Origin of the sequence: Acidovorax sp. JG5 (genome assembly GCF_017939685.1) — a bacterium.
In the GTDB taxonomy this organism is placed as follows: domain Bacteria; phylum Pseudomonadota; class Gammaproteobacteria; order Burkholderiales; family Burkholderiaceae_C; genus Acidovorax.
In genome coordinates, this window is record NZ_JAGKSE010000013.1 from 1 (window position 1) to 57,472 (window position 57,472).

The following is a 57,472-nucleotide window of genomic DNA, read 5'->3' on the forward strand; positions in this document are numbered from 1 at the left end:
GGTAGCCATCTGCGGTCAACATGGGTTTGCCGTGCGCTTACACTGAAAGCCGGCAGAAAAAAACAGGATCATGGCAATCGACAGGCCGCTGACGGCCGGGCCGTGCCACGGCACCATGTGCGCCATGAAGCTCGGTGCCAGCGATGCATAAAGACCGAAGATGCCGAAAGTGCTGAACGCCCCCAGGCTGGCAATCAGAAACGGGCGGCGCAAGGCGGGTTGCGGCAGCGTGATGCGCGGCAGCCAGTCGTGCAAGGCCAACGGCGCTGGCGCGGCGGCCGGGGCTGCGCGGGGCACCTGCACCTGGTACAGCGCATAGATCGCCAGCACCCCCAGCACCACGCTGGGCGCATAGGCCGTCACCAGCGGCAGCGGCACCCACTGGGCCATCAGCCCGCCCACCAGCGGCCCCAGGCCAAAGCCCAGCGCCATGGCAAAACTCGTCATGGCCGAGGCGCGCAGCACATTGCTGCTGCGGTTGAGCTGCGTGAGACCGATGGACGCCGAGGTGGTGATCATTCCCGAGGCAATACCGATCAACACACGGCTGGCCACGAACGACGCCACGCTCCAGGCCAGCGCCGACAGCAACACGCCGGCCGTGACCAGCACCAGGCCAAGGCGCAGCACCGGCAAGAAACCGAACCGGTCGCTCAGCCGCCCCAGAAACAGCAGGCTGGCCAGCGCCCCGAACATGTAGGCCACATAAATGCCCGTGATGTGGCTGGGCTGCAGGCCCCAGCGGGCCTGGTACAGCGGATACAGCGGGCTGGCCAGGGCAGTGCCCATGACCCCCACGCACATGGCAAAACAGACCCAGGCAAACGGAGGCCAATGACGTTGCATAAGCGGTAAATGGACAGTGGACAGGCCGCGAAAGCGGCTGTGTTCGTAAAAAGAAAAATCAGGCTTGAGCGCTTACGAATAAAGCGCCAGAAGCTATTATTTTAATAGCGAATTGAAACAGGGCACGCCACGATGCGGCAGGCCTTGCCGCTGCGCCCCCGGGGCACGGGCAGGCCCAGCTCTTGCAGCACACGCAGCCGGTGCACGCCCTGGGTCTTGGCAAAGGCCTGGAGCGCAGTGCAGCAGCGTGCCATGGCGGCCTGCCCTGCCTCGCCCGTCGCAGGCAGGCGCAGCACCAGCGTGTGCTCGTCCTGCTGGCGCAGATGAAAGTCGAACACGCCCGCGTCGTCCTCCAGCACGGTGGACAAGGCCATGGGCAGCAGCGTCACCGACCGGCCATCGCGCCCCGCCATGTGCAAGAGGTCGTCGTGGCGCCCCTGCACCACCATCACCGGCAACGGCGAGCCACAGCCACAGCGCCCGGCCAGCAGCGTGATCTGGTCGCCCAGGTCGTAGCGGATGAGGGGCTGCACCGTGTTGGCCAGGTTGGTCAGCAGCACGCTGCAGGCCGGCTGGCCTGCAGGCACGGGGCGGTGGTGCTCATCCACCGGCTCCAGGATCACCCAGTCGGCATTCAGGTGCATGTGGCCGTGGGCGCACTCCCAGCCCATGGTGAGGAATTCCGACGCACCGTAGCTGTTGCGCACCGGGCAGCCCAACCCCCGCTCGATGTAGGAGCGCACGGCGGGGCGGAGCGTTTCACCGCCGGTCCACACCTCTTGCGGCGCGATGCGCAAGGCACCACGGCCCGCCTCGTCGGCCAGCAGCGCGGCAGCGGTGGGGTAGGTGGCAAGCACCGTGGGCGCGAAGTCGTTGAGGGCGGCCACCAATTCAGCCGCTGGCACCTGGATGGAAAAACTGCGCGTGCTGCCCGCCAGCCAGGGGTTGAGCGTGCGCATGCGCTGCACTGAAACATAGCTGGCGAAATGCCCGCTGGTGGCCCCAACGAAGGCAATGCGCTCGGACAGGCACAGCGGGTCCAGCCAACGCACCAGTGGGCGCGGTGCGCAGCGGCGCAGTGCCTCGAGCGCGTCATACACGGCCATGGCCTGCGCGTCCTGCACAAAGATGCCCGGCCGGCCGCTGGTGCCCGAGCTTTCCCACACCATGTAGCGGCCCTGCCAGGGCTCGGCGATGCGCGCGGGGTCGGCAGTGAAGGCGCGCAGCCCATCGAGCGTGAGGCACGGGTCGGTCACCCAATCGTCAAAGCGCTCCATCAGTTGGCAGCGCGTCACCACCGGCAACGACGACAGTGGCGTGCGCGCCGAAATGTCGGGGCCCAGCAGTTCGCGGTAAAGGCGCGAGCCCTTCAGCGCTGCCTCCAGCACCAGCGCCAGCCGCGCCTGCTGGCGCCGCAGCAAGCCCTGCGGCGTATCGCGGTTGGCGGCCATGATGTCCATCGACACCGCCGACAGACGCAGCGGGTCGAATACGGTGCTCATGGCGGCGCCGCTCCGGCCGGCCAGCCCACGGTCGGCGCCAGCGCCATTTTGGTCAGCGGGTTCATGTGCACTCCTTGTACAGAGTTCAACCGGCTGCCATCAGAACACAGCGCCGCGCCCCTGCCTACCGACATGGCGCAAGCTTGCGCTGCCGGCGGACGATTCACGCACCCAGGAATTTTAGATAAAAAGCGGCTCTAGCGCTTTAACCATAAGCGCCAGCAGCTATCAATTCAGTAGTATCCAACGCGACGCCGCCAACGCATAACCGCAGCCGCTGGTCAAGAACTTCAGCCGCGCCCCAGGGCTTTTTCCACGCCGCGGTTGGCCAGGGCATCAGCGCGCTCGTTGCCCGGATCACCCGAATGCCCCCGCACCCAGCGCCAGTCGATGCGGTGCCCGGCGTTGGTGACCAGCGCATCCAGGCGCTGCCACAGCTCGACGTTTTTCACCGGCTGTTTGGCGGCGGTGCGCCAGCCGCGCGCCTTCCAGCCGTGGATCCATTCGGTGATGCCCTTGCGCACATATTCGCTGTCGAGGTACAGCGTCACCGCGCAAGGCCGCTTGAGCGCGGACAGCGCCTCGATGACAGCGGTCAGTTCCATGCGGTTGTTGGTGGTGCCGAGTTCGCCGCCAAAGAGCTCTTTTTCGGTGGCGCCGGAGCGCAGCAACACGCCCCAGCCGCCAGGGCCCGGATTGCCCTTGCAGGCGCCATCGGTGTATATCTCAATCTGATTCAAACTTTTTTCCTGTCTGTGGTGCCCGACGCAGCGGTGGGCACCCGGCTGGTGCGGTGGGAGGGTGTTCCGGCGGCACCGCGGTTGGCCACGGGCACCGACGCGGCGGCACGCTGCGGGGCTGTGCGCCAGGCGGGTTCGAGCAGGCGCATGCCATGCACGCGCTTGACGGCCACCAAAAAATACGCGGCCCCGAGTATCGGCCACCATTGCTCGCCCAAACGGTCCATCCAGGCAAATCTTTCCAGCCAGTGGCTGCTGCGCACGGCGGGCCGATAGCAGCCAAACTGGGCCGATTCGACCTCGAAGCTCAGCAGCCGCAGCCAATCACGCAGCCGCCGGTAGCCGATGAATTCGCCCGCGTCCGGCAAAAACAGCCGGCCCCGCCCCAGGCGCTGGTAAAGCCGCGCCCGGTGCTGGCGCAAGGCCCACAGGCTGACAGGATTCAGCCCGCAAATCACCACCCGCCCCTCGGGCACCAGCACCCGCTCGACCTCGCGCAGCGCGGCATGCGGGTCCACGCTCTGCTCGAGCGTGTGGGGCAGCAAGATGAGGTCCAGGCTGTTGTCCGCAAAGGGCAGCGCCACCGGGTCGGCCAGCAGGGCCAGCAGGCGCAGGGCATCGGGCCCGGCGGCGCCCGTGGTTGGCTGGGGGGTGGCGGCGCGGGCGCCGGGTAGCAGGGCCATGCCCTCTTCGCCCAGTGCCAGCCACTGGTGGGGTATGCGGTTGGCGCGCAGGCCGTCGAGCATCGGGATGCCGATCTGCAGGCCGTGGTAGCCAAAAATGTCCGCCACCGCCTCGTCACAGCGCTCTTGCTCCCAGGCCAGCAGGTAACGGCCGGGGGGGGAGTCGAACCAGTGGTGCAAACTTATAATTGGATGGATCATGAACCTGCTTGCGCTGCCCGCCTTTGCCGACAACTACATCTGGATGCTGCACGACGGTCGGCAGGCGATTGTGGTGGACCCCGGCGACGCTACGCCCGTATTGCAAACCCTGCAAGCACAGGGACTGCAATTGCAGGCCATTCTAGTCACGCACCACCACGCCGATCATGTGGGCGGCGTCGATGCCTTGCGCGCAGCCACCGGCGCACAGGTGTACGGCCCCGCGCGCGAGCGCATCCCCGAGCCGCTGGTGCGCCTGGCGCAGGATGACACCGTGGACCTGCTGGGCCTGCGGTTTTCGGTGCTGGATGTTCCGGGCCACACGGCTGGCCACATCGCCTATTACTGCCCCGACCTGGACGGTGCCCCCCTGCTTTTTTGCGGGGACACCCTTTTCTCGGGCGGCTGCGGGCGCATTTTTGAAGGCACGCCCGCGCAGATGCTGGCATCCCTCGACCAGTTGGCCAAACTGCCGGGCAACACCCGCGTATGCTGCACCCACGAATACACGCTCTCCAACCTGCGATTCGCACGCGCGGTGGAGCCTGGCAACCAGGCGCTGCGCGATTACAGCAGCCACTGCGAAAACCTGCGCGCCCAGCAACAGCCCACGCTGCCATCGCACATGGCGCTGGAACGTGACATCAACCCTTTTCTGCGGGTCCGCGAAACCGCGGTCGCTGCAGCCGCCCAGGGCTTCGATGCCCAGGTCCAACCACAAGACGCCGTGGCGGTGTTTGCCGCCCTGCGCCAATGGAAAAACGACTTCTGATGAAAATTCTGCGCTTCGCCTGCCTTGCAGGACTGCTGTGGCTGACCGGCTGCGCCACCACGGGCACCACCACCGACAGCCAAGGCAACACCGATCCGTCGTCTTCGGGCACCACCACCCGCAGCCACACCCCCCTCATCCCCAACGGGCCGCTGAGCCCGATCACTTCCGGCCGGGCCAGCGGCAGCCAGGTGGCTTCGCTGTCCACGCCCGCCGACCTGTGGGAGCGCATTCGCCGCGGCTTTGCCATGCCCGACCTGCAGCACGAACTGGTGCAGGACCGCGAGCAGTGGTACGCCAGCCGCCCCGACTACATGCAGCGCATGACCGAGCGGTCCAGCAAATACCTGTTCCACATTGTCGAAGAGCTGGAACGCCGGGGCATGCCCACCGAGCTGGCACTGCTGCCCTACATCGAGAGCGCCTTCAATCCGCAGGCCGTGTCCAGCGCCAAGGCCGCCGGCATGTGGCAGTTCATGCCCGCCACCGGCAATTATTTTGACCTCAAGCAAAACGCCTTTCGCGACGACCGCCGCGATGTGCTGGCATCGACCCGCGCCGCCCTTGACTACCTGCAAAAGCTGCACGGCATGTTTGGCGACTGGCACCTGGCCCTGGCCGCCTACAACTGGGGCGAAGGCAGCGTGGGCCGCGCCATTGCCAAGAACCAGAAGGCAGGCCTGGGCACCGGCTACACCGACCTGAACATGCCCGCCGAGACGCGGCTGTATGTGCCTAAGCTGCAGGCCGTCAAGAACATCGTGGCCAACCCCGAGGCGTTTCGCACCGAGTTGCCGCTGATCGAAAACCACCCTTATTTCCAGACGGTGGACATCACCCACGACATCGATGTGGCCGTGGTGGCCCAGCTGGCCGGGATCCGCGAAGCAGATTTTCGGGCCCTGAACCCGGCGTTCCACCGCCCCACCATTTTTGCCGCTGGAACCCCCCAGATCCTGCTGCCCTGGGACAACGCGCGCGTGTTCCAGCGCAACCTGGAGGCCAAGAACCAGGGGCAATACGCCAGCTGGACGGTGTGGTCGGTGCCCACCACCATGAGCGTGGCCGAGGCCGCCCAGCGCACCGGCATGGGCGAAGCCGACCTGCGCAGCCTCAACAACATCCCGCCGCGCATGCTGATCAAGGCGGGCTCGGCACTGATGGTGCCCCGCACCACCACCACCCGCCAGGACGTGTCGGCCCACCTGGCAGACAACGGCCAGCTGGCCCTCACCCCCGAAATCGTCACCCGCCGCACCACGGTGCGTGCCGGCAAGCGCGACACCGTGCGCAGCATTGCACAGCGCTACCGCGTCAGCGCCGACCATGTGGCGGACTGGAACGATGTGAAGGCCAGCGCCGCCTTCAAGGCCGGCCAGCAGGTGGTGATGTTCTTGCCCGTGCGCATGGGCCAGGGCGCCTCGACAAGCCGCAGCGCCAGCCGCAAGCCCAACCTGAAAGCCACCGCTTCCGCTCCCACGCGCAAGGGTGGCAAGCCCGCCAGAAAGCGGCGCTGAGAGAACATGTTGACGATCGTCCAGGAGCCCCTGCGAAATCGTCAACAGGCTCTGAAGTGCGAGCACAGTGCGAAGACGCGGGCTGTGCTGCGATGGGCTCAAACCCCGAATTTCTCCCGCGCCTTGCGGGCCAGGTCGTTGGTATAGCTGCGCTGCAGGCTGGCCCGTGGGCCGGCCATGCCCGGATAGATCTTGGCAAGCGCCCGCAAGGCCGTTGCCGGGCCGTCCTCGGGCATGAGTCCATGGGGCGAAAACGTCTCGCGCACCCGGTTGAATGCCGCCAGATAGACGGCCCTGTTACCCAGCAGGTCACTGGCGGGCACCGCCCTGACCAGATCCGCCGGCGCAGCAGTTTGCAGCCATTTAAGTGCGTGCACCATGGCGTTGGCCAGCGCTTGCGCCACCAGCGGCTCCTTTTGCAGAAATGCCTGGGGGGCATACAGGCAACTGGCTGGCATGGCACCGCCAAACACCTCCTGCGCGGCATTGAGCGTGCGCAGGTCACTGACCAGGCGCACCTCGCCCCGCTGCTCCAGCAGTGCCATGATCGGATCGGCATGGCACAACGCATGGATGTGACCCGAGCGCAGAGCCGCCAGGGCGGTAGCACCGGCGCCCACACCCACAAAAGACACCTCGCGCACATCCACACCCGCACGCGCCAGCAGCACGCTTGCCATCACCTGGGTGGATGAGCCCGGGGCCGAGACACCGATGCGCCGCCCCCGCAGATCGGCTGGCCCGCGGTAGCCCGGCAGCGCCCGCACAGACACCCCCAGCGCCTGCTGCGGCGCCCGCCCTTGCAGCACGAAAGCGCGGTAATCCTGGCCCCGGCTTTGCTGGCGCAGGGTGTGTTCATAAGCCCCCGAGCAGACCTGGGCCACACCGTTGCGCACCGCCTGCAAAGCCAGGGCGCCACCGGCGAAGTCCTGCACCACGACATCCAGCCCCTCGGCCTGGAAAAAACCCAGCCGGTCCGCAATGGTCAGGGGCAGGTGGTACAGCACGGCCTGCCCGCCCACGGCAATAGTGATACGCCCCGCCGCAGTGCCTGGCGCCTGCGCCCAAGATGCCGGCGCGCACGCCGCCACTGCCGACAATGCGGACAGGGCACCAAAGGCGCGACGGCTGACAGGAGGAACGGGCATGGAAAAAAGAAAAGAGCAGACATTGCTGCAACGCAACAATCGTGCCGCAGCGTCTGCATGGACGCATCAGGGCATCCCCTGAGGATTTCTACGTATTGCCGTGCAGGCCGCAGCCCGCAGGCGTCACCGGTAGCCGATGAAGAAAATGGCGACATTCACCAGGAAAGCCGCGCCCCACACCGCGCTGCGGGCCCTGGGCATGTCCGCGACATACATCATGATGTAGAAAATGCGCAGCATGATGAACAGGAAGGCGAGGATGTCGAGCAAGGTCTGCCCTGCCCCCAACTGGTGCGCAATGAGGACGGCGCCCACAAAGAAGGGCAGCGCCTCGAAACTGTTGGCCTGCGCTGCGTTGGCGCGGGCATGCCAGTCGGACTGGCGGGCCATCCAGGCACGCGGGTCGTGGTTGTCATAGCCGCCCGCGCGCCGCGACTTGCCAAAACCGCCACTCTTGGCCAGCCCGGCGCACACCAGGGGCAGCAGCACGGCCATGAACACGCACCAGTAGGCCACCGTGAAACGCGCTACATGCAAGGAGTTCATTTTTACGCTCAAACAGTTCTAGCGCAGCACCGACAAGCGCTGTACGCTATTAATTCGGGAGTATTCTAGCGGCGGCGAAGCTACCTGCGGTCCACCAGCGCATGCGCGATGGTGCCCAGATCTACATATTCCAGCTCGCTGCCCACGGGCACGCCCCGCGCCAGCCGTGTGACATGCAGGCCCCGGCTCTTGAGCGCCTCGCTGATCACATGGGCCGTGGCCTCGCCCTCGGCGTTGAAGTTGGTGGCCAGAATCACCTCCTGCACCACGCCGTTGGTAGCACGCTCCATGAGTTTTTGCAGGCCGATTTCCTTGGGCCCGATGCCGTCGAGCGGGCTGAGCCGCCCCATCAGCACAAAATACAACCCCTTGAAAGCGCCTGTGCGCTCCAGCGCCGACTGGTCCGCCGGTGTTTCGACCACGCACAGCCGCGTGGCGTCACGCTCGGGGTCCAGGCAGGTGCTGCACACCTCGGCCTCGGTGAAGGTGTGGCACAGCGTGCAGTGGTGCACCGACCCCACGGCCTCCTGCAGCGCCCGCGAAAGCGCCAGTGCGCCGTCGCGGTCGTGCTGCAACAGATGAAACGCCATGCGCTGCGCAGACTTCACCCCCACCCCCGGCAAGCGGCGCAGGGCCTGGATCAAGACTTCGAGGGAGTTGGTGGTGGACATGGGCGGAGGGGCAATTCGGGTGACAGTGTGGGAGGTGTGCGGAGCCAGGCTTCGACAAGCCTGTCCTGAGCCCGTCGAAGGGCTCAGCCCGAACGGCAGTTGGGGTACGCGGCTCAGCTTGTATCCCCTCAATAACCCCGCCCTCAAGGGCGTAGCGAGCGGGATGAGCTGCTAGGCGGACGGAGCACAGGAACCGGAACGTACTTCCTGTACGTGAGGATTCCGAGCACCGCCCAACGACGCAGATCGCCCGCTCGGTAGCCAGAGCATCAGAAAGGGAATTTCATGCCGCCGGGGAGGCCTGGCATCCCTTGCGTGAGCTTGCCCATCTTCTCCGCCGAAGTTTCTTCCGCCTTGCGCACCGCGGCATTGAACGCCGCCGCCACCAGGTCTTCCAGCATGTCCTTGTCTTCGGCCAGAAGGCTCGGGTCGATGGTGATGCGCTTGACGTCGTGCTTGCAGGTCATCAGCACCTTCACCAGGCCGGCGCCCGATTCGCCTTCCACCTCGATGAAAGCCAGCTCGTCCTGGGCCTTTTTCAGGTTGTCCTGCATGGCCTGGGCTTGCTTCATGAGGCCGGCGAGTTGTCCCTTGTTGAACATGGTGTGGTTTCCTTTTCGTTTCTGTGGAATGGTTTGAATGGTGGTTTTCGATCATGCAGGCTTGATGCTGCCCGGCACGATTTTCGCGCCGTAGTCGCGCACCAGCGACTGCACGTAGGGGTCGTTCATCACGATGTCTTCAGCCACGCGCTGGCGCTCGGCGGCGGCAGCGGCATTGCGGCGGGCGGGGCTGTCAATCACCACGCCCAGTTCCACGCTGATCTGGCTGGCATGGCCCGCAGCCTCCAGCGCGGCGCGCAGGCGCTCGCGGGCCTGGGGCTGGTTGAGCGATTCGCGCTCCACGCGCAGCAGCCAGTGGCCCGCATCACGCGCCACCAGTTGGGACTGCAGGGCCAGCTCGCGCACCAGGGCGGTAATGGCCTCGGCCGCCACGAGTTGTTGCACGATGCCGTGCCACACATCGCCTTCTTCGGTGGGGGTGTAGCGGGCCGAGGCCGGCACCGGCGTGGAATGCGCATGGGGTTGCAGGCGCGCGCCAGGTTCTGGCGCCATGCGCACCGGTATTGCTACAAATTCAGGAGCTGATTGCGCTTGCTGCAATGGGGCTACAGGCTCTTTTTGCTCAAACCCATTGCCGCTGCGCACGGGCATGGCGATGGCAGCGGGCATGGCGGCCACCACCGCGGGCGCCTGCGAGGATTGCACAACAGGTTGCGCGACAGGCTCTGCTATCGAATAAGTAGCTGATTGCGCCTGCAGGACAGGCGCTAGCGCCTTGTTTTGTTCATAAACTGGTTGCGTGGGCCCGTCTTGCGGCTGCGCCTGCGACGGGCTTGGCGCGACGGGTGCGACACCTGCCGCAGCGGTGCGGGACCCCGGTTCAGCCGCGCCGGGAGGCGCTTCAGGCCGCGTCAGAGTTTTTTTTTCAGCCGGGTCACCAGGGGGCTTGAAGGCCAGCAGACGCAGCAGCACCATGGTCAGCGCCGCGTATTCGTCCGGTGCCAGGCCCAGTTCACCGCGCCCGTGCAGGCACAGGCTGTAGAGCAGCTGGGTTTCGTCGGCGGGCATCAGCGCGGCCAGGCGGGCGGTTTCCAAGGCCTCGGGGTCGTCGGCATCCACGGCGCCCGCCATCTGCGGCACGGCCTGGAACACGGCCATGCGCTGCAGCACGGCGCTCATCTCTTCGAGCGTGGAGGCGGCAGACAGTCCATTGAGGCGCAGCGTGTCCGAGGTTTCCACCACGGTCTTGCCATCGCCCTGGGCCAGCGCATCAATCAGCCGGAACACGTACGAGCGGTCCACCGCGCCCAGCATCTGGCGCACGGCGGCTTCCTGCAGCTGGCCGCTGCCAAAGGCGATGGCCTGGTCGGTGAGTGACAGCGCATCGCGCATGGAGCCCCGCGCCGCGCGCGAGAGCAGGCGCAGGGCCTGCGGCTCGGCCGACACGTTCTCGGCCGCCAGCACCTGCGTGAGGTGCGAGAGCACCGTCTCGGGCGCCATGGGGCGCAGGTTGAACTGCAGGCAGCGGCTCAGCACTGTGACCGGCACCTTCTGCGGGTCGGTCGTGGCCAGCACGAACTTGAGGTACTCGGGCGGCTCTTCCAGCGTCTTGAGCATGGCGTTGAACGCCGTGTTCGTGAGCATGTGCACTTCGTCGATCATGAAGACCTTGAAGCGGCCCTGCACGGGCTTGTACACCGCCTGCTCCAGCAGGCTCTGCACCTCGTCCACACCGCGGTTCGAGGCGGCATCGAGCTCGGTGTAGTCGGGAAAGCGCCCACTGTCGATATCCGTGCACGCCGAGCACACGCCACAGGGCGTGGCGGTGATGCCGCCAGTGCCATCCGGCCCCTGGCAGTTGAGCGACTTGGCCAGGATGCGCGACACCGTCGTCTTGCCCACGCCGCGCGTACCGGTGAACAGGTAGGCATGGTGCAGGCGCTGGGTGTTGAGCGCATTGGTGAGGGCCTGCACCACATGCTCCTGCCCCACCATTTCGGTGAAATTGCGGGGGCGGTACTTGCGGGCGAGCACGAGATAGGACATGGGGGTGATTCTATGGCCCATAGCCCCCCTGCCCTCCGATACCGGCGCGCCCAAGACCGGAGATGCCGCGCAAGGGCCGCCCCGCCGCGCTGGCATCGTCCCCCTTCCCGAATTGCGAAGCAATTCGAGAGAAGGGGGAAGGCGCGAAGCGCCACAGGGGGTAGAATCTGATCCTGACGGGCCTCCCCGCATGGTGAAGCGGCCAACCGGGTCAGGTGGGGAACCAAGCAGCCCTAACTGTGGAGCCAGTGCCGGGGGTAAGGCTCGTCAACTTCTTCTTTCTTTTTGCGCTGTCGCGCAAAAAATCCCCTCCCAAGCATCTCTTTCGCCTTGTTTGCGGTGAGCCGCTTGGCTCGCACAAAGTCCGCGCACTCAGAGTCTGAGAGTTTTTTGCGCGGGTCCGAGCAGCGTGCCACAACGCAGCCGATCTAGGCGCAAAGCACAGCCATAGCTCGGGCTATGGCGCGCATTTGCAACGACGAGCGGGTGCGTTTTGGCGTGATGAGCGGGCATGCGCAAAANGCCAGGCTCCCCCAACGCCTTCTCATGCCCCTGCGGGCTACTCCTGTCCCAGCCAGCGCAGCGCGCCCTCGCCCGCCACACGGCCGCTGGCCAGGCTGGCCGTGAGCAGGTAGCCACCGGTGGGCGCCTCCCAATCCAGCATCTCGCCCGCGCAGAACACGCCGGGCGCGGCGCTTGCCATGAGGTGCTCGTCCAGCGCTTCGAACACCACGCCGCCCGCGCTGCTGATGGCCTCGTCCAGCGGGCGGGTTGCCACCACGGTGATGGGCAGCGCCTTGATGGCGTGGGCCAAGGCCACGGGGTCATTCATGCCGTCCTTGCCCAGGTGTTCGTACAGGATGCCGGCCTTGATGCCGTCCAGGCCGAGGCGGCTCTTAAGGTGGCTCGACAGCGACCGCGATCCGCGTGGGTGGCGCACCTCGACCAGCACGCGCTCGGGCGCATGGTCGGGCAGCAGATCGAGGTGGAACGTGGCGTGGCCATGGGCCTCGATCTCGTCGCGCAGCAGCTGCGCGGCGGCATAGACCAGGCTGCCCTCCACCCCGGTGGCTGTGACGACAAACTCGCCCCGGCGGTCAAAGCTGCGGCCCTGGCTGTCGGTGAAGCTGAGCGCCACGGTCTTGAACGGCTGGCCCGCAAAACGCTCGGCAAAATGCGGCGTCCAGCCCACGGCCGGCGTGGGCGTGCGGCCGATCAGCTCCTGCAAAAACGCACGGCGGGTTTCGCCCACGGGCGCATCGGCACGCAACACATCAAAGCCGCAATTGGCCGGCCGCAGTGGCGCCACGGCCACGCCGCGCTGCGTCAGCAGCGGCACCCAGGCGCCATCGGACCCCAGGCGCGCCCAGCTGCCGCCGCCCAGCGCCAGCACTACCGCGCGGGCCGCGACCCGCACCTCGCCGGCGGGCGCGGCAAAACGCAGCGCACCACTGCCGGCGCCCTCTGAACCGCCATCGGCCCAGCCCAGCCAGCGGTGGCGCATATGAAACTGCACGCCCTGCGTGCGCAAGCGCTGCAGCCAGGCTCGCAGCAGGGGCGCGGCTTTCATGTCGGCCGGGAACACACGGCCCGATGTGCCCACGAAGGTCTCCACGCCCAGCCCTTGCGCCCAGGCGCGCACCTCGGGGCCGCCGAAGGCCTGGATCAGCGGCTCGATCTGCGGCTGGCGCCCGGCGTAGCGGCTGGCAAAAGGCCCGTGCGGCTCGGAATGCGTGAGGTTGAGCCCGCCCTTGCCAGCCAGCAGAAATTTGCGTCCCACCGAGGGCATGGCGTCAAACAGATGCACCACCACCCCTGCCTGCGCCAGCACCTCGGCCGCCATCAGCCCGGCGGGGCCGCCGCCCACGATGGCGACATCGCAGTGCAAAGGCGTGGCCGCCTCGGTTGCCAGGGGGGTGGGTGCATTCATGGGGAAAACCTTTGGATCCATCGAAAACAGTCAATTCAGAACAGGGAGCCTTGGACAAAACCCTGAGGGGGCCCTGCGGCAGCCTCGTGCGCCCCCGTGGCGGCGGCCGGCGCGTAAGCGGATGTGGACAAGGCGGCAGGCGCCGGCGGTGCCGATGGCGCGGGGGCGAGAGTATGCCGCACGGCAGCGGCCTCCTGAGCCAGATCGGGCACCGAGGCGCCTGCGATAGCGGGTTCGCCCAGGGAAGGCCCATCCACAAGCACCATGCGCCCGTCACCCGTCAAGAAGGCCGCCCGCACGCGCTCGCCCGGTGCCTGCCCCTGCACCGCCGCGCGGTAGCGCTGCAGTTGCGCTATCAAAGCAGGCTGGCGCTCGGGCTCGGCGGCGCTTTTGTAGTCGAGCACCCACCAGCCCGCGCGCTCGGGCGGCTGGTGGCAATGCACCAGCCGGTCGATGCGCAGGCTCTGGCCCTGGTGGCGCAGCGGCGCTTCGTTGATGGTGGTGTCCACCACCGTGGCGTCCCAGGCCCAGGCGCCCTCGCCCGCCAGGATGCGCTGTGCGGTCTGCGCGGCCATGCGCGCCGCGCCCACGGTGATGTCAAAGTCCTGCGCCAGCCGGGCTACGCGGGCCGCGGGCCAGCCCTGGGCGCGCAGGTCGGCCAGCGGCGCGCCCGCCACGCCCGCCTGCTCCAGCAGCTGGTGCATGGCCTCGCCCAGGCGCGATGCGGGGGTGGACAGCGATGCCTGCGGGTCGGCAGAATCAGCGCCTTCTTGCACCGCCGGGGTCATGGCACGCCATTCGGCGGGAAGCGCAGGCAACTCGGCCAGGGTGAATGGGTCGTGCACGCCGTCCGTCGTCGCGGCAACCCCCTTTCCATCGGCTTCAACCGCCTCGTCCAACCCTTGCGCATCCGCCAGCAAGGGCGCCAGCCGGTTCCACCAGCTGCCCGGCGCGGAAACGCTGGGCAGCACGGACGACAGCGCCAGGCAGTGCTTGGCGCGCGTCATGGCCACGTAGAGCATGTTGAGTTCTTCGCGCTGGCGGGCCTGTTGCTCGGCGGCCAGGGCGGTTTCGGCGCTGGGCGGCGGGCTGGATTCGCTGGCCAGGAAGACGAAGCCTGCGGGCTCGGTCTTTTCGCCGGGCCAGTCCACCAGCACGCCCATGGTCTCGGCCTTTTGCGGGCGGGTGTCGGTGTCCAGCAGCAGCACGCAGCGCGCCTCCAGCCCCTTGGCGCCGTGCACGGTGAGCAGGCGAATGGCCTGCGCATCCACCCGGCCGGGTGCGCGCACGCCGCCTTTTTTCATGGCGCGCACAAAGGCATAGGGCGTGAGGTAGCGGCCGCCGTCGTGCTGCAGCGCGGCCGAAAGCAGCGCGCGCAGATTGGCCTGCACCGCCATGCGCTGCGCGGCGGGGGCTGCTGCCGCAAAGCGGGCCAGCACGTCGCCATGCTGGTAGATGGCGTGCAGCGCGTCGTGCGGCGGCAAGGCGTCCACCCAGGCCTTGTATTGGGTCAAATGGGCCGCTAGCGCTTGCAGATCAAGCGGTAGTAGCTCACTTTTTTGCAGCAAATCAAACCAGCTGCTGGCCGCATGCTCGGGCTGGCGGCGCAGCACGGCCAGCGCGACCAGGGCGTCATCCTCCAGACCGAACAGCGGCGACTTGAGCGCGCGCGCCAACGACAGGTCGTGCCCGGTGGAGACCAGCGCATCGAGCAGCGCCACGATGTCCTGCACCTCGGGCGCGTCGAACAGGTCGGCCTTTTCGGGTTGCACGCAGGGCAGGTGCAGGGCGCGCAGGGCTTCTTGCATGGCGGCGAGCCGGTCGCGCTTGCGGGCCAGCACCAGCACTTCGTTGGGCGGCGTACCCGCAGCAATCTGCGCCGCCACCCAGGCGGCGGCCTGCGTGCACTCGCGCATGCGCTGGGTTTCTTCGGCCTCGTGGCGCGGCTCGGTCAGGCTGTCGCGCCAGGCGAACGGGTCGGTGCCCCCGCCACCGTTGGCATCTGGCGGCAGGATGGCCGGCAGGCGCAGCAGCACGCCGGGGTCTGTGGATTCGGTGGTGTGGTCGCGAAAACCGAAGGTTTCACCAAAACCGCTGGTTTCCTGCTGCGCTTGCGCGCTGCCCATGACATGGTTCACGGCCGCGATCACGCCCGTGGCGTTGCGGCGCGTGTGGTCGCAACTGAGCAGATCGCCCCCCAGGCCGTCGCGCACAAAGGCCTGCGCGGCGATGAACACCTGCGGCTCGGCGCGGCGAAAGCGGTAGATGCTCTGCTTGGGGTCGCCCACGATGAACACGCTGGGCGGCTTCTGGCCACTGGCGCCGCCGCCCGAGCCCGCGTAGCCCGACAGCCAGGCGTGCAGCGCCTGCCACTGCAGCGGGTTGGTGTCCTGGAACTCATCGACCAGCAGGTGGCGGATGCGCGCATCCAGGCGCTCCTGCACCCAGCCCGACAGGATGGGGTCGGCCAGCATGACCAGCGCCGTGCGCTCCACATCGTTCATGTCCACCCAGCCGTGCTGGTGCTTGACCGCCGCAAACTGGGCAATCAGGCAACGCGCCAGGCGGGCCATGCGCTGCTGGTGCTGCCAGGCGTCGTGCTGGCGGCGGGCGGTGAGCAGGCGCTGCAGTTCGGGCTCGGCCTCTTGCGCGGCGGCGAATTTTTCGAGGTTCTTTGACAGCCGATCTTCCTTGGCGACGAACATGGCACGGCGCAATTGGTCCAGCCGCTGGTTCAGGTCGTCACAGGCCAGCGCGTCGATGATCGCGTCGGCCGCCTTTTGCGGCGTCTTGTTGGCCTCAACCCCCAGCGCCTTGGCGCGGGCCAGCCAGCGCTGGTGGCAGGCGTCGCCTTGCAGCGCGTCGGCGGGTTCGTGGAAAGCGGCCAGCTCCGGGTATTGCGCCTGGAACGGCGGCACCGACGCATCAACCACGCCCGCCACATCGGCTAGGTCAAACTCGACCCGCTTGGACAGCGCCGCCGCCAGCGCCTTGTGGGTTTGCGAGCGGCCATGGCGAGCGACTACCGCCTCGTAGTCGGCCCGCAGGCTGGCGCTGGTGGCAACGGTCTGCAGAAACGGGCCCCAGACCTCGCGCACGGCCTCGGCGTCGTCTTCGAGCAGCTCAAAATTGGCGGGCAAACCCTGCGCCTGCAGCAGCGCCAACGGGGCCGTGCCGAGCAGCGCGGCAAACCAGCTGTGGAAGGTGCGGATCTGCACCGGGCGGCCGCTGGCCAGCATCTGGCGGTATAGATTTTGTAGCGCATCGCGCTTATCCAGAGCGTGCTGGGGGCTGATGCCTCTTGCAACCAGCTCGCGCGTCAAATCCGCAAGCGGCGCATCGGCAAACGCCTCCAGCCATTCCTGCAGCCGCTGGCGCATTTCGCCCGCCGCCTTCTTGGTGAAGGTGATGGCCAGGATCTCGTGCGGCGCGGCGCCGTCGAGCAGGGCCCGCAGCATGCGCGACACCAGCATCCAAGTCTTGCCCGCGCCCGCGCAGGCCTCCACAGCCACGCTGCGCGCGGGGTCGCAGGCGATGGCGTAGAAGGCCTCGCGCGAGACGGGGTGGCCGTTGTGTTCGTAGGCAGCAGTCGTGTGGGTCAGTTCGGTCACCGGCGGGGCCTCAGTCATTCCAGAAGTCTTTTCGGCACAGGCCGCGCGCAGCGCAGTAGTCGCACACAGCGCCCTCGCCCAGGGCGGGCATCGGTGCGCCTGCGGCGATGCGGGCGAAGTCGTGCTGGATGCCTTCGACCAGCAGGTCGCGCAGGTGCACCACCTCTTGCTGTTCGTGCATCTGCGTATCGCCGCGCTCGCCCACGTTCACGTAGGCGGCGCGCAGCGTGTCATGGCTCAGCAAGGCGGCGTAGAACGCGAGCTGGGTGTCTTCGGCGCCGGCGCCAATGCGTTTGCGCGTGACGGTGTCGTTCTCGGTCTTGTAATCGATGACCAGGGCCGTGGGCTCGCCGGTGGACGACACGGCATCGATGCGGTCGATGGTGCCCACTAGTTGCAGCGCGCCCAGCGGTTGGGTGGTCTGCACCTCGGCCTGCCGGAAGTGGCCCCCGGCCTGTTCGTGCTGAGCGAGCCAGCGCAGATAGCCATCGCGCACCTGCGGCCAGCCTGCGGCGAACGGCAGGAAGTCGCCCTCGCCCAGGCCTTGTTGCAGCGTGACGGCCTGCGCGGCGCTGTCCATGCGGGCCACGCGCTGGTCTGCGTCGGCCGTCGGGTCGGCCAGCAAGGCCTCATGAAAGTGCTGCAGCACTGCGTGCAGCCAGTTGCCAAAATCGCGTTTGTCCACTTCGGCGGCCAGTTCGTCGGCCTCTTGCAGGCCCAACTGGCGCAGCGCAAAAAAGCGGTACGGGCAATGCCGCAAGTCGGAATAGGCGGTGGATGACAGACGCACCACTGGCAGCGCGCTGCCATCGGGCAAGGGCCGCGCCGTGGGTGTGGCCGCCACGGTGCGCAGGCTGCGGTCGTCGGCGCCTTGGGTGGCTATGCCATCGAGGTGCAGCGCCAGCACCAGCGCGCTGGCCAGCAAGGGCTCGCCGCCTTCGTCGCCTGTGCGCCAGAGCACATCCACTGCGGGCGTCTGCAGCGCGTATTGCCAGGCGGCGCGCTGGGCCACCTCCAGCGATTCGCGCGTGGGCAGGCCCCAGGCCTGGCGCTGCGCCGCGGTCCAGTCGCCCACGGGTTCCGGCGAGGGCTGCAGGCGCTTTTCATCGCAGCCGGGCAGCACCAGCGCGGCAAACGGCCTCGCCAGCAACTGGGGCATGGGTAAAACGATCACGGGCGCATTGCCCGTCTGCGGGGGCACATAGCGCGCGGCTTCCAGCACTTCGTTGGCCCAGCGCGTGAACTCGGCCAGGGCCATGCGGCGGCCGGCGCTGGCCCAGCCCTCCAGCTCGGCCTCCTGGCCGACCTGCAGGCGCAGCGCGGTCAGCACGCGGGCGCCGGCGGCATCCGCTTCGAGCACCGGCCATTGGCCGCTGGCCACGAGCAAAGTGCGCAAGGCCTGCAGCCACTGCGCGAGCGGGCGCGGTGTGCGCAGGGCTTCGCGCCAGTCCTGCACCTGGGCCACGCAGGCCGCCAGGGCGGGCTTGTCCGACCAGTCGCGTGCAACCGCACCCGACCAGGCGGCTACCGAGGCCTTGCGCAATGCCCGCTCCAGGGCATTGAGCGCAGCGGGCTCGATGACCGGCGCGTGTTTGAGCCAGTCCAGCACCTCATCGGCGGATGCATTCCAGGCGCTGGCCTTGAGCGCGGCCATCAGTTGCGCGGCAGCCCGGGTGGTGGACAGCGTCCAGCCGTTTTCATCGCGCACCGCCACACCGCTGCTGGCCAGGTGCGCGCCAATGCGGCGCGTGAGGGCGCGGTCGTTGGCCGCCAGCGCCACCGGGGTGCGGCCGGCCACCACATGGGCCAGCACACAGGCGGCTGCGCGCTGGGCTTCGTCCTCGGCATCCTGCGCGGCGTGCAGGGCAATTGGGCCGCGAACGTTGGCATCTGTGGATGCAGGCGGCAGGACCAGCGCCACCGCCTTGTCGCCCCAATGGTCCTGCAAGGCCTGCGCCAGGGGCTCGACCTGAAAGCCTTGCAACACCACCAGGGCATCGACCGACTGGCGCACGCCAGGCTCGAACAACACATCGGTGGCGTGGCGCGAGGCCAGCACCCATTCGAGTGCAATGCGGGCCACCACGGCTTCAAAACGCAGGGACGAGCCTTCGTCGGCCTCGGGCAAAAGGCTGCGCGCCTGGGCGCCCCAGGCCTCGCGCTGCGCCGGCGCAATGGCCGCCACCACCGCCGCCAGCTGCGTGGCAGCCTCTTGCAAAGGCGCGGCCAGCACATCACGTTGCTCGGCCAGGCCAGCGCGGTCGAGCAAGTTGCGCGCAGTGAGCGTGTCGCGCGCCACATCGCCGGCCAGGTCATCGCCCTGCGGCACAAAGGCCGCCAGCTGGCGGGCCCAGTTGCGCGTGGTTTCGAAACGGGGGGCGAATCCATCGGCATGCTGCAAGGCCCAGTAGCGCTGGGCCCAAGGCATGAGCTGCGCATAGGGTACCAGCACCACCGTGCGCGCCGGATGGGCGGCCAACGCTTGCATGTGCGCCTCCACCTGGGCGAGCACCTGCTGCCAAAGGGTTGCGCACTGATCGCTTTTCGCTATGACTGTCATAGCGTCGCAGGCCCCGGCCATACCGGTGAATGGGGAATTGGTTTCTGTCACAATGCCCAGACTTTATACGTACACCGGTCCCAACCCGCTCAAAATCAAGGAATCCGCCATGGCCAGCGAACTCATCAAACATGTCTCTGACGCCAGCTTTGAAGCCGACGTGCTGAAAACCGGCACCACGGTGCTGGTGGACTACTGGGCCGAATGGTGCGGCCCCTGCAAAATGATCGCCCCCATCCTGGACGAAGTCGCAGGCACCTACCAGGGCAAGCTGCAGATCGCCAAGATGAACGTGGACGAGAACCGAGAGATCCCGGCCAAGTTCGGCATTCGCGGCATTCCCACGCTGATGCTGTTCAAGGACGGCCAGCTGGCCGCCACCAAGGTCGGCGCCATGAGCAAGGCGCAACTGACCGCCTTCATTGATCAGCAACTGGCCTGATTTTTCGCCTCGTGCCAGCGCCCTGATCCCCGGGGCTGCTGGAACGGCAAAAGTGTGGATGGCTTTGCGCATGACGCGCCCCTCACTGCGCGATCCGGCCAGCACAGATTTTTTCCTGTCATAATTTCGCCAGATCACCGGCTTGCACGCATTGGCAACCGGTTCGAGATCCCCAGGCAAGCCGGGGCCGCAAACAACGGTTCTCCCAGCTACCGCCTCTCCCCCAAGATTCACACCAGCTCCGCCAAGGAGTCACCCCATGCACTTAAATGAACTCAAGGCACTGCATGTGTCTGAAGTCCTGAAGCAGGCCGAAGAGCTTGAAATTGAAAACACTGGCCGCATGCGCAAGCAGGAGTTGATGTTTGCCATCATCAAGAAACGCGCCAAGACCGGTGAACAGATCATTGCGGATGGCGTGCTGGAGATATTGCCCGACGGCTTCGGCTTCCTGCGCAGCCCCGACACGAGCTTCACGGCCAGCACGGACGACATCTACATCAGTCCGAGCCAAGTACGTCGCTTCAACCTGCACACCGGCGACATGATTGAAGGGGAGGTCCGCACACCCAAAGATGGTGAACGGTACTTTGCGCTGAACAAACTTGACTCCGTCAATGGCGGCCCGCCCGAGCAGAACAAGCACAAGGTGATGTTCGAAAACCTGACGCCCCTGTTCCCCAAGGAGCAGATGCGTCTGGAGCGCGACGTCAAGAGCGAGGAGAACATCACCGGCCGCATCATTGACATCATCGCGCCCATCGGCCGTGGCCAGCGCGCGCTGATCGTCGCCCCGCCCAAGAGCGGCAAGACGGTGATGATGCAGCACATCGCCCACGCCATCACGGCCAACAACCCCGACGTGCACCTGATGGTGCTGCTGGTGGACGAGCGCCCTGAAGAAGTGACCGAAATGCAGCGCACGGTGAAGGGCGAAATCATCGCATCCACCTTCGATGAGCCCGCCGCCCGCCACGTGCATGTGGCCGAGATGGTGATCGAGCGCGCCAAGCGCCTGGTCGAGCTCAAGAAGGACGTGGTGATCCTGCTCGATTCGATCACCCGCCTCGCCCGCGCCTACAACAACGTCGTGCCGTCGAGCGGCAAGGTGCTGTCGGGTGGTGTGGACGCCGCCGCACTGCAGCGCCCCAAGCGCTTCTTTGGCGCCGCGCGCAAGATCGAGGAAGGTGGTTCGCTCACCATCATCGCCACCGCGCTGGTCGATACCGGCAGCCGCATGGACGAAGTGATCTTTGAAGAATTCAAGGGCACCGGCAACTGCGAAATCCACCTGAACCGCCGCCTGTACGAAAAGCGCGTGTTCCCCGCCATCGAACTCAACAAGAGCGGCACGCGCCGCGAAGAACTGCTGCTGGCGCCCGAAATCCTGCAAAAAACCCGGATCCTGCGCCAGTTCATGTACAACATGGATGAAATCGAATCCATGGAGCTCATGATCAAGAACATGAAGGCCACCAAGAGCAATGTCGAGTTCTTCGACATGATGCGACGGGGCGGGTAAACAACGCACCACAGCCAACATGGCCCCTTGCCCACTCCGGGCTATAATCGTGGGCTTTTTCTGCGGAAAGTACGCTGGATGTTTCACGAGGCAAAGGTTGCTTCGGGTCCCGCACGGCTCCCGCACTTGACAAGGATTGATCATGAAAGAAGGCATTCACCCCAACTACCGCGAAGTTCTGTTCGTGGACCTGTCCAACGGTTTCAAGTTTGTGACCCGCTCGTGCGTGAACACCAAGGAAATGGGCAAGACCGACGACGGCCGTGAGCTTCCCATGTTCAAGCTGGACACCTCCAGCGAATCGCATCCTTTCTATACCGGCACGCAAAAATCCGTGGACAACATGGGCGGCCGCGTGGAACGTTTCCGCAACCGTTTCGGCAAGACTGCAGCCAAGTAATTCGCCGCATCTCCGCCAACAAGGCAGCACGGGCAACCGCGCTGCCTTTTTGTTTGGTTTTGCCCTTATTCTCGGCAGTCAGCCATTGCCATCCTCCTGACGCGTGAACTCTCCCACCCCCGCCATCGTTACCCAAAAAGCTGCGCGCCCGCTTCCTCGCTGGGCCTTGCTGCTGCTGTGCCTGGCTTACGTCGTGCCCGGCTTCGTAGGCCGGGGGCCCTGGAAGAAAGCCGATGTGACTGCGTTCGGCTACATGATGGAACTGGCCAACGGACACACCGCGTGGCTGAGACCACAGCTGGGGGGCATGCCCCCCGAAACCGATGGCTTGCTGCCCTACTGGCTGGGTGCCTGGGCCATCCAGATCACGCCCGACTGGCTGATGGCACCTGAAATGGCGGCGCGCCTGCCGTTCATGGCGCTGCTGGTGCTGACGCTGGCAGCCACCTGGTACGGTGTTTACTACCTGGCGCGCAGTCCGGGCGCCCAGCCTGTCGCGTTTGCCTTTGGCGGCGAGGCCAATCCTTTGGATTACGCGCGTGCCATCGCCGATGGCGCCTTGCTGGCGCTGATTGCCTGCCTGGGTCTGGCGCAGCTGTCGCACGAAGCCACGGGCTACCTTGCACAGCTTGCGTGCGCGGCGCTGATCTTCTTTTCCGTGGCTACTTTGCCCTACCGCACGGTGACGCCCGCCGTGGCGCTGGTGGCGGGCATGATAGGACTCACACTGGCCGGCGCGCCTACGATCGCGGCATTGCTGGGCGTGGGCTGCATCGTGCTGGTGGTTTTGGCACCAGCAGCCCCGTCGGATCGGCGCGTGCGCTGGGCCTTGGGGCTGGGTGTCGTCACTGTGCTGGCGGCCCTGCTGGCATGGCAACTGGATCTTTGGCGATGGCGCCTGCTCAATGCGGCCACGGAAGGCAAGGAACTCAGAAGCCTGCTGCGGCTGCTGCTGTGGTTCGGCTGGCCCGCCTGGCCCATGGCCTCCTGGACCCTGTGGCGCTGGCGCAAGCAGCTGTTCAACCGCCAGCCGCATCGCCACCTTTGGTTGCCCCTGTGGTTTTCGCTCGTTTCGGTTGGGGCCACTTTCACTACCCAACCGGCAGACCGGGCGCTGCTCTTGGGTTTGCCTGCCATTGCCACGCTGGCAGCGTTTGCGCTGCCCACCTTCCGCCGCAGCATGGCGGCGCTGATTGACTGGTTCACCTTGCTGTTCTTCAGCGTCTCGGCCGTGGCTATCTGGGTGATCTGGTTTGCCATGCAGACGGGCGTGCCGGCCCAGCCCGCGGCCAACGTGGCCAAGTTGGCCCCTGGGTTCATACCCACCTTCTCGTGGCTGGCGCTGGTGGTGGCACTGGTCGCATCTGCGGCCTGGTGCAGGCTAGTGTGGTGGCGCGCGGCACGCAACCGTGCAGCCATCTGGAAAAGCCTGGTATTGCCGGCCAGCGGTGCAGCACTGTGCTGGCTGTTGCTGACCACCCTATGGCTCCCGCTGCTGGACTACGCCCGCAGCTATGCACCGCAGGCGAGCAAACTGGCCGCCGCACTGGGCCCGAACCCTGGATGCGTACAAATGGTTGGCCTGAGCCGGGCACAGATGGCCGCGCTGCAGTACCACGCCCAACTGCGCCTGCAATCGGCCAGCCCTTCAACCCAATGCCCCTGGCTGGTCGCAGACAACAGTGCCTGGCCAGCGCCTGAAAACCGGGTGAACCCAGACCACTGGACGAGGCAGGCCACCATCGGCCGCCCCACCGACAAAAACGAGTTCATCCTGCTGTTCCGGAGAACGGCAACGCCCGACTGATGTCGGAGTCGTCCACCATCTCCCGCCACGCCCTGACCGTGCTGACAGGGCAACTGGCTGTGATGGCCTTTGGCGTGACCGACACCATCGTGGCCGGGCGCCACGGCGAAACCTCCCTGGCGGCGCTGTCAGTGGGCTCGGCGATCTTCATCAGTGTCTATGTTGCGCTGATGGGTATCTTCCAGGCGCTTTTGCCCGTCTGGGCCGAACAGCGGGGCGCACGCAACCCTGGTGCCATTGGCACGTCGCTGCGCCAGGCCGTTTATCTGTGCGCCGCGGCATCGGCAGCGGGCATGCTCATCCTGCTATCACCCGGCCCGCTGCTGCGCTGGACCGAGGTGCCGCAGGCTCTGCGCACCGAGGTCGAGCAATACCTGGCCGTACTGGCCCTGGCGCTTCCGCCCGCCCTGCTCTTTCGCCTGTACAGCACGCTGAACCAAGCCATTGGCCGTCCACAACTGGTGAGCTGGCTGCAGGTGGGCTCGCTGTTCGTCAAATTGCCGCTGTCCGTCTGGTTCACGTTTGGCGGCGCGGGCCTGCCAGCGCAAGGCGCCGTAGGCTGCGCCTGGGCTACCCTGGTGGTGAATGCCAGCATGCTGGCCCTGGCTTTCTGGCTGTTGCGCACCCAGGATCTGTACACGCCGCTACGCATCTGGCAGCGCATGGAGCGCCCCCACTGGCCCACCATCCTCGGCTTCGCCCGGCTGGGCGTGCCGGCGGGGCTGGCCATCATGGTCGAAGTGACTTCATTCACGCTGATGGCGCTGTTCATTGCGCGCCAGGGCACTGTGGCCACGGCAGCGCACCAGATCGCGGCCAACGTGGCCGCCGTGCTGTACATGGTGCCCCTGTCTCTGGCCATTGCCACCAGTGCGCGGGTGAGCTACTGGCTGGGGGCGGGCAACCCCATCCGGGCACGCAGCGTTGTTTTTATAGGTTTTAGGCTCTCCGCGCTTATGGGTATTGCGCTAGCAGCTATATTATTAATAGCAAACAAAGCATTGCCCACCCTGTATTCCAGCAGCACTGCCGTGGTGTCCGTCACCAGCGGGCTGCTGCTGTGGGTTGCGGCCTACCATGCCGCCGACGCCGTGCAGACCCTGTGCGTCTTTGTGCTGCGCAGCTACCGCATCACGATCGCGCCGCTGGCGGTGTACTGTCTTTTGCTGTGGGGCGCGGGGCTAGGCGGGGGCTATGTGCTGGCCTACCACGGGCTGGGATCTTGGGCGCCCGTGGCGTCACCAGCGCCGTTCTGGGCGGCCAGCGCGCTGGCACTGGCCATCACGGCAGGGCTGTTTGTGCTGATGCTGTGGCTTGCAATCCGTCCGGCAGCGCGGGGCGGCGCAGCCGGTTGGCGGGAAAGGTGACAGAGAACACCGATCCCTTGCCCAGCACGCTGGCGATATCGAGCGTGGCGCCATGGCGCTGCACCGCGTGCTTGACGATGGCGAGCCCCAGGCCTGTACCCCCAGTTTCCCGCGACCGGCTGCGGTCCACGCGGTAAAAGCGCTCGGTGACGCGCGGAATATGCTCTGGCGCTATCCCTGGCCCGGTGTCACTGACGCTAAAAGTGGCGGTTCCATCATTCGTGTGCTGCCACCGCACGGTGATGGTGCCGCCTGCGGGCGTATAGCGCACGGCATTGCTGATGAGGTTGGACAGCGCGCTTTGCAGTTCGGACGGCACGCCAGCAATCTCACCCTGGGCACGCAAATCCTGCGCGGCCGGAAACTGCAGCACATGGTGTCGATGGTGGTTTTGCGTCAACACGGCAGACAAGGCCCGCCCCTCGTCTTCACACCGCTGCATCAGGACCTGCACCGGCGTCCATTCAGACATGCCGGGCAATGGGCTGCCTTCCAGGCGCGAGAGCGTCAGCAGGTCGTGCACCACGCTTTGCATGCGCGCCGCCTGCTGGGCCATCATGGCCAGATACCGCGCCCGCTCCTCGGCGTCCAGTGGCAAGGTCTGCAGGGTTTCGACAAAACCGGTCAGCACCGTTAGCGGCGTGCGGATCTCATGCGAGACATTGGCCACAAAATCGCGCCGCATCGCGTCAGCCTGCTCCAGCGCCGTGACGTCGCGGGTCAATAACAGCTTGCGCCCGTCGCCATAAGGATGCAGGTGCGCCGAAATGCGCACGGGCCGCGACGGCGTGCTGTCCCGGCCCTGCAGCACCACGTCGTGGGTGAAATTCTGGGCGGCATAGTAAGCGCCGAAATCGGGGTCCCGCACCAGGTTGCCGATGGACTGCATGACATCCCGCTGGGCATCAAAACCGAGATGGGCAGCCGCGATCTGGTTACACCATTCAATGCGCCCCTCGGCGTCGAGCAGCACCACACCGTTGGGGGTCGCCTGGAGCGCCGCCAGAATCTCCTGCACGCGGTCTTCGCTGTCCTTGACCAGCATCTGGCGCTGGCGCAACAAGCGTCGCGCGCGTTCGGCGGCTTCGCCCCACATGCCGAATATGGACGGTGCTGCAGACAGGTCACCCGAACGCAACCACCGCAGCACGCGTGCGCCCCGCCACAAATCACCACCAAACCACAACCATGCAGCCACCGCGGCACCCACCACGGCACCCCAGGAGCCCGTCAGCCACCAGCCAAGCGCACCCCCGGCAAGCTGCCAGGCAAGAAAATATCCAAAACGCCAGAGCATGCGGACTACACAACTTTCTCGGTAGACGCGGAGGCCTTGGTGCCCCCGACTGAAACAATCAGAGACAGAGAGTTTTTTGCGCGGGTCCGAGCCGCGCGCCAAAACGCACTCGATCTAGGCGCAAAGCACAGCCATAGCTTGGACTATGGCGCGCATTTGCAACGACGAGCAGGTGCGTTTTGGCGTGATGAGCGGGCATGAGCAAAAAATTCTCAGTCTCAGGCCTGCATCAGCGCAGGCGGCTGCCCCGTGAGCCTGTAGCCCGCGCCGCGCACGGTTTCGACCATCACGCCAGCGATGCCCAGGGCCTCACGCAACCTCTTCACATGCACGTCTACAGTCCGCTCCTCAATGAACACATGGTCGCCCCATACCTTGTCAAGCAGTTGCGAACGACTGTGCACGCGCTCTGCATGCTTCATGAAGAAATGCAGCAACTTGAACTCGGTCGGCCCCACCTTCAGCGGTTGCCCCTGGAACGTCACCCGGTAGGTACCCGCATCCAGCACCAGGTCGCCGATGGTCACGCTGTCGCTCACCTGCTCAGGCGCACGGCGCCGCAGCACCGCGCGGATGCGTGCCAGCAGTTCCTGGGTGGAAAACGGCTTGGTGATGTAGTCGTCCGCCCCGGCATCCAGCCCCGCCACCTTGTCAGGCTCGTCGCCTCGCGCGGTGAGCATCAAGATGGGAATGGGCTTGGTTCGGCTGTCCGCACGCCACTTGCGCGCCAACACTAGGCCGCTTTGACCTGGCAGCATCCAATCCAGCAAGATGACATCGGGCAAAACGGCATCCAGCTCACGCTGAGCCGACTCGCCATCTTCTGCCCAGATAGGCTGAAAACCGTTGTGGCGCAGATTGACGGCGATCAACTCGGCAATTGCCGGTTCGTCCTCCACAATCAATACGCGGGGAAGCTTTTTCATGTCAACGCCAATCGGTCACTGCGCCACAGCGGATTCAATTTCATCAAGCGTGGTGTGCCGCACGTCCTTGCCCTTGACGAGATAAATAACGAGTTCGGCCACGTTCTTCGAATGATCGCCAATGCGCTCGATAGCCTTGGCCAGGAACAGCAGGTCCAGGCTGGCAGAGATGGTGCGGGGGTCTTCCACCATATAGGTGATGAGCTTGCGCACAAAGCCGTCGAACTCCTTGTCGATGAGGTCATCCTCCTTGAGGATGGCCACCGCCGCCTTGACGTCCAGGCGCGCAAAGGCATCAAGCGCCTTGCGCAGCATGCCCGATGCCAGCTCGGTCGCCACGCGCAGATCGCTCGTCGGCAGTGAACGGGAGGAACCGCTTTCGATGATCGACTTCACCATGCGCGCCATCTTGTTGGCTTCATCCCCCATGCGCTCCAGATTGGCAGTCGCCTTGGAAATGGACAACAGCAGGCGCAGGTCGCGGGCCGTGGGCTGGCGTCGGCCAATGATGGACGCGAGTTCGTGGTCGATCTCGACTTCCATGGCATTCACACGCTGCTCCATCAAGCCCACCTGTTCAACCGCTTCAAGGCTGAACTGAGACAGGGCGAAAATTGCCTGGCGAATTTGCGATTCCACCAGGCCGCCCAACTCCATGACGCGGGCAGAAACGCCGTTGAGTTCGCTGTCGAACTGCGATGAAAGGTGTTTGTCAGCCATCAAAAATGTCTCCTCAGCCGAAACGGCCGGTAATGTAGTCTTCGGTTTCCTTGCGCTGGGGCTTGAAGAACATCTGTTCTGTTTCCCCGAATTCCACCAGGTCACCCAAATACATGTAGGCGGTGTAGTCGCTGCAACGCGCGGCCTGCTGCATGTTGTGCGTGACGATGACCACGGTGTAATCTTCCTTCAGCTCCGCAATCAGTTCTTCGATCTTGGCGGTAGAGATCGGGTCGAGGGCCGAGCACGGTTCGTCGAGCAGCAACACCTCGGGCTTGATGGCGATACCACGCGCAATGCACAGACGCTGCTGCTGCCCACCCGACAAGCTTGCACCACTCTGGTTGAGCTTGTCCTTGACCTCGTTCCACAGCGCTGCCTTGCGCAAGGCCCACTCCACGCGGTCATCCATATCCGTGGCACTGAGACTTTCAAACAGCTTCACACCAAAGGCAACGTTGTCATAGATGGACATGGGGAACGGCGTAGGCTTCTGAAACACCATGCCGATCTTGGCCCGAACCAGCGCCACATCCTGCTTTGTCGTCAGCAGATTCTCGCCATCGAGCACGATCTGCCCTTCCGCCCGCTGCTCGGGATACAGCTCGAACATGCGGTTGAAGGTGCGCAACAGGGTGGATTTTCCGCAACCCGAGGGGCCGATGAAGGCTGTCACCTTGTTCTGGGGAATATCCAGATTGATGCCCTTGAGGGCATGAAACTTGCCGTAATAGAAGTTCAGGTCACGGACCGTGATCTTGGACGGTCCTGCTGGCGAATTCTTGAGAGTGGAGGGCATGAAAGTCTTCCTTGCTTATTTCTGCCGGGTCAGAACCCGTGCGAGGATGTTGAGTCCGAGAACGGCCACGGTGATCAGGAATACTCCCGCCCAGGCCAGTTGCTGCCAGTTTTCATAGGGGCTCATGGCAAATTTGAAAATCGTGACGGGCAGGCTGGCCATGGGCTTGGACAAGTCCGAGTTCCAGAACTGATTGTTCAGGGCAGTGAACAGCAATGGCGCAGTTTCACCCGCAATACGCGCCACCGCCAGCAAAATCCCCGTAATCACACCAGCCCGCGCCGCCCGCAGGGTGATCATGGTGATCACGCGCCACTTGGGCGTGCCCAGGGCATAGGCCGCCTCGCGCAGGCTGGCGGGGACCAAAATCAGCATGTTTTCGGTGGTGCGGATAACCACCGGTATCACAATCAGCGCAAGGGCAAGAATGCCGGCGTAGGCCGAAAAGCTCTTGAAGCGCGCCACCACGACGGCATAAACAAAAAGGCCAATCACAATGCTGGGCGCCGACAGCAGAATGTCGTTCACGAAGCGCGTGGTGGATGCCAGCCAGCTACGCACGTCATACTCGGCCAGGTAAACCCCGGCCATGATGCCGATGGGAGTTCCCACAAACGTGGCCAGTACCACCATCACCAGTGAGCCGAAGATGGCGTTGGAGATGCCACCCGCATCATTGGGCGGCGGCGTCATTTCTGTGAACAGGGTCAGGCTCAGCCCTCCCACGCCCAGGCGCACGGTCTCCCACAAGATCCACACCAGCCAAAACAGGCCAAACACCATGGCAGCCAGCGACAGCGTCAAGGCGATCTGGTTAACCCGCTTGCGACTGTTGTAGCGGGCCTGTCGGGCCTGCACGGCATCCGCTGCCGAGATGAGACGTTGCGAGGTGGTCATGTGCGGGCTCCTTCATTCTTTTGAAGGCGTGACAGCAAAATCTTGGACAAGCTCAGCACCACGAAGGTGATAAAGAAAAGCACCAGCCCCAGATAGATCAGGGACGCCTGGTGAAGACCTTCGCCGGCTTCCGCAAACTCATTGGCCAGGGCCGAAGTGATGCTGTTGGCGGCCTCGAACATCGACAGGGAATCGAGCTGATTCATATTGCCGATAACGAATGTCACCGCCATGGTTTCGCCCAGCGCACGCCCCAGGCCCAGCATGATGCCGCCGAGCACGCCCGTCTTGGTATAGGGCAGCACAACCTTCCACATTACCTCCCAGGTCGTCGAACCCAGACCGTAGGCCGACTCCTTGAGCAGCGCCGGCGTAACGTCGAAAACATCACGCATCACGGACGCGATGAACGGAATGATCATGATGGCCAGAATGATGCCCGCAGACAAAATACCGATGCCTACAGGGGGGCCCGAGACAAATGCGCCCAGGTACGGAACACCGGCGAACAGCGCCTGCAGGGGTTGCTGCACAAAACGAGCAAGAATGGGGCCAAACACCATCAAACCCCACATGCCATACACGATCGATGGCACGGCTGCCAGCAATTCAATGGCAGTTCCCAGTGGCCGCTTCAGCCAGGCGGGCGACAGCTCGGTGAGGAACAAGGCAATGCCAAAGCTCACGGGCACAGCAATCAGCAACGCAATGAACGAGGTGGCCAGCGTGCCATAAATCATGACCAGGCCGCCGTACTCGTCTTGAACGGGGTCCCAGACACTGCTGGTGAGAAAACCCAGACCGTACTGGGAAATAGAGGGCCAAGCCCCCACCACCAGCGAAGCCAGGATACCGAACAGCAACAGCAGGGTAAGGATGGCAGCGCCACGCGCCAGCCATCCAAAAATTCGGTCTGCCAACATGCCCGATATCAACGAATTTTTGGGTGGAGGTGTGGTCCGTTGAGTGCCAGAGGCTGCCTCGGAAGGCGGGCTCTGACGGACCGGCATCGTAGTGGACACGTTGGTAGCCTTGAAAAGTGAAATCAAAAAGGCCGGCACGGTGCCGGCCCGAGGGATTGATTACTTGAACGACACAGCCTTACCGGAAGTGTCCTTGATGTCAGCCCAGGATTTCAGGATGTTGGCCTTGACGATGTCAGGCATGGGCACGTAATCCAGGTCCGAAGCCGTCTTGTCACCCGACTTGAAAGTCCAGTCAAAGAACTTCAGCGCCGTGGCGGCATCTGCGGGCTTTTCTTGAACCTTGTGCATCAGGATGAAAGTAGGGTTGGTAATGGGCCAGGTGGCATCACCAGGCTGGTTCGTCAAAATCAGGTAGAAGTTTTTGGGCCAGACAGCGCCAGCAGCCGCAGCCTTGAAACCAACATCGTCCGGGGTCGCAAACTTGCCCGCCGCGTTTTGCATCAGCGTGTACGTCATCTTGTTTTGCTTGACATAGGCGTACTCGACATAACCAATGGAGTTGGGCAGGCGACCCACAAAGGCGGCCACGCCTTCGTTGCCCTTGCCACCGGCACCCACGGGCCAGTTCACAGCCGTACCCTCACCTACCTTGGTTTTCCATTCAGGATTGACCTTGCTGAGGTAATTGGTAAACACAAAGGTGGTGCCTGAACCGTCAGCGCGACGCACTGGCGCAATGGCGGCATCCGGCAGTGGCACCGAAGGATTCAGCGCCTTGATGGCCGGATCGCTCCAGTTGGTGATCTTGCCCAGATAGATATCACCCAGCACCTGGCCGGTCAGCTTGATCTGGCCCGGGGCGATACCCTTAATATTGACCACTGGCACCACACCACCAATGACGGTAGGAAACTGCACCAAGCCCTTCTTTTCAAGGTCCTCGCCCTTCAGAGGCATGTCGGAGGCACCAAACGCCACGGTCTTGGCATCGATCTGGCGCAGACCAGCACCCGAGCCCACCGACTGGTAGTTGACCTTCACACCAGTGGCCTTGTTGTAATCAGAAGCCCACTTGGAATACAGCGGCGCCGGAAACGTGGCGCCGGCGCCCGTAACCTCTTGCTGTGCCATGGCGCCAGAAAACGCTCCAACCGAAGCCACACCAGCCACCAAAACTCGAATCACGGACATTTTCATGAAGATACCTTTAGGGTTGAAGGAGTTGGGATGTCGCGACTGTAGGTTTCAAATATGACAGTGCCGTGACTTTTATCCACAATTGTCACACGCCCATTCCCCCAACTTACCCAAGCAGAGGCTAAATCAAATTGTCACATCCATGTCACGACCGCTCCGTAGTCTGCTACTACCGACATGCGTCGGCCATTTACTTCCAGGAGAATTTCATGTTTCGCCGTTATGCACTTCAATCTGCACTCGCCCTGGTGGCAGTGAGCACCCTGGGCGCCTGCGCCACCAACGCCTCTGCACCCCAGACCTTGGCGGATACGGTCGCCAAGACGGCGTCGCTGAAGACCTTCAACGCCCTGGTCGCAGAAGCCGGCATGACGGAAACACTCAAGGCGGCAGGCCCTTACACCGTGTTTGCTCCCTCTGACGCAGCCTTCAAGGCGGTGCCTGCGAAGACCATGGACGCACTCAAGGCAGACAAGGCGCTGCTCAAGTCTGTGATCAGCTATCACATCGTGCCATCGCGCGTGGCATCCAAAGACGTGAAGCCAGGCAAGGTCAAGACCCTGCAGGGCGCCGACATTGCGTTGGCACGCGCCGGCACCTTCGTGACCGTGGAGGAAGCCATGGTAGAGCAAGCGGACATCGCCGCCAGCAATGGTGTTATCCACATGGTGGACACCGTGATGATGCCGCCCAAGAAAAAATAACCCTTCTCAGCGCATTAAATAGCCATGCATCTTCCCCATTGCCCAGCGGTTTCGCTGAATCGCCGCCACTGGATTCGCTGGACCGCTGCTGCAAGTGCCGCGATGGCAGGCGAAGTCATGGCCCAGCCACTGCCAGCCAGTACCCCTCGCAATTCCGACGGGGACCGCCCGCTGGTGGTGGCCCAGGTGGTTGACTTGACTTTTGGACAGCAAGACATCAGCCGCGACTTTCTGGTCGGGTCCAGAACTGCCTGGCAGGACCTGAACAAGCGCGGCGGGGTGCGTGGCCGCACGGTGCAACATGTCACCATCGAAACCGATGGCACGCCCGCAGGCCTGAAGGCCGCATGGCAAGCAGTCCACGGGCAATCCGGGTGCGTGGCGCTGTCTGGCTGCGTGGGCAATGGCGCTGCCGCCGGACTGGTGGCCCTGCAGTCTGCGGCGCGGTCTGCGTCGCCCCTGGCAATGGTGGCCCCTTGGTTGCACAACGCGGTAACCGACAGCGAGGCCGAGACAGTTTTCGAAGTATTCCCGGACCACCAGATCCAGATAGCGCATGCCATCAAAACACATGCCTCGTTAGGGGTGAAGCAGATTGGCGTGGTCTTCGCTACCGCGCAGATTCAGCAGCAATCGCAAGCCTATGTCCTTCAGGTAGCAAAAAGCCTGGGCCTGCAAGCCCAGATACTGCCGCTTCCGGGCACACAGGGACCCGCCGCGACGCAGCTCACCAATCCAACCCAGACCATTATTTTGTTTGTAGGGGGAACACCGGAGCTGCATGCATTTGCCAGCAAGCTGGTGGCCCCGCCAGGTCGACAATGTTTTGTCGTGGCGCTGGCCGACGTGAATCTGCAGGTGCTCGCCCAGATGGGTGGTACGCCCAAGGGCACGTCCATCATTGCCACCCAGGCGGTGCCGCTGGTCACGTCCAGCCTGCCCGTGGTGCGCGCTTACCGTGATGCGCTGGTCCGATTGTTTGACGAAGCCCCCTCGCCGCAGGGTCTGGCCGGGTTCATTGCAGCGCGCTACACCGCCGAGATACTTGGCGGCATTTCAGGCCCGATCACGCGCGCCAGTGTGCTCACGGCATTGCAACGGCGTGCCAACGTGAATGTCGGCGGTTATGTGGTTGCCTACCAGGGGAAAAAGCGGTCCAACGCTTATGTGACGCAAAGCATGCTAACCCAGGACGGTCGCATCATCGGCTGACCCCCACCTGGACACGGTACTGCGGGTGCTATGCTTCCATATTGGAGATCGAGCGCATCACGCGCAGAAACATGCACAACGGAACATTGCTCGCAGCTGTAGATCTGGGATCTAACAGCTTTCGCCTTGAAATTGGCCGCTTCGAGCACGGCCACATCCAGCGGATGGAATATCTCAAGGAAACCGTGCGCCTAGGCAATGGCCTTGACGACGAATTCAATCTGACGCGCGAAGCCATGCAGCGCGGCTGGGATTGTCTGGCGCGCTTTGGTGAACGCTTGGCGGGCTTTGAGCGCGCCCAGGTGCGTGCCGTGGCAACCCAGACCCTTCGCGAGGCCCGCAACCGGGACGAATTTCTGACGCGCGGTGGTGAAATTCTGGGCTATCCCATCGATGTGGTTTCAGGCCCTGAAGAAGCCCGGCTGATCTACCAGGGGGTTGCGCGCCTACTGCCTCAGTCGGACGAACGCCGGCTGGTGGTGGACATTGGTGGTCGCTCTACCGAATTCATCCTTGGGCAGCAATTCAGGCCCCACACCGTGGCGTCTTTCAGGGTAGGCAGCGTGGCCTGGTCCACACGCTACTTTGCCGACGGCCAGTTCACGCGGCAGGCATTCATGGCTGCAGAAATCGCTGCCAAGGCAGTGCTGGACGAGGCGCTTGGCACATTCCGGCCCGACACCTGGGATATTGCCTATGGATCTTCAGGCACCGCTGGTGCGGTTGGCGACATCCTCGCTGCTGCAGGCGGCCCCGAGGGTCTCATCACAGCGGAGGGACTGAACTGGCTGCAGGACCGCCTGCTGCGCTCACACCATGCAGACCGCGTTCGACTGGAAGGACTCAAGGAAGACCGGCGGGCCGTGATTGGCGGTGGCATCAGTGTGTTGCGGGCGGTTTTCGATCTGCTCGAAATTGGGCAGATGCATGTCGCCCAGGGCGCGCTGCGTCAGGGCGCTCTCTACGACCTGCTTGACCGCGAGCAGCCCGAGACCGACTTAAGAACCACCACGGTGAATGGCCTCATGCAGCGCTTCTCGGTGGACACCGCCCAAGCCGAGCGGGTTGCGCGTGTTGCATCTGCCCTCTTCACCCAGGCTGCCCCCCTGAACAGCGAGCGTGCCGCACGCAAGCTCGAATGGGCAGCACGCCTACATGAGATTGGCGGCATCATTTCGCACAGCGAATACCACCGCCATGGCGCCTACATCCTGGACCACACCGATGCCGCAGGGTTTGCCGTGTCCGAACTGCACAGGCTCGGCGCCCTGGTGCTGGGACAGCGAGGCAAAGTCCGCAAGCTGGAAATTGAACTGATCAATGACTCGGTCTTTTCCCTGCAGTTGCTGAGTCTGCGCGTGGCGGTTGCGCTCTGCCATGCCCGGCGCGACCCGGACGTAGAGGGCCTGTCTTTGCATGCAGTGGGCACGCGCCACACGATCAGCACCCGGGCGGGATGGGCTGCTGCCTACCCGCAATCGGCCTACCTGCTGCGCGAAGAGGTAGTGGCCTGGCAAAAAACGCCGTGGGAACTGGAACTCAATCTGGGATGACTTGCCGCAATAAACGGTATAAACTGTTTATACCGTTTATTTATTCATTTATCACATGACCACGTCTACTCCATCTCCAAGCACCACTCCAATCCCGACTCCGATCCCCACGCCAGCTCCCGCTCAACCGGCAGCCAAGACCGTCGCCGCGGGCACAGCTCCCGTGGCAGTTGCTTCCAAGGTTAAAAAGCCAGCAGTAACCGAAACCAAGCCGGTTGCCAAAGCACCCGCCAAGCCTGTCAAACGTGCCGCAGTCACGACCACGGCAAAGGCAAAACCCGCTGCTCCTGCACCGGCGCTGCCAGCCAAGGAGGCTCGTGGCAAAAAGCCCAAACTGGTTCGCGACAGTTTCACCATTCCCAAAGACGAGTATTCAGTCATCGAGACGCTCAAGAAGCGCGCTGACTCGCTCGCCCAACCTGCCAAGAAAAGCGAGTTGCTGCGCGCCGGCCTGAAGGTGCTGGCAGGACTCTCGGATGCCGCTCTGCGCACCGCCCTGCAGGCAGTTCCGTCCATCAAGACGGGGCGCCCCACCAAGGCAGAAGTCCCTGCAACCAAGACTGCTGCCAAGGCCACGCGCAAGTAATCTGGAGGTCGCCAATCAGGGCCGAAATGGCCCTGTGATTGCGGCGGGTCAGAGGAATTCGGGGGACTGCACCGTCATGAGCACGGTCTGGCAATGGTCCAGCCGCTGGCGCTGGCGAAGCCACCAGACGGCGCCTTTGCGCACGGCGCATTCAGACGCCTGCAATCCCATCAGCTGCGCTATCGTCTGGCCAAGCACAGGCTGGTGGCCAACGATCAGCACGGCCCCACGGGCGCGCGGCCATTGGGCCAGTTCCAGCAAATCCTCCACGGTGCCGCCCGGCAGCAGTTCGGCACGCATCTTGAACTTGCGGCCCAATGCTTTGGCTGTCTGCTCCGTTCGCCGAGCCGGACTGGCAAGCACCCGCAACCCTTCTGGCAGTTGCCTGTCCAGCCATGCGGCCATGCGTGCCGCCTGTTTTTCACCCCGTGGGGTGAGCGGACGGGCCGTATCGTCCATGCCATCAGCCGCCTCCTCGGCTTCCGCATGACGCCAGAGGATGAGATCCATCATGCCGTTCCCTGATCGGGTCGCGCTGCGGGCGCTACGGTGCTGTAGCGCACCATCAGCGCATTCTGGGCGCCCTTGCCGGTGACGGGGTTGCGCGCGTGCTCATAGGTTCCATCCGCCTTGAGCGTCCACGCGTCCTTATCGTCGTAAAGATAAGCCACCAGGCACTCATCCACGATCTGCTGACGCAAAACGGGGTCTGTGACAGGCCAGGCGAGTTCCACCCGACGCATCATGTTGCGGTTCATCCAGTCGGCGCTGGACAGGTACAAGTCCTCCTGGCCGCCTGAACGGAAATAGAACACCCGCGTGTGCTCCAGGAATCGGCCGATCACCGAACGCACCCGGATGTTGTCGGTGACACCGGGCAACTGGGCCGGCAACATGCAGGCGCCCCGCACAATGAGATCAATCCGAGCCCCCTGCTGCCCTGCAAGTATCAGCGCACGGATCAATGCTTCGTCCGTGAGGGCATTCATCTTGGCAACAATGCGCGCATTTTCTCCGCGACTGGCGGCCAGACCCACCTGTTCAATTTTTTCCACCATGCGGCGTTGCAGGTGAAATGGCGCCAGCAGCAACCTGCGCAATCTGGGGGGGCGGTTCTGGCTGGCCAGATGGTTGAACACCCCGTCCATGTCTGCGGTGGTTTCCTCATCCGCAGTGAGATAGCTCAGATCGGTGTACAGGCGCGCCGTGCGCATGTTGTAGTTGCCCGTGGACAAATGCCCATAGCGACGAAGCTGACGCCCCTCGCGCCGGGTAACCAGCAGCATCTTGGCATGTGTCTTGAGCCCCACCACGCCGTAAACCACCTGGGCACCGATGGATTCAAGCGCCTCGGCCCAGTTGATGTTGGCTTCCTCATCAAAGCGCGCCTTGAGCTCCACCACGGCCATGACCTCTTTGCCGCGGCGCACAGCCTCGGTCAATAGATCCATGAGTTCAGAGTCTGAACCGGTGCGGTAAATGGTCTGCTTGATCACCAGAACCTGAGGGTCATTGACCGCTTCACGCAGAAAGGCCAACAAACCGTCAAAACTCTCGAACGGCTGGTGCATCACAATGTCGCCGTGGCGCAACTGCTCCAGTATGGAAACACCGGGCTGCATCTGCCGTGGCCAGACGGAACGCCAGGTTGGAAACAGCAGCGCGGGGTCGTTGACCAGATCCACCAACTGCGTCAGGCGCACCAGATTCACAGGCCCACTGACACGATAGAGGGCCGCGCCTGGCAATTCAAACTGCTCCAGCAAAAAATCCGAAAGAAACGCAGAACAACCGGAAGACACCTCCAGCCGCACGGCCTGGCCATAGTGGCGGTGCTGCAGGCCCTGGCGCAGGGCTGTTCTCAGGTTGCGGACATCTTCTTCGTCCAGTGCAAGATCGGAGTGGCGGGTTACGCGAAACTGCGAAAACTCGGTGACCTCCCGCCCAGGAAAAAGGTCGTGCAGATGCGCCCGCACGATGCTGGAGAGGCTGACGAACAAAGCCTCCTTGGGCGCAACCTTGGCCGGCATGCGGACCAGTCGCGGCAAGGCGCGAGGAACCTTGACGATGGCAATTTCGTTTTCTCGGCCAAACGCATCTCGGCCCTTGAGCCGCACGATGAAATTCAACGATTTGTTGGCAACCTGCGGAAATGGATGGGCAGGATCCAGCCCCACGGGAATGAGCAGCGGTCGCACCTCGCGCATGAAATAGTCATGAACCCAGCGCTTTTGCACCTCCGACCGATCACCATGCGCAACAATGCGAATACCGTGTGCCGCAAAAGCCGGCACCAGCGAGTCGTTGTACAGCGCGTATTGCCGCTCTACAAGATCATGCGCCTGGGCGGACAGGGCTTCGAAGGATGCTTCGGTGTAAAGGCCCTTGGTCTCACCGTTTTTGGCAGCGGTAATGTGCGGAGCAGCCCTCACCTCAAAGAACTCGTCCAGGTTGGAAGAGACGATGCAGAGATAACGCAAGCGCTCAAGCAGTGGCACATCGGTCCGGACAGCCCAGTCAAAGACACGCTCATTGAACGCCAGAATGCTGTGGTCCCTGTCCAGGAGCTCTACGTCAGATGGTGCACCTGTCTGCGCTGTGGGCTGACTGTCTGGCATTGCTGCTGCGCTGGCATTGGCCACCACGACAGGCAGGTTGGCTTGCTGAGGGGCTACGGCAGCTTCATGGGACTGTGGAGACATGGGCGCGCAATTACAGCCTGAACAAGACCGCCTCGATTAAAAAAATGACAAAAACCGTAGCAAATTATATGACTGGCACCAGACGTGCCAGATCGCCCGACCGGACGGGCACGAGATGCTGAACAAAGACTTTTGTCGCTTTGTTCCAAGTGAAGTCCAGCGCGCGGCGGCGGGCTTCGTGGCGTGGCACAGCCAACGCTGCCTGGCATGCCGAGGGCAGATCGGCGTGCAAAACACCACCCCTGGCACCCTGCGGCTCAGCCGCCCCGAGGACCTCCAGAGGGCCATCCACGGGATACGCCGCAACCGGGGTTCCGCAGGACATGGCCTCCAGCATGACCAGCCCAAAGGTCTCCGATCGGCTGGGAAACACAAACACATTCGCAGCGGCATACAGTTCCGCAAGGGATTGCCGATCCAGCAGCCCCATCCAGCGCACCTCCGGGTAACGCTCCTTCAACCGCTGCTCCAGCGGGCCCACACCACACACAATCTTGGTGCCGGGCATCTTTATCTGCAGAAAGGACTCAATGTTCTTTTCGTACGAAATTCGCCCCACATACAGGCTCACCGGATGCGCCAGTGCACCAAGCAAACGGCTGGGCAAAGCCTGCCCCTGGAACGGGAACGCCTGTGTATCCACACCATGGGTCCACTGGCGCAAATTGCGAAATCCACGGCGCTCCAGCATCTGAAGGACACCATGCGTAGGCACCATGATTCCAGAGGATGGACTGTGAAAGTGCCGGAACAACGCATAACCCCATGCCAGCGGGATGCGCAATGCGGCGTTCAGTATTTCAGGAAATTTCGTGTGAAATGCCGTGGTGAAAGCCAGCTTGTGGCGCAGACAGTAGCCGCGGGCGGCCCAGCCAAGGGGTCCCTCCGTGGCGAGATGGATAGCATCCGGCTGGATGGCGTCCATGGCACGGCCCAAGGGAACTGCCGGGCGCATGGCAAGATCGATGCCCGCATAACCCGGACAAGGGCGGGTTCGAAATTGACCAGGATGAATGACATGAACTTCATGCCCCAGCTCCTGCAGTTGCTGCACCAACTCTACGAGTGTCGTCACCACCCCATTCACCTGCGGATGCCATGCATCCGTCACCAGCGCAATCTTCATGCTGTCACTTCCGAAACAGGGGCCGCAGACGGGGCCTCGCGCCGGACAGGCCATTGCAACAGTTCCAATCGACCATCCAGATGCTCGACCAACGCAGTACGGCTCTCAACCCAGTCACCATCGTTGCAATACAAAATGCCGTCGATCTCCCGCATTTCGGCGCGATGGATATGTCCGCAGACCACGCCCTGGTGACCACGCCGGCGTGCCTCCGCCGCAACGGCCACCTCGAAATCCGTCACGTAGTTGAGGGCCTTTTTGACTTTGCCTTTGAGGTAAGCAGACAAGGACCAATACGGCAAGCCCATACGTGCACGCAAGGAATTGAGGTACCTATTAAGCTTGAGAGTGAACTCGTAAAGGTTATCCCCCAGATAGGCCAGCCACTTGGCACACTGGATGACACCATCAAAGTAATCACCATGGGTCACCCAAAGCTGTCGACCATCGGCCGTCAGGTGCACCGCTTCTTCAACCACCTCGATGCCGCCAAACGAATGCCCCACGAACCCACGGGCGAATTCGTCGTGGTTACCCGGCACAAACACCACGCGGCACCCCTTGCGGGCGCTGCGCAACAATTTTTGCACGACATCGTTATGCGCTTGTGGCCAGAACCATCTGCGACGCAGCTGCCACCCGTCCACGATATCCCCCACGAGGTAAAGTGTTTCGCAAGGGTGGTGCTTCAAGAAATCCAGCAGTGCCGCAGCCTGGCAGCCCGGTGTTCCGAGGTGCAGATCGGAAATGAACACTGCCCGACAACGATACGGCTCGGACACATGCAAATCACCTGCATTACTGGCGATATCCGCCGCCCCCGGGGCATTACCCCAGGGCCCCAAGGCGTCGAACGCCGCACGCATCAGGCCCCCAGAAAGTGCTTGCGGTAGCGGGAGGGCAGGTCTGCAATGCGCATCAGCATCGGGAGATCGGCGGTATTGAAATCCGGATCCCAGGCCGGCGCCCCCAGAACCCGAGCACCTAGGCGCAAGTAGCCCTTGATCAGGGCGGGCGGCTCGATCAACAAGGATCCGTCGAGCTGCTCTACCGGCAATGGCAATCGGGGTCGTACATGAAAATCAATGGGCGCCATATGGGTCTGGCGCAATTGCTCCCAAATGCTGGCCGCGGCATCGCCACTCACCACGCCGTTGTGCAGCATCGGAATGCTGGCGCAGCCAATCATGGTGTCGAGCTGATTGCGGACCATGAAATCTGCCAGAGCCCCCCACAGCGCCAGGATGACCCCCCCATGGCGGTGATCCGGATGCACGCAACTGCGGCCCAGCTCGACCATACGGGGCCGCAAACTGCGCAACCGGGTCAGATCAAATTCGTTATCGCTGTAGGTGCCCCCTACCCGCTTGGCTTGCGCTGGGGTGAGCACCCGATAGGTGCCGATCACTTGTTGACTTGGTACATCACGCACCAGGAGATGCTCACAATAGTCGTCAAACAGATCGACATCATGGCCGGGTATGGTCGTTGACAGTCGCGCACCCATCTCGGCTGCAAAGACATCGAATCGCAACCGCTGTGCCTGACGCACTTCATCAAGATGGCGCGCCCAACCCACTTGAACATTGCCCTGCACCTGCATCTGTGCCAACGGTGCAACGCCGCTGCCCTCGCCTTCTGTGCGCCCATGCGCCCGGGCAGGGAGTGAAGCGGATAACAGCGGCAGATTGGACAACTCATTCATGGGACGACTCCTAGCGGCGGGAAGGTGCTTTCTCCGGAAATCGCTACCCGTTGACAGGCATCGCTTCCTTCCCAGGCAGTGTGGAAGCCTCCCGTGACAGTGCCATGTCTCTGTCATGTCGAATTCATGACGCACTGCACGAGTGATCAAGAGCTGCGCCTCATTCTTTTTGCCGACAAGGCCGCGTGGAAGTCCAGTAGGTCTTTCGCCGCTCAGGGATGGCCTGCATAACCCTCGCGAGTCGGTGGTAGTGCGGATCGGGATGGGCCACAAGGCGTCTTTTTGCGGCCAATGGCTCGGCTATTGGCAAGAAAAGCACCGCAGTGGACCGCCCAAGGCCGCGCTATCACAGACCGCAGGGAGTTATGCAGGCCATCCTTAGATGACGCAGCAGTGCACAGCGACGCGTCGCGCGCCTTTCAGACGATCTACATCTACCTGCGATGAAGGACAAACGCGAGATGTTCATGATCTCGCCTCCAGAGGCGACTACTTCCCTCCGAGAAATCGCCTCCAGGCTTTCCCGCCATCCCGAGCAGCAAAGGCTCAGCCTGCGCGCGCCGCATCGGCCAACCGCTGTGCGCAGGCACTGGCCATTTGCGCATCCCGCGCCTCCACCGTCACCCGCAGCAAAGGCTCCGTGCCGCTGGCACGGATCAGGACGCGCCCTGTGGAACCGAGCTCCTGTTCAACGGCTCGGGTCGTTTGTGTCAGCAGCTTGTTGGATTTCCAGTCCTGCCCCGGCGGGAGGCGGACATTGAGCAGCACCTGCGGGTAGAGCACAACGTCTGCCAGCAGTTGTGCCATGGTTTGTCCACTGCGCACGCACGCCTGCAGCACCTGCAAGGCACTGACGATCCCGTCACCCGTCGTGTGGCGGTCCAGCGCCAGCAAATGCCCCGAACCCTCGCCCCCCAGCACCCAGTGGTGGCGCGCCAGTTCCTCCAACACGTAGCGGTCGCCCACGCGTGCCCGCACCAGCTTCACGCCGCGTGCCTGCAGTGCGACCTCGACCGCCATATTGGTCATCAGGGTCCCCACAACGCCAGGCACATGTTCATCGCGTCCCATGCGGTCGGCCGCCATGAGGTACAGCAACTCGTCACCGTTGTAGAGGCGCCCTGAGGCATCCACCATCTGCAGGCGGTCGGCATCGCCATCCAGCGCAATGCCATAGTCGGCATGGTTGGCGCGCACCGCCCTGACCAGTGCGTCGGGATGCGTGGCGCCGACCTCATGGTTGATATTGAGACCGTCGGGTGCACACCCAATGGCCAGCACCTCGGCGCCGAGTTCATGGAACACCTTGGGCGCAACCTGGTATGCAGCGCCATGGGCTGCATCCACAACGATCTTGACACCGCGCAAAGACAGTGCGTGAGGGACCGTGCTCTTGCAAAACTCGATGTAGCGGCCCGCTGCATCGTCGAGTCGGCGGGCCTTGCCCAGCGTGGCGGAATCAGCCCACGTCGGGGGCTCATCCAGCGCCGCTTCAACCGCCAGCTCCCAGGCATCTGGCAGCTTGGTGCCCTGTGCGCTGAAGAATTTGATGCCATTGTCCGGATACGCGTTGTGGCTGGCACTGATGACCACCCCCAGGCTGGCGCGCTGCGCCCGTGTCAGGTAAGCCACGCCGGGTGTGGGCAACGGGCCCAGCAGCACCACATCCACACCTGCCGAGTTAAAGCCCGACTCCAGCGCGCTTTCCAGCATGTAGCCCGAAATACGCGTGTCCTTGCCGATCAGCACCGTGGGACGCTCTTCGGTCTGCTTCAGTACGCGACCGACAGCATGCGCCAGGCGCAACACAAAGTCAGGGGTGATGGGTGCATGTCCGACGGTGCCGCGAATGCCGTCGGTACCAAAGTATTTCTGAGTCATGAAAATCGGCTTTTCGCTGTTGTGTTGTGCGGATTCGAGTCTAGCGCACGCCACAGCGGCTGCCTTGCGGGACCTGCAACAGCAACAGAAAGCCCCGCGATGCCGTTGCTGGCGCCACGGGCGCTCGAACAAAGGCTATGCAGCCCCCGCCCGACCCGACTCCATGGCGCGCCAGACCGCGAGGGCCTGTACCGTTTCACGGACGTCATGCACGCGCACAATGCGCGCACCTCGCTCCACGGCAAGCAGGGCAGCGGCCACACTGGGCTGCAGCCGCTGCTCCACATCCAGCCCCGTGACGGCGCCCAGCGATGACTTGCGCGACCAGCCTGCCAACACGGGATAGCCCAGCGCCAGCAGTTCGCGCTGGCGCGCCAGCAGGGCAAAGTTCTGCGCCACGGTTTTGCCAAAGCCAATGCCCGGGTCCAAAACAATTCGAGCCTTTTCGACCCCTAGCGCTTGCAGGGATTGCGCTGATAGCTCTAGAAACGATAGCACTTGCGGCAATACATCGCCCGCCATGGGCGCTACCTGCATGGTCTGCGGGTCGCCGTGCATGTGCATCAGGCACACACCGCAGCGCGGGTGCCGCTCCACCACCTGCACCGCACCGGGCTGACGCAAGGCCCATATATCGTTGACGATGTCGGCCCCCAGGTCGAGCACGGCCTGCATGACCTCGGGCTTGTAGGTATCCACGGAAATCGGCACGCCCAGGCCCACAGCACCGCGCACCAGGGGCAGCACGCGGGCCAGCTCCTCTTCCAGGCCCACGGCCGGGCTGCCGGGGCGGGTGGATTCGCCGCCGATGTCGAGAATGTCAGCACCGTCTTTCAGAAGCTGCTCGCAGTGGCGCAGCGCACCTGCGGTCGAGCCGTGTCGCCCCCCATCGGAGAAAGAGTCCGGCGTCACGTTGACAATGCCCATGACCTGCGGTCGTGCCAGGTCGATGGTGAAGCGGGTGGTTTGCCAGAGCATGGGCCTCCAGGAAAAAAAAGGGGGAAAAACGAAAACGGGGCTGCAGCCCCGTTTTGGTGGTGAACGCGCGCCGGCGTCAGGCGACGGTCGGGGCAGGCTCCGTGGCTACGGCCGGCGAGCCACCGCTGGGGCCATCGCCCGAGGACGGCGGCGTGCGCGGCGTCCAGTCTTTGGGCGGGCGCGGTGCCTTGCCGGCCATGATGTCGTCGAGTTGGTCGGTGTCGATGGTTTCCCATTCCAGCAATGCCTTGGCCATGGCGTGCATCTTGTCGCTGTTTTCTTCGATCAGGCGCCGTGCCAGGTTGTACTGCTCGTCAATAATGCGGCGCACTTCCATGTCCACCTTTTCCATGGTCTGCTCGCTCATGGTGGTGGTCTTGGTGACGGACCGCCCCAGGAACACTTCGCCTTCGTTCTCGGCATAGACCATGGGGCCCAGGGCATCGGTCATGCCATAGCGCGTAACCATGTCGCGGGCAATGTGCGTGGCGCGCTCAAAGTCGTTGCTGGCACCGGTGGTCATCTGGTTCATGAACACTTCTTCGGCGATGCGGCCACCAAACAGCATGCTGATCTGGTTGAGCATGTATTCACGGTCGTAGCTGTAGCGGTCCTGCGCGGGCAGGCTCATCGTCACGCCCAGGGCACGACCGCGGGGAATGATGGTGACCTTGTGCACCGGGTCGCACTTTGGCAGCAGCTTGCCGATCAGGGCGTGGCCCGACTCGTGGTAGGCCGTGTTGCGGCGCTCTTCCTCGGGCATGACCATGCTCTTGCGCTCGGGCCCCATCAGGATCTTGTCCTTGGCCTTCTCGAAGTCCTGCATCTCCACGGTGCGCGCGTTGCGGCGGGCAGCCATCAGGGCGGCTTCATTGCACAGGTTGGCCAGATCGGCACCGCTCATGCCGGGCGTGCCACGGGCGATGATGCCGGGGGCCACGTCCTGACCGATCGGGATCTTGCGCATGTGCACGTTCAGGATCTGCTCGCGGCCACGGATGTCGGGCAGCGTCACATAAACCTGGCGGTCAAAGCGGCCAGGGCGCAGCAGGGCGGCGTCCAGAATGTCGGGGCGGTTGGTGGCAGCCACCACGATCACACCCAGGTTGGTCTCGAAGCCATCCATCTCGACCAGCATCTGGTTGAGGGTTTGTTCACGCTCGTCGTTGCCACCGCCCAGGCCTGCGCCACGCTGGCGGCCCACGGCGTCGATTTCGTCGATGAAGATGATGCAGGGGGCGTTCTTCTTGGCGTTGTCGAACATGTCGCGCACGCGGGCCGCGCCCACGCCAACGAACATTTCCACAAAGTCGGAACCCGAAATGCTGAAGAACGGCACCTTGGCTTCGCCCGCGATCGACTTGGCCAGCAAGGTCTTGCCGGTGCCAGGAGGGCCGACCAGCAGCAGGCCGCGCGGAATGCGGCCGCCGAGCTTCTGAAACTTCTGCGGGTCTTTCAGGAAATCCACGACTTCCTTGACTTCTTCCTTGGCTTCATCGCAGCCAGCCACATCGGCGAAAGTGACCTGGTTGGTGTTTTCATCCAACATGCGCGCCTTGCTCTTGCCGAAGCTGAAGGCGCCACCCTTGCCGCCACCCTGCATCTGGCGCATGAAATACACCCACACGCCAATCAACAGCAGCATGGGACCCCAGCTGACCAGCAGGGTCATGAGCAAAGAGCCTTCTTCGCGGGGCTTGACGTCGAACTTGACGTTGTTGTTGATCAGATCGCCCACGAGCCCACGGTCGAGGTAGGTGGCGGTGGTGCGGATCTTGCGGTCATCGTTGGTGACCGCAACGATCTCGGTACCGCCCTGGCCTTCCTGGATGGTGGCGCTCTTGATGCGATTGCTTCGGACTTCCTCCAGGAACTCCGAATAGCCAACATGGCCAGCACTGGCGCCGGTGCGGGTGTCGAACTGTTTGAACACAGTGAACAGCACCATGGCGATGACGAGCCACACGGCAATTTTTGAAAACCACTGATTGTTCAAGCGGGACTCCAGTCGCGGGAAAAAACGGTCACAAAGCCGTCATGGCTTATGTGTGGACCATTTTAGGTGTTTCAAGCCTTGGGGGGCGGCTTATTCCCCCTCCCAGCCATGGGATCAGCACGGACTTTTGCGCCAGATTGTGCAGATCATGGCCCAAAGCCATGCCTTTCAGGCAGTTTTCTTGAGACCCATGCCCACCAGAAAAGTTTCGGAGGACTTGTCGCGCGATGCCTTGGGCTTGAGCGGTTTCACGGTTTTGAAGCGGCTCTTGAACAGTGCCACCAGCTCGCCATAGCCGCTGCCATGGAACAGCTTGACCACCAGCGCGCCCTCGGGCTTGAGGTGCTGGCAGGCAAAGTCCACGGCCAGTTCCACCAGATGCGCAATGCGCGCCGTATCGGCCGACTCGATGCCCGACAGGTTCGGCGCCATGTCGGACACCACCACATCCACCGCCCGGCCCTGCAACGCATCTTCCAGTTGCTGCAACACCTCGGGCTCCCGGAAATCGCCCAGCAGGAAGGTCACGCCCTCGATCGGCTCCATCGGCAAGATGTCCAGCGCAATGATGCAGCCATTGAGCTGCCCGGCCGCCGCGCCCGTGGGCGACAGGCGCCGGCGCACATACTGGCTCCAGGCGCCGGGGGTGGAACCCAGATCCACCACCGTATGGCCCGGCTTGATCAGCCCCAGCTGCTCGTCGATTTCCTTGAGTTTGTAGGCCGCGCGCGCCCGGTAGCCCTCTTTGTGGGCCAGTTTGACGTAGGTGTCATTGACATGGTCGTTCAACCAGGCCTTGTTGACCTTCTTGCTTTGGGTTTTAACTTTCATTGATTTTTCATCCTGCCTCGATAATACGGCCATGTCCCAAATTCAACTGACTCCCGCAGAGCGCCGGGAACACCGCGCCAATGCCCACCACCTCGACCCCGTGGTCCTCGTGGGTGGAGATGGCCTGACCCCCGCCGTGCAAAAAGAAATTGATGCCGCCCTGAACGCCCACGGGCTGATCAAGGTGCGCATCTTCAACGACGACCGCACCGCCCGCGAACTGATGTACCAGCAGCTCGCCGCAGACCTGAACGCCGCGCCCATCCAGCACATCGGCAAACTGCTGGTGCTCTGGCGCCCCCAGCCCGTCAAGGAACGCACACCGGACGAAGACCGCATGCCCGGCCCGCGCGATGTCAAGGTGCTCAAATACAGCAAGCGCGGCGGCCAGCGGCCTGAAATCAAGCAGCTGCGCGTGCTGGGCAACCAGCGCCTCACGCCCGGCGGGCAGATCAAGCGCGCGAAAAAGCCCAAGCTGAAGTCGATCAAGAAAAGCCAGTCCAACTGACACGATGCAAAGCACCCCGGCATCGGCGCCTCAACGCCACATCCTCTGCATGAAGTGGGGCACGAAATATGGCCCCGAATATGTCAACCGTCTCTACGCGATGGTGCGGCGCCACCTGCGTGGCGACTTTCGCTTCATCTGCCTGACCGACCGCAGCGATGGCATCCGCCCCGAGGTGGAATGCCAGCCCATTCCCCCGCTCAACCTTCAGCTGGCCCCCGGGCAGCGCGATGGCGCCTGGAAGAAACTGACCACGTTCGAGGTCGATCTGCACGGCCTGCGCGGCACGGCACTGTTTCTGGACCTGGATGTGGTGGTCGTGGGCAGCCTGGATGCTTTTTTTGAGCAACCGGGCGAGTTCCTGATCATTCATGACTACCCCAGAATGTGGCGCTTTGGCCAGCGCATCACGGGCAACTCCTCGGTGTACCGGTTTGAACTGGGCGCGCATGCCGATGTGCTTGCGCACTTTCGCTCCCACATGGACGAGGTGCAACGCCAGTTCCGCAACGAGCAGGCTTTCCTCTCCGACTTTTTGCACCGCCAGGGCAAACTGAGCTACTGGCCAGCAGACTGGTGCCCGAGCTTCAAGTACCACGGCATTCCCGCCTGGCCCACCAATTACTGGACCGAACCCGGCATTCCGGACGGTGCGCGCATCGTGATCTTCCACGGTGAATGCAATCCGCCCGACGCATTGGCCGGGCTGCGCAATCGACGCTTTCGTTACATTCGCCCGGCCCGCTGGATCGGGCAGCATTGGCGCGAATAAAGCCGCGCACCGACAGGCGACAGGCCCACATCCCAGGATGGAGGGCCCGTCGGAACCAGGCGCAGGCCTAGAGTTGCTGCGCAGCGCCGTAAGAAACGCCCTGCAACGGCCGCCCCACGATCCGCGTCAGGATGGACAGGGGACTGGACGCAGGGTCGTATTCCTGACCGGGCGCCAGGTGCAGCGTCTGCTCCATCATGTACTGACCCGACATCACCGCGTGCGAGGCCTGATCCGAGAAGCACACCCAGCTTGAGCCAGCGGGAAACTCCACGGGTTCCTGCTCACACCGAGATTGGTATTGCAGATCGCCCTTCATGCCGTCGTGCAGTTGCAGCATCAGATGATCGTATTCGCTGCGCAAGGACTTGGTCACATGCAGCAGGTGCAACGCCTTGGCCTGCCAGCGCGAATAGGCCTTGGCGCGCGGCAAAAAGGTGCGGGCCACCTGCTCGAACGGCTCACCGACCCGCCAGACACGCGGCTGGCCCTCGGGGTTGAGGTTGGTGAAGACCCGAAGGATCCGCTCACCATAATTGGGCCGCGACGGAAAGGCGTCAACATGCAAACGCCGGTCATCCGCGCGCCAGGATTGGGCGCGCGTCTCTACTTTGGCGGGGCGGTAACTGGTAGGCGCCATGCGCAGGTGCGGCAGGTATCCGGGTAGCAGACCAGCGATCAAGGCGTTGGCGTCCTCCCGAAAACGCGCAATCGCCTGGGTCAGCAGCGCTTGCGTTGGCGCATCTCCGGCAGCCCCCTTGAGGCGACCGGTGGCATCCAGGCTAATGTTTCGCGACCTCTCGTCACGGATATCGGGGCGCAGCAGCGATGACTCACCGGGTTGCAGCGCGAACTTCAAATGCGGAAAGAAAAGAACCTTGCCGGCTTCCAGGGCAGCAACCCACTCGGGACGCCCTTGAACACTGCGCCAATCCGACGCATCGATCGAGACTATCTGAGATTCCACGGTGTACCCCCACAACATGCAGACACCCGGCCTAGGCCGACGGGTGCACGCGAGAAAATTTCCACAACAGGCTTGCGGCCAGCAGCCACTGCAGCCCGTAAAGCCCGGTACCCACCGCGTGCCACCAACGCAAATTGTCACGCGCCACGATCCGGGGCGCCACGACAAACTCGGCCAGCAGAGCACACAGCATGGCTGCTATCACCAGTGCCATGAGAGAGGCCGACCAATCCAGCCGCTCATCCACCCAGCGCGAGCGCGAGTACATCAGCAGCAGCAGGCCGCAGCACAGACCGATCCAGGTCTGCGCCGTGAACAAGCGTGCCGCCATGTTGCCTGCCAGAGCCGGGGTTGGCAAATGAGCGAACAGCAGGGGAACCACCACGAAGCCGATGGTCGTCAGGCTCCCCCACCACAGCGCGGACAGCCAGACAGGCAGGCGTTTCATCGTCACAGCCCCATCACAAATAGCGGACCGCCACGACTTCGTAGCGGCGCACACCGCCCGGTGCCTGCACTTCCGCCGTGTCGCCCTCTTCCTTGCCAATCAAGGCGCGGGCAATCGGGCTGGAGATATTGATCAGGCCGTGCTTCAGATCGGCCTCGTCCTCGCCCACGATCTGGTATTTCACCGTGTCGCCAGACTCTTCGTCTTCGAGCTCGACCGTGGCCCCAAAGACCACCTTACCGCCGCCGTCCACGCCACTCGGATCAATGACCTGCGCCACCGAGAGCTTGCCTTCGATTTCCTGGATGCGGCCCTCGATGAACCCCTGGCGGTCCTTGGCTGCGTCGTAGTCGGCGTTTTCGCTCAGATCACCCTGCGCGCGCGCCTCGGCAATCGCCGTGATCACAGCAGGCCGTTCTATGGTCTTGAGGCGATGCAACTCCGCCTTGAGCATTTCAGCGCCGCGCTTGGTAATGGGAATGGTGGCCATGGTGTTGAAACTCCATCAATCAAAACGGTGGGGGTACGACGCCGCCCCACCGGTCAGTCACCACAGGTTGCCATGGAATTTCCATGCCAATGCCATTGGCGACCCTACAAAAGGAAACCGCCGCACGTTGCCGCGCGGCGGTGTCTGGTCAGCGGCAGATTATGCCGCGTTTGCCGGGGGCTCAGGCCACCAGCTGGGCGTGCAGTTCCTGCACCGAATACACATCCAGGTTGTCGAGGTGCTTCATGCCTTCGACGGCCGCTTCGGCACCAAAGATGGTGGTGAACGTGGTGACCCGTGCCAGCAGCGACGAGGTGCGGATGGCCCGCGAGTCGGCGATGGCGTTGCGGCGCTCTTCCACCGTGTTGATAACCATGGCGATCTCGTTGTTCTTGATCATGTCCACGATGTGCGGGCGGCCCTCGGTCACCTTGTTGACCACTGCGACGGGCACACCAGCCTCGGCAATGGCAGCCGCCGTGCCCTTGGTCGCCACGAGTTCAAAACCCATGGCCACCAGATCGCGTGCGATCGCCACGGCGCGTGCCTTGTCGCTGTTCTTCACGGTAAGAAACACCTTGCCCGAGGTGGGCAGCTTGGTGCCCGCACCCATCTGGCTCTTCACGAAGGCCTCGCCAAAGGTCTTGCCCACGCCCATGACTTCACCGGTGGATTTCATCTCGGGGCCAAGGATGGTATCCACGCCCGGGAACTTGACGAACGGGAACACGGCCTCCTTCACGCTGAAGTACTGCGGCGTGACCTCCTTGGTGATGCCTTGCGAAGCCAGCGTCTGGCCGGCCATGCAGCGTGCCGCCACCTTGGCCAGCTGGATGCCGGTGGCCTTGCTGACGAAAGGCACCGTGCGCGAGGCGCGCGGGTTCACTTCGAGCACATAGATGATGTCCTTGCCATCGGCCTCCTGGATGGCGAATTGCACGTTCATCAGGCCGACCACGTTCAGGCCTTCGGCCATGGCCGCCGTCTGGCGCTTGATTTCATCGACCGTGGCCTTGGACAGGTAGTACGGCGGCAGCGAACAAGCCGAGTCGCCGCTGTGCACGCCGGCTTGCTCGATGTGCTCCATCACGCCACCAATGAAGGTCACGCCGGTCGAGTCGCGCACGCAATCCACATCGCACTCGATGGCGTTGGAGAGGAAGCGGTCGAGCAGCACGGGTGAGTCGTGGCTCACCTTCACGGCTTCGCGCATGTAGCGCTCCAGGTCGCGCTGCTCGTGCACGATTTCCATGGCGCGGCCACCCAGCACGTAGCTCGGGCGCACCACCAGCGGGTAGCCCAGGGCTGCGGCCTTTTCCAGGGCCTCGGCTTCGGTGCGCGCCGTGGCGTTGGGCGGCTGGCGCAATTGCAGCTTGTGCAGCAGCGCCTGGAAGCGCTCGCGGTCTTCAGCGGCATCGATCATGTCGGGGCTGGTGCCGATGATGGGCACGCCTGCGGCTTCCAGGTCGAGCGCCAGCTTCAGCGGCGTCTGGCCGCCGTATTGCACGATCACGCCGACCGGCTTTTCCTTGTCGACGATTTCCAGCACGTCTTCGAGCGTGACGGGCTCGAAATACAGGCGGTCCGAGGTGTCGTAGTCAGTGGACACTGTCTCGGGGTTGCAGTTGACCATGATGGTTTCATAACCATCCTCGCGCATGGCAAGGGCTGCGTGCACGCAGCAATAGTCGAACTCGATGCCCTGGCCGATGCGGTTGGGGCCACCGCCCAGCACCATGATCTTCTTGGCGTTGGTCGGCTCGGCTTCGCATTCCGCAACGCCGCCGTAGGGCGCGACCTCGTAGGTCGAATACAGGTAGGCGGTGTCGGTAGCGAACTCGGCCGCGCAGGTGTCCACGCGCTTGTACACGGGGCGCACATTGAGCGCACGGCGCGCTTCGCGCACGGCCTTTTCCGTGGTCTTGAGCAGTTTGGCCAGGCGGCGGTCGGAAAAACCCTTTTGCTTGAGCGAGTGCAGCGTGGCGGCATCGAGTGCGGCCAGGGCGGCATCGCCCTTGTCCACCACCAACTGGTCGAGCTCCAGCTCGATCTTCACGATCTGCTCGATCTGCACCAGGAACCACTTGTCGATCTTGGTCAGCTCGAACACCTCATCGACCGACAAGCCCATGGCAAACGCATCGCCCACGTACCAGATGCGCTCGGGGCCGGGCTCGCCCAGTTCCTTTTCGAGAACTTCGCGGTCCTGGGTCTTTTCGTTCATGCCATCCACGCCCACTTCCAGGCCACGCAAGGCTTTTTGGAAGGATTCCTGGAAAGTGCGACCCATGGCCATCACTTCGCCCACCGACTTCATCTGCGTGGTCAGGCGGCTGTCGGCCGTGGGGAATTTTTCGAACGCAAAACGCGGGATCTTGGTGACCACGTAGTCGATCGAGGGCTCGAACGATGCGGGCGTGGCGCCGCCCGTGATTTCGTTCTTGAGCTCGTCGAGCGTATAGCCCACGGCCAGCTTGGCCGCCACCTTGGCAATCGGGAAACCCGTGGCCTTGGAGGCGAGAGCCGAAGACCGCGACACACGCGGGTTCATCTCGATGACGATCATGCGGCCGTCCTTCGGGTTCACCGAGAACTGCACGTTGGAGCCGCCGGTGTCCACGCCGATCTCGCGCAGCACCGCCAGGCTGGCGTTGCGCATGATCTGGTATTCCTTGTCGGTCAGCGTCTGCGCGGGGGCCACCGTGATCGAGTCGCCGGTGTGCACGCCCATGGGGTCGAGGTTCTCAATGGAGCAGATGATGATGCAGTTGTCCGCCTTGTCCCGCACCACTTCCATCTCGTACTCTTTCCAGCCGAGCAGCGACTCTTCAATCAGCAGCTCATTGGTGGGCGAGGCTTCCAGGCCGCGCTTGCAGATGGTTTCGAACTCTTCGGGGTTGTAGGCAATGCCGCCGCCCGTGCCGCCCAGCGTGAAGCTGGGGCGGATCACCGTGGGGAAGCCCACGCTCTTTTGCACCGCCCAGGCCTCGTCCATGCTGTGGGCAATGCCCGAGCGGGCCGAACCCAGACCAATCTTGGTCATGGCGTCCTTGAACTTCAGGCGGTCTTCGGCCTTGTCGATGGCTTCGGGCGTGGCACCGATGAGCTCAACCTTGTACTTGTCGAGCACGCCGTTGTGCCACAGGTCCAGCGCGCAATTCAGCGCGGTCTGGCCGCCCATGGTGGGCAGGATGGCGTCGGGGCGCTCCTTGGCGATGATCTTCTCGACCGTCTGCCAGGTGATGGGCTCGATGTAGGTGACGTCGGCGGTGGCCGGGTCGGTCATGATCGTGGCAGGGTTGCTGTTGATCAGGATGACCTTGTAGCCCTCTTCGCGCAAGGCCTTGCAGGCCTGTACGCCGGAGTAGTCGAACTCGCAGGCCTGGCCAATGATGATGGGGCCGGCGCCGATGATGAGGACGCTTTTGATGTCGGTGCGCTTTGGCATTATTTTTTCTCCTGGGCCGTGGCCATCAATGCCGTGAAGCGGTCAAACAGGTAGGCAATATCGTGCGGGCCGGGCGATGCTTCGGGGTGGCCCTGGAAGCAGAACGCCGGCTTGTCGGTGCGCACCAGGCCCTGCAGCGTGCCATCGAACAGGCTGATGTGCGTGGGACGCAGGTTGGCGGGCAGCGACTCCATCTCCACCGCAAAGCCGTGGTTCTGGCTGGTGATGCTGACGCGGCCCGTGTCCAGGTCTTTCACCGGATGGTTGGCGCCGTGGTGGCTGTTGTCCATCTTGAAGGTTTTGGCGCCGCTGGCCAGGGCCATGATCTGGTGGCCCAGGCAGATGCCGAAGGTGGGAACGCCGCTGTCGATGATCTGGCGCACCGCCGTGATGGCGTAGTCGCAGGCCGCAGGATCACCAGGGCCGTTGGACAGAAACACGCCGTCGGGGTTCATCGCCAGCACTTCGGCGGCCGGCGCCTGTGCGGGCACCACCGTCAGCTTGCAACCGCGCTCGGCCAGCATGCGCAGGATGTTCAGCTTCACACCGTAGTCGTAGGCCACCACATGAAAGCGCGGAGCGGTCTGCGTGCCGTAGCCCGAGCCCAGCTTCCACTCGGTCTGGCTCCAGGGGTAAGCGGTGGGCGTGGTCACGACCTTGGCCAGGTCCAGGCCCTTCATGCTGGGCGCGGCTTTGGCTGCGGCCAGCGCGGCGTCGATGCGCGCCTGCGTCACGGCCTCACCGGCCGCCAGGCCGACGATGGCACCGTTTTGCGCGCCCTTGCTGCGCAGCAGGCGGGTGAGCTTGCGGGTGTCGATGTTGGCAATGGCCACCGTCTTCTGGCGCACGAGGTACTGCGACAGCGTTTCGGTCGATCGGAAATTGCTGGCCAGCAAGGGCAGGTCCTTGATGATGAGGCCTGCGGCATGGACCTTGTCAGCTTCGATATCCTCGGTGTTGACGCCGTAATTGCCGATGTGCGGATACGTGAGGGTCACGATCTGCTGGCAATAGCTGGGGTCGGTGAGGATTTCCTGGTAGCCGGTGATGGCGGTGTTGAACACCACTTCGCCGAAGGTGGTGCCCACCTCTGCCGATGAAGCACCAATCGAATTGCCGATAAAGACCGTGCCGTCTGCGAGCGCCAGGATGGCGGAGGGCAAGTTTCCCTGTAGAGACAAAAGCACTGGATTCTCCGGATGGTTACGGTCGCCCGGCGCCTGCAGGCCGCTCGCGCAACGAATGCCGGCGGCTGCTCTCAGATGGGTTGTTGCTTTGGGTGCGATCGGGCGACGCTGTTGCGAGAAAAGCCCCTGATTATACCCGGCGACACCCTGCCCCGAATGCCCTCATGCCACCGGGCAGCATCGACGCAGGGGTCGGCAGCACGCCACGCAAAGTGCTGCACTTTCAAAAAACCACCCCGCCCAGACCACTCACATTTCAGCGCATGGCGCCGCTGGCATGCAGGCAGATGGCAGCGGCGGCGGCCACGTTCAGCGACTCCTCTCCGCCCGGCTGCGCAATGCGGATGCGCTGGTCGGCCTGCGCCTCCAGCGCGGGCGACACGCCCTGCCCTTCATGGCCCAGCACCCAGGCGCATGGCCACGGCAAGGCGGCGCGGTGCAAAAAACTACCGGTGTGCGAGCTGGTGACCAGCAGCGGCACAGCCAGCCCCTGCAAATCATCGAGCGCAAGCCCTTCCACCAGGTCCAGCGCAAAATGCGCGCCCATGCCCGCGCGCAGCACCTTGGGCGCCCACAGCGCCGCACTGCCCTTGAGCGCCGCCACCTGCCGAAAGCCAAACGCCGATGCGCTGCGCAGGATGGAACCCACGTTGCCCGCATCCTGCACCCGGTCTAGCACCACCGTGGCCACGCCGGCCTGCAGACCCCTCGGCGCGGCGGCATCCACCACAAACCCCATGGGCGCCGGCGATTCCAGGCCGCTGATGTCGGCAAACAAGGTGTCAGCAATCACTACTACTTTAATAGCTGCTTGTGCATACTGAGCGGGCGCTTGAGGCCAAAAAGACTCTGCAAATACGGCGATGGCGGGCCGCACGCCCCGCTGCAGCGCAGCGCTGCACAGGTGATCGCCCTCCAGCCAGACACGGCCCTGCTTGCGGTAGGCCGTGCTGTCCTGCGCCAGCCTGCGCAGGTCTTTGACAAAGGCGTTGTCACGCGAGTGGATGACGGTCAGGGGAGCGGTGGTCATGCGATGTCCCGGGCGGGCAAAGAAGGGGCGACGGGTGCCAGGCCAATCAGCCAAGTACTTTGGCCACGGGCGCAAAGCTGCGCCGGTGGTGGATGCAGGCACCGTGCTCGCGCAAGGCGGCCATGTGCACGGCCGTGCCGTAGCCCTTGTGGCCGGCAAAGCCGTATTGCGGGAACTGCTCGTCGACCTGCACGCACCAGCGGTCACGGTGCACCTTGGCCAGAATGGACGCGGCCGAGATGGCGGGCACCAGCGCGTCGCCTTTGACAATGGCCTCGGCGGGCATGTCCAGCGTGGGCAGCCGGTTGCCATCCACCAGCACCATCCTGGGCTTGAGCCGCAGACCCAGCACGGCGCGGCGCATGGTCAGCAGCGTGGCCTGCAGGATGTTGAGGCGGTCGATCTCCTCGACGCTGGCCTCGGCAATGCTGCAGCACAGCGCCTTGGCGCGGATTTCGTCAAACAGGGCCTCGCGCCGCGCGGACGTGAGCTTCTTGGAGTCGGCCAGTCCGGCAATGGGATGCAGGTCATCGAGAATGACCGCAGCGGCCACCACGGGCCCCGCCAGCGGGCCCCGACCGGCCTCGTCCACCCCCGCCACCAGGCCGGGGGAATGCCAGGGCAGGCTGGCCTGTTCAGGCGGCAAGGATTTTCTGGATCGCATCGGCAGCCAGTCGGGGGGTGTCGCGCTGCAGGCTTTGGTGCAGCGCGGTGAAGCGCTGCTCGAGCGCGGTGATTTTTTCACTCTGGTGCGCGCGAGCGTCGAGCCACTGCAGCGTGGCCGCAGCAAGCGCCCGGGGCGTCGCGGCGTCCTGGATCAGTTCGGGCACGACAAAGTCGCGGCACAGGATGTTAGGCAGGCCCACCCAAGGCTGCAGCTGCTTGCGCCGCATGAGCCACCAGCTCACGGAATGCATGCGGTAGCCAATCACCATGGGACGCTTGAACAGCGCGGCCTCCAGCGTGGCGGTGCCGCTGGCGATCAGCGTGACATCGCAAGCGGCCAGCACGGCGTGGGACTGGCCGGTGACGATGTGCAGTGCACCGCCCAAGCCGCTGGCATGGGCCAGCTGCTCGATGCGTTTGCGCAGGGCGGGCACCGCCGGCACTATTAATTTAATAGCTGGTCGCGCTTTAAGAATAAGCGCTGCAGCCTGAAAGAACGGCAAAGCAATGTAATCCACCTCGGCGGACCGGCTACCCGGCAGGATGGCCAGCACCTCGTCGTTTTCGTGCAACCCCAGCTGCGCCCTGGCGCCATGGCGGTCGGGCACCATGGGAATGACATTCGCCAGCGGGTGTCCGACATACGTTGCGGCAATTCCATGCTGCGCCAGCAAGGCAGGCTCGAATGGAAAGATGCACAGCACATGGTCTGCACTGCGGCGGATTTTTTCGACCCGATCGGCACGCCAGGCCCAGATCGACGGGCACACAAAATGCACGGTCTTGACGCCGGCAGCGCGCAGATCGGCTTCGAGGCCCAGGTTGAAATCGGGCGCATCCACGCCAATGAACACATCGGGCCGGTCTTGCAGCAAGCGCGCGCGCAACTGCTTGCGAATGCCCAGGATGTCGCGCAACCGGCGCAGCACCTCCATGCTGTAGCCATGCACCGCGAGCCGCTCGCTGGGCCACCAGGCCGTGAAGCCCCGGCGCGCCATCTGCGGCCCGCCAATGCCCAGCGCCTGCAACCCGGGCCACTGTGCCTG

Annotated in this window: 48 protein-coding genes, 1 other RNA gene and 1 pseudogene (1 of these 50 cut by a window edge); 14 read left to right on the plus strand and 36 right to left on the minus strand. The window is 63.9% G+C overall.

Features of this window, described 5'->3' with window-relative positions; genetic code table 11:
• Positions 1–42: 42 nt before the first annotated feature.
• From J8G26_RS13340 to J8G26_RS13355, 4 genes and pseudogenes are all read right to left on the minus strand, one after another.
• Positions 43–804 (minus strand): annotated as a pseudogene (locus J8G26_RS13340) (MFS transporter); the annotation flags it as partial.
• Positions 805–947: 143 nt separating this feature from the next.
• On the minus strand, positions 948–2,348 hold the full coding sequence (locus J8G26_RS13345) for a phenylacetate--CoA ligase family protein (protein ID WP_210569486.1): 1,401 nt from the start codon (positions 2,346–2,348) through the stop codon (positions 948–950).
• Between the two features lie 290 nt (positions 2,349–2,638).
• Entirely contained in the window at positions 2,639–3,088 is a 450-nt protein-coding gene (gene rnhA / locus J8G26_RS13350; RefSeq protein ID WP_087744915.1) for a ribonuclease HI, read from the minus strand.
• Positions 3,085–3,972 (minus strand): methyltransferase domain-containing protein, encoded by an 888-nt coding sequence (locus J8G26_RS13355; protein WP_087744911.1) that lies wholly within the window; start codon positions 3,970–3,972, stop codon positions 3,085–3,087. Before J8G26_RS13355 ends, rnhA begins: the two co-directional genes overlap by 4 nt.
• Here J8G26_RS13355 and gloB point away from each other — a divergent pair.
• On the plus strand, positions 3,971–4,744 hold the full coding sequence (gene gloB, locus J8G26_RS13360) for a hydroxyacylglutathione hydrolase (protein ID WP_210569487.1): 774 nt from the start codon (positions 3,971–3,973) through the stop codon (positions 4,742–4,744). The genes J8G26_RS13355 and gloB overlap by 2 nt on opposite strands.
• A complete protein-coding gene (locus tag J8G26_RS13365) occupies positions 4,744–6,261 on the plus strand; it encodes a transglycosylase SLT domain-containing protein (RefSeq protein WP_210569489.1) in 1,518 nt (505 codons plus the stop codon). The genes gloB and J8G26_RS13365 overlap by 1 nt, the downstream gene beginning before the upstream one ends.
• A 98-nt stretch (positions 6,262–6,359) precedes the next feature.
• On the opposite strand, the gene J8G26_RS13370 is transcribed toward J8G26_RS13365, so the two are convergent.
• From J8G26_RS13370 to dnaX, 5 genes are all read right to left on the minus strand, one after another.
• Positions 6,360–7,409, minus strand: a complete 1,050-nt coding sequence (locus tag J8G26_RS13370; RefSeq protein ID WP_210569491.1) for an ABC transporter substrate-binding protein — start codon at positions 7,407–7,409, stop codon at positions 6,360–6,362.
• A gap of 123 nt (positions 7,410–7,532) precedes the next feature.
• Positions 7,533–7,955: an MAPEG family protein gene (locus tag J8G26_RS13375; RefSeq protein WP_210569492.1), complete on the minus strand. Its 423-nt coding sequence runs from the start codon at positions 7,953–7,955 to the stop codon at positions 7,533–7,535.
• 80 nt (positions 7,956–8,035) lie between these two features.
• On the minus strand, positions 8,036–8,626 hold the full coding sequence (recR, locus tag J8G26_RS13380; RefSeq protein WP_087744901.1) for a recombination mediator RecR: 591 nt from the start codon (positions 8,624–8,626) through the stop codon (positions 8,036–8,038).
• A gap of 269 nt (positions 8,627–8,895) precedes the next feature.
• The gene (locus J8G26_RS13385) at positions 8,896–9,228 is read right to left on the minus strand and encodes a YbaB/EbfC family nucleoid-associated protein (protein WP_010457931.1); all 333 of its coding nucleotides are present in this window, start codon (positions 9,226–9,228) and stop codon (positions 8,896–8,898) included.
• 51 nt (positions 9,229–9,279) lie between these two features.
• Positions 9,280–11,235 carry a DNA polymerase III subunit gamma/tau gene (gene dnaX / locus J8G26_RS13390; protein ID WP_210569493.1) on the minus strand — a complete coding sequence of 652 codons (1,956 nt, stop codon included), beginning with the start codon at positions 11,233–11,235 and terminating at the stop codon, positions 9,280–9,282.
• 175 nt (positions 11,236–11,410) lie between these two features.
• Between dnaX and ffs the strand changes: the two genes are divergently transcribed.
• Positions 11,411–11,507, plus strand: an RNA gene (gene ffs / locus J8G26_RS13395) — signal recognition particle sRNA small type.
• A 287-nt stretch (positions 11,508–11,794) separates the two neighbouring features.
• Here ffs and J8G26_RS13400 read toward each other — a convergent pair.
• Genes J8G26_RS13400 through J8G26_RS13410 form a run of 3 tightly spaced genes read right to left on the minus strand, consistent with a single transcriptional unit; the run spans position 11,795 to position 19,336 of the window.
• A complete protein-coding gene (locus J8G26_RS13400) occupies positions 11,795–13,165 on the minus strand; it encodes a TIGR03862 family flavoprotein (RefSeq protein WP_210569494.1) in 1,371 nt (456 codons plus the stop codon).
• 35 nt (positions 13,166–13,200) lie between these two features.
• Positions 13,201–16,794, minus strand: coding sequence for a UvrD-helicase domain-containing protein (locus tag J8G26_RS13405; RefSeq protein WP_210569495.1), 3,594 nt, complete (start codon positions 16,792–16,794; stop codon positions 13,201–13,203).
• A complete protein-coding gene (locus J8G26_RS13410; RefSeq protein ID WP_210569496.1) occupies positions 16,787–19,336 on the minus strand; it encodes a PD-(D/E)XK nuclease family protein in 2,550 nt (849 codons plus the stop codon). The genes J8G26_RS13405 and J8G26_RS13410 overlap by 8 nt, the downstream gene beginning before the upstream one ends.
• 109 nt (positions 19,337–19,445) lie before the next feature.
• Between J8G26_RS13410 and trxA the strand changes: the two genes are divergently transcribed.
• The 5 genes from trxA (at position 19,446) to J8G26_RS13435 (ending at position 24,874) form a co-directional block, all read left to right on the plus strand.
• Positions 19,446–19,778 (plus strand): thioredoxin TrxA, encoded by a 333-nt coding sequence (trxA, locus tag J8G26_RS13415; protein WP_086912798.1) that lies wholly within the window; start codon positions 19,446–19,448, stop codon positions 19,776–19,778.
• 259 nt (positions 19,779–20,037) lie between these two features.
• On the plus strand, positions 20,038–21,300 hold the full coding sequence (rho, locus tag J8G26_RS13420; protein WP_210569497.1) for a transcription termination factor Rho: 1,263 nt from the start codon (positions 20,038–20,040) through the stop codon (positions 21,298–21,300).
• A gap of 142 nt (positions 21,301–21,442) precedes the next feature.
• Complete coding sequence (locus J8G26_RS13425) at positions 21,443–21,700, plus strand: type B 50S ribosomal protein L31 (RefSeq protein ID WP_005799836.1); 258 nt, start codon at positions 21,443–21,445, stop codon at positions 21,698–21,700.
• A gap of 103 nt (positions 21,701–21,803) precedes the next feature.
• The gene (locus J8G26_RS13430; protein ID WP_087744889.1) at positions 21,804–23,507 is read left to right on the plus strand and encodes a hypothetical protein; all 1,704 of its coding nucleotides are present in this window, start codon (positions 21,804–21,806) and stop codon (positions 23,505–23,507) included.
• On the plus strand, positions 23,507–24,874 hold the full coding sequence (locus tag J8G26_RS13435; RefSeq protein ID WP_210569498.1) for an MATE family efflux transporter: 1,368 nt from the start codon (positions 23,507–23,509) through the stop codon (positions 24,872–24,874). Before J8G26_RS13430 ends, J8G26_RS13435 begins: the two co-directional genes overlap by 1 nt.
• Here J8G26_RS13435 and phoR read toward each other — a convergent pair.
• The 7 genes from phoR to pstS form a co-directional block, all read right to left on the minus strand.
• Positions 24,789–26,171 carry a phosphate regulon sensor histidine kinase PhoR gene (phoR, locus tag J8G26_RS13440; RefSeq protein WP_087744886.1) on the minus strand — a complete coding sequence of 461 codons (1,383 nt, stop codon included), beginning with the start codon at positions 26,169–26,171 and terminating at the stop codon, positions 24,789–24,791. The genes J8G26_RS13435 and phoR overlap by 86 nt on opposite strands.
• 218 nt (positions 26,172–26,389) lie before the next feature.
• Positions 26,390–27,097 (minus strand): phosphate regulon transcriptional regulator PhoB, encoded by a 708-nt coding sequence (phoB, locus tag J8G26_RS13445; protein ID WP_087744884.1) that lies wholly within the window; start codon positions 27,095–27,097, stop codon positions 26,390–26,392.
• A gap of 15 nt (positions 27,098–27,112) precedes the next feature.
• Complete coding sequence (phoU, locus tag J8G26_RS13450; RefSeq protein WP_087744882.1) at positions 27,113–27,817, minus strand: phosphate signaling complex protein PhoU; 705 nt, start codon at positions 27,815–27,817, stop codon at positions 27,113–27,115.
• 13 nt (positions 27,818–27,830) lie between these two features.
• A complete protein-coding gene (gene pstB / locus J8G26_RS13455) occupies positions 27,831–28,616 on the minus strand; it encodes a phosphate ABC transporter ATP-binding protein PstB (RefSeq protein WP_210569500.1) in 786 nt (261 codons plus the stop codon).
• Between the two features lie 15 nt (positions 28,617–28,631).
• Entirely contained in the window at positions 28,632–29,513 is an 882-nt protein-coding gene (gene pstA / locus J8G26_RS13460) for a phosphate ABC transporter permease PstA (RefSeq protein ID WP_210569502.1), read from the minus strand.
• Entirely contained in the window at positions 29,510–30,523 is a 1,014-nt protein-coding gene (gene pstC, locus J8G26_RS13465; protein WP_210569565.1) for a phosphate ABC transporter permease PstC, read from the minus strand. Before pstC ends, pstA begins: the two co-directional genes overlap by 4 nt.
• Positions 30,524–30,595: 72 nt before the next feature.
• Positions 30,596–31,636: a phosphate ABC transporter substrate-binding protein PstS gene (gene pstS, locus J8G26_RS13470; protein WP_210569504.1), complete on the minus strand. Its 1,041-nt coding sequence runs from the start codon at positions 31,634–31,636 to the stop codon at positions 30,596–30,598.
• 209 nt (positions 31,637–31,845) lie between these two features.
• Here pstS and J8G26_RS13475 point away from each other — a divergent pair, with 209 nt between their 5' ends.
• From J8G26_RS13475 to J8G26_RS19395, 4 genes are all read left to right on the plus strand, one after another.
• Positions 31,846–32,340 carry a fasciclin domain-containing protein gene (locus J8G26_RS13475; protein WP_210569505.1) on the plus strand — a complete coding sequence of 165 codons (495 nt, stop codon included), beginning with the start codon at positions 31,846–31,848 and terminating at the stop codon, positions 32,338–32,340.
• Positions 32,341–32,457: 117 nt separating this feature from the next.
• A complete protein-coding gene (locus J8G26_RS13480; protein WP_246881397.1) occupies positions 32,458–33,552 on the plus strand; it encodes an ABC transporter substrate-binding protein in 1,095 nt (364 codons plus the stop codon).
• Positions 33,553–33,623: 71 nt separating this feature from the next.
• On the plus strand, positions 33,624–35,105 hold the full coding sequence (locus J8G26_RS13485) for a Ppx/GppA phosphatase family protein (protein WP_210569509.1): 1,482 nt from the start codon (positions 33,624–33,626) through the stop codon (positions 35,103–35,105).
• A gap of 163 nt (positions 35,106–35,268) precedes the next feature.
• Positions 35,269–35,691 carry a hypothetical protein gene (locus tag J8G26_RS19395; RefSeq protein WP_349238323.1) on the plus strand — a complete coding sequence of 141 codons (423 nt, stop codon included), beginning with the start codon at positions 35,269–35,271 and terminating at the stop codon, positions 35,689–35,691.
• 48 nt (positions 35,692–35,739) lie between these two features.
• On the opposite strand, the gene sixA is transcribed toward J8G26_RS19395, so the two are convergent.
• From sixA to J8G26_RS13535, 9 genes are all read right to left on the minus strand, one after another.
• Positions 35,740–36,204: a phosphohistidine phosphatase SixA gene (sixA, locus tag J8G26_RS13495; RefSeq protein WP_210569511.1), complete on the minus strand. Its 465-nt coding sequence runs from the start codon at positions 36,202–36,204 to the stop codon at positions 35,740–35,742.
• Complete coding sequence (gene ppk1, locus J8G26_RS13500; protein WP_210569570.1) at positions 36,201–38,309, minus strand: polyphosphate kinase 1; 2,109 nt, start codon at positions 38,307–38,309, stop codon at positions 36,201–36,203. The genes sixA and ppk1 overlap by 4 nt, the downstream gene beginning before the upstream one ends.
• A 148-nt stretch (positions 38,310–38,457) precedes the next feature.
• Positions 38,458–39,519, minus strand: coding sequence for a glycosyltransferase family 1 protein (locus J8G26_RS13505; protein ID WP_210569513.1), 1,062 nt, complete (start codon positions 39,517–39,519; stop codon positions 38,458–38,460).
• Positions 39,516–40,385, minus strand: coding sequence for a UDP-2,3-diacylglucosamine diphosphatase (locus tag J8G26_RS13510; RefSeq protein WP_210569515.1), 870 nt, complete (start codon positions 40,383–40,385; stop codon positions 39,516–39,518). The genes J8G26_RS13505 and J8G26_RS13510 overlap by 4 nt, the downstream gene beginning before the upstream one ends.
• On the minus strand, positions 40,385–41,224 hold the full coding sequence (locus J8G26_RS13515; protein WP_210569517.1) for a GNAT family N-acyltransferase: 840 nt from the start codon (positions 41,222–41,224) through the stop codon (positions 40,385–40,387). Before J8G26_RS13515 ends, J8G26_RS13510 begins: the two co-directional genes overlap by 1 nt.
• A gap of 546 nt (positions 41,225–41,770) precedes the next feature.
• Positions 41,771–43,105, minus strand: a complete 1,335-nt coding sequence (gene glmM / locus J8G26_RS13520; RefSeq protein WP_210569519.1) for a phosphoglucosamine mutase — start codon at positions 43,103–43,105, stop codon at positions 41,771–41,773.
• Between the two features lie 135 nt (positions 43,106–43,240).
• The gene (folP, locus tag J8G26_RS13525; protein WP_210569521.1) at positions 43,241–44,083 is read right to left on the minus strand and encodes a dihydropteroate synthase; all 843 of its coding nucleotides are present in this window, start codon (positions 44,081–44,083) and stop codon (positions 43,241–43,243) included.
• A 76-nt stretch (positions 44,084–44,159) separates the two neighbouring features.
• Positions 44,160–46,079 (minus strand): ATP-dependent zinc metalloprotease FtsH, encoded by a 1,920-nt coding sequence (gene ftsH / locus J8G26_RS13530; protein ID WP_086912816.1) that lies wholly within the window; start codon positions 46,077–46,079, stop codon positions 44,160–44,162.
• A 168-nt stretch (positions 46,080–46,247) separates the two neighbouring features.
• Positions 46,248–46,910: an RlmE family RNA methyltransferase gene (locus tag J8G26_RS13535; RefSeq protein ID WP_087744848.1), complete on the minus strand. Its 663-nt coding sequence runs from the start codon at positions 46,908–46,910 to the stop codon at positions 46,248–46,250.
• Positions 46,911–46,941: 31 nt separating this feature from the next.
• On the opposite strand from J8G26_RS13535, the gene J8G26_RS13540 reads away from it, so the two are divergent.
• Both J8G26_RS13540 and J8G26_RS13545 read left to right on the plus strand, forming a co-directional pair.
• Positions 46,942–47,418: a YhbY family RNA-binding protein gene (locus J8G26_RS13540; RefSeq protein ID WP_087744844.1), complete on the plus strand. Its 477-nt coding sequence runs from the start codon at positions 46,942–46,944 to the stop codon at positions 47,416–47,418.
• 49 nt (positions 47,419–47,467) lie between these two features.
• Positions 47,468–48,190, plus strand: a complete 723-nt coding sequence (locus J8G26_RS13545; protein WP_232476497.1) for a glycosyltransferase — start codon at positions 47,468–47,470, stop codon at positions 48,188–48,190.
• Positions 48,191–48,257: 67 nt separating this feature from the next.
• Here the strand turns inward: J8G26_RS13545 and J8G26_RS13550 are convergent, their stop codons facing one another.
• From J8G26_RS13550 to lpxB, 8 genes are all read right to left on the minus strand, one after another.
• Entirely contained in the window at positions 48,258–49,157 is a 900-nt protein-coding gene (locus J8G26_RS13550) for a Kdo hydroxylase family protein (protein ID WP_087748216.1), read from the minus strand.
• A gap of 31 nt (positions 49,158–49,188) precedes the next feature.
• Positions 49,189–49,605, minus strand: a complete 417-nt coding sequence (locus J8G26_RS13555) for a DUF4149 domain-containing protein (RefSeq protein WP_087744839.1) — start codon at positions 49,603–49,605, stop codon at positions 49,189–49,191.
• Positions 49,606–49,618: 13 nt separating this feature from the next.
• Positions 49,619–50,095 (minus strand): transcription elongation factor GreA, encoded by a 477-nt coding sequence (greA, locus tag J8G26_RS13560; RefSeq protein ID WP_087744835.1) that lies wholly within the window; start codon positions 50,093–50,095, stop codon positions 49,619–49,621.
• Between the two features lie 181 nt (positions 50,096–50,276).
• Positions 50,277–53,543, minus strand: coding sequence for a carbamoyl-phosphate synthase large subunit (gene carB / locus J8G26_RS13565; RefSeq protein WP_210569529.1), 3,267 nt, complete (start codon positions 53,541–53,543; stop codon positions 50,277–50,279).
• Positions 53,543–54,730 (minus strand): glutamine-hydrolyzing carbamoyl-phosphate synthase small subunit, encoded by a 1,188-nt coding sequence (gene carA / locus J8G26_RS13570; protein ID WP_210569531.1) that lies wholly within the window; start codon positions 54,728–54,730, stop codon positions 53,543–53,545. The genes carB and carA overlap by 1 nt, the downstream gene beginning before the upstream one ends.
• A gap of 256 nt (positions 54,731–54,986) precedes the next feature.
• Positions 54,987–55,760 (minus strand): RNA methyltransferase, encoded by a 774-nt coding sequence (locus J8G26_RS13575; RefSeq protein WP_210569533.1) that lies wholly within the window; start codon positions 55,758–55,760, stop codon positions 54,987–54,989.
• A 46-nt stretch (positions 55,761–55,806) separates the two neighbouring features.
• Entirely contained in the window at positions 55,807–56,424 is a 618-nt protein-coding gene (rnhB, locus tag J8G26_RS13580; RefSeq protein ID WP_210569535.1) for a ribonuclease HII, read from the minus strand.
• Positions 56,396–57,472, minus strand: partial view of a lipid-A-disaccharide synthase gene (lpxB, locus tag J8G26_RS13585; RefSeq protein ID WP_210569537.1) — the 3' portion only. It continues 81 nt past the right edge of the window; the window shows 1,077 of its 1,158 coding nt (coding positions 82–1,158); its start codon lies off the right edge, out of view; the stop codon is at positions 56,396–56,398. Before lpxB ends, rnhB begins: the two co-directional genes overlap by 29 nt.

What these genes read in the sequence shown, in the direction of transcription:
- pstB (WP_210569500.1), bottom strand. Translation starts at nt 28,616, where the DNA reads ATGCCCTCCACTCTCAAGAATTCGCCAGCAGGACCGTCCAAGATCACG.
- J8G26_RS13475 (WP_210569505.1), top strand. Translation starts at nt 31,846, where the DNA reads ATGTTTCGCCGTTATGCACTTCAATCTGCACTCGCCCTGGTGGCAGTG.
- pstA (WP_210569502.1), bottom strand. Translation starts at nt 29,513, where the DNA reads ATGACCACCTCGCAACGTCTCATCTCGGCAGCGGATGCCGTGCAGGCC.
- J8G26_RS13505 (WP_210569513.1), bottom strand. Translation starts at nt 39,519, where the DNA reads ATGAAGATTGCGCTGGTGACGGATGCATGGCATCCGCAGGTGAATGGG.
- J8G26_RS13485 (WP_210569509.1), top strand. Translation starts at nt 33,624, where the DNA reads ATGCACAACGGAACATTGCTCGCAGCTGTAGATCTGGGATCTAACAGC.
- J8G26_RS13365 (WP_210569489.1), top strand. Translation starts at nt 4,744, where the DNA reads ATGAAAATTCTGCGCTTCGCCTGCCTTGCAGGACTGCTGTGGCTGACC.
- gloB (WP_210569487.1), top strand. Translation starts at nt 3,971, where the DNA reads ATGAACCTGCTTGCGCTGCCCGCCTTTGCCGACAACTACATCTGGATG.
- J8G26_RS13545 (WP_232476497.1), top strand. Translation starts at nt 47,468, where the DNA reads ATGAAGTGGGGCACGAAATATGGCCCCGAATATGTCAACCGTCTCTAC.
- rnhB (WP_210569535.1), bottom strand. Translation starts at nt 56,424, where the DNA reads ATGCGATCCAGAAAATCCTTGCCGCCTGAACAGGCCAGCCTGCCCTGG.
- phoU (WP_087744882.1), bottom strand. Translation starts at nt 27,817, where the DNA reads ATGGCTGACAAACACCTTTCATCGCAGTTCGACAGCGAACTCAACGGC.
- carB (WP_210569529.1), bottom strand. Translation starts at nt 53,543, where the DNA reads ATGCCAAAGCGCACCGACATCAAAAGCGTCCTCATCATCGGCGCCGGC.
- J8G26_RS13515 (WP_210569517.1), bottom strand. Translation starts at nt 41,224, where the DNA reads ATGAATGAGTTGTCCAATCTGCCGCTGTTATCCGCTTCACTCCCTGCC.
- J8G26_RS13355 (WP_087744911.1), bottom strand. Translation starts at nt 3,972, where the DNA reads ATGATCCATCCAATTATAAGTTTGCACCACTGGTTCGACTCCCCCCCC.
- trxA (WP_086912798.1), top strand. Translation starts at nt 19,446, where the DNA reads ATGGCCAGCGAACTCATCAAACATGTCTCTGACGCCAGCTTTGAAGCC.
- J8G26_RS13375 (WP_210569492.1), bottom strand. Translation starts at nt 7,955, where the DNA reads ATGAACTCCTTGCATGTAGCGCGTTTCACGGTGGCCTACTGGTGCGTG.
- recR (WP_087744901.1), bottom strand. Translation starts at nt 8,626, where the DNA reads ATGTCCACCACCAACTCCCTCGAAGTCTTGATCCAGGCCCTGCGCCGC.
- J8G26_RS13385 (WP_010457931.1), bottom strand. Translation starts at nt 9,228, where the DNA reads ATGTTCAACAAGGGACAACTCGCCGGCCTCATGAAGCAAGCCCAGGCC.
- rho (WP_210569497.1), top strand. Translation starts at nt 20,038, where the DNA reads ATGCACTTAAATGAACTCAAGGCACTGCATGTGTCTGAAGTCCTGAAG.
- J8G26_RS13410 (WP_210569496.1), bottom strand. Translation starts at nt 19,336, where the DNA reads ATGACAGTCATAGCGAAAAGCGATCAGTGCGCAACCCTTTGGCAGCAG.
- J8G26_RS13370 (WP_210569491.1), bottom strand. Translation starts at nt 7,409, where the DNA reads ATGCCCGTTCCTCCTGTCAGCCGTCGCGCCTTTGGTGCCCTGTCCGCA.
- greA (WP_087744835.1), bottom strand. Translation starts at nt 50,095, where the DNA reads ATGGCCACCATTCCCATTACCAAGCGCGGCGCTGAAATGCTCAAGGCG.
- J8G26_RS13535 (WP_087744848.1), bottom strand. Translation starts at nt 46,910, where the DNA reads ATGAAAGTTAAAACCCAAAGCAAGAAGGTCAACAAGGCCTGGTTGAAC.
- J8G26_RS13435 (WP_210569498.1), top strand. Translation starts at nt 23,507, where the DNA reads ATGTCGGAGTCGTCCACCATCTCCCGCCACGCCCTGACCGTGCTGACA.
- folP (WP_210569521.1), bottom strand. Translation starts at nt 44,083, where the DNA reads ATGCTCTGGCAAACCACCCGCTTCACCATCGACCTGGCACGACCGCAG.
- J8G26_RS13400 (WP_210569494.1), bottom strand. Translation starts at nt 13,165, where the DNA reads ATGAATGCACCCACCCCCCTGGCAACCGAGGCGGCCACGCCTTTGCAC.
- J8G26_RS13555 (WP_087744839.1), bottom strand. Translation starts at nt 49,605, where the DNA reads ATGAAACGCCTGCCTGTCTGGCTGTCCGCGCTGTGGTGGGGGAGCCTG.
- J8G26_RS13510 (WP_210569515.1), bottom strand. Translation starts at nt 40,385, where the DNA reads ATGCGTGCGGCGTTCGACGCCTTGGGGCCCTGGGGTAATGCCCCGGGG.
- J8G26_RS13540 (WP_087744844.1), top strand. Translation starts at nt 46,942, where the DNA reads ATGTCCCAAATTCAACTGACTCCCGCAGAGCGCCGGGAACACCGCGCC.
- phoR (WP_087744886.1), bottom strand. Translation starts at nt 26,171, where the DNA reads ATGCTCTGGCGTTTTGGATATTTTCTTGCCTGGCAGCTTGCCGGGGGT.
- sixA (WP_210569511.1), bottom strand. Translation starts at nt 36,204, where the DNA reads ATGATGGATCTCATCCTCTGGCGTCATGCGGAAGCCGAGGAGGCGGCT.
- J8G26_RS13345 (WP_210569486.1), bottom strand. Translation starts at nt 2,348, where the DNA reads ATGAGCACCGTATTCGACCCGCTGCGTCTGTCGGCGGTGTCGATGGAC.
- ppk1 (WP_210569570.1), bottom strand. Translation starts at nt 38,309, where the DNA reads ATGCCAGACAGTCAGCCCACAGCGCAGACAGGTGCACCATCTGACGTA.
- J8G26_RS13480 (WP_246881397.1), top strand. Translation starts at nt 32,458, where the DNA reads ATGGCCCAGCCACTGCCAGCCAGTACCCCTCGCAATTCCGACGGGGAC.
- J8G26_RS13575 (WP_210569533.1), bottom strand. Translation starts at nt 55,760, where the DNA reads ATGACCACCGCTCCCCTGACCGTCATCCACTCGCGTGACAACGCCTTT.
- J8G26_RS13425 (WP_005799836.1), top strand. Translation starts at nt 21,443, where the DNA reads ATGAAAGAAGGCATTCACCCCAACTACCGCGAAGTTCTGTTCGTGGAC.
- J8G26_RS13405 (WP_210569495.1), bottom strand. Translation starts at nt 16,794, where the DNA reads ATGACTGAGGCCCCGCCGGTGACCGAACTGACCCACACGACTGCTGCC.
- pstC (WP_210569565.1), bottom strand. Translation starts at nt 30,523, where the DNA reads ATGCCGGTCCGTCAGAGCCCGCCTTCCGAGGCAGCCTCTGGCACTCAA.
- pstS (WP_210569504.1), bottom strand. Translation starts at nt 31,636, where the DNA reads ATGAAAATGTCCGTGATTCGAGTTTTGGTGGCTGGTGTGGCTTCGGTT.
- glmM (WP_210569519.1), bottom strand. Translation starts at nt 43,105, where the DNA reads ATGACTCAGAAATACTTTGGTACCGACGGCATTCGCGGCACCGTCGGA.
- phoB (WP_087744884.1), bottom strand. Translation starts at nt 27,097, where the DNA reads ATGAAAAAGCTTCCCCGCGTATTGATTGTGGAGGACGAACCGGCAATT.
- dnaX (WP_210569493.1), bottom strand. Translation starts at nt 11,235, where the DNA reads ATGTCCTATCTCGTGCTCGCCCGCAAGTACCGCCCCCGCAATTTCACC.